Annotated in this window: 52 protein-coding genes (1 of these 52 running past the window's edge); 16 read left to right on the top strand and 36 right to left on the bottom strand. The window is 63.4% G+C overall.

The features are described 5' to 3' along the window. From ACODS1_RS18000 to ACODS1_RS17985, 4 genes are all read right to left on the bottom strand, one after another. Positions 1-500, bottom strand: the 5' portion of a protein-coding gene (locus tag ACODS1_RS18000) for an SDR family oxidoreductase (protein ID WP_489086744.1). Its footprint begins 262 nt before the window's first position; the window shows 500 of its 762 coding nt (coding positions 1-500); its start codon is at positions 498-500; the stop codon falls past the left edge of the window. Positions 501-617: 117 nt separating this feature from the next. Next, positions 618-1,319, bottom strand: a complete 702-nt coding sequence (pyrF, locus tag ACODS1_RS17995; RefSeq protein WP_489086743.1) for an orotidine-5'-phosphate decarboxylase — start codon at positions 1,317-1,319, stop codon at positions 618-620. Positions 1,320-1,528: 209 nt separating this feature from the next. Further along, positions 1,529-2,443 carry a response regulator gene (locus ACODS1_RS17990; RefSeq protein WP_489086742.1) on the bottom strand — a complete coding sequence of 305 codons (915 nt, stop codon included), beginning with the start codon at positions 2,441-2,443 and terminating at the stop codon, positions 1,529-1,531. 1 nt (position 2,444) lies between these two features. Continuing rightward, a complete protein-coding gene (locus tag ACODS1_RS17985) occupies positions 2,445-3,749 on the bottom strand; it encodes an ATP-binding protein (protein WP_489086741.1) in 1,305 nt (434 codons plus the stop codon). 175 nt (positions 3,750-3,924) lie between these two features. Here ACODS1_RS17985 and ACODS1_RS17980 point away from each other — a divergent pair, with 175 nt between their 5' ends. Both ACODS1_RS17980 and ACODS1_RS17975 read left to right on the top strand, forming a co-directional pair. Then, positions 3,925-4,092: a DUF2897 family protein gene (locus ACODS1_RS17980; protein WP_322978081.1), complete on the top strand. Its 168-nt coding sequence runs from the start codon at positions 3,925-3,927 to the stop codon at positions 4,090-4,092. A 35-nt stretch (positions 4,093-4,127) separates the two neighbouring features. Then, complete coding sequence (locus tag ACODS1_RS17975; protein WP_489086770.1) at positions 4,128-4,886, top strand: CPBP family intramembrane glutamic endopeptidase; 759 nt, start codon at positions 4,128-4,130, stop codon at positions 4,884-4,886. On the opposite strand, the gene ACODS1_RS17970 is transcribed toward ACODS1_RS17975, so the two are convergent. From ACODS1_RS17970 to ACODS1_RS17960, 3 genes are all read right to left on the bottom strand, one after another. After that, positions 4,837-5,655: a substrate-binding periplasmic protein gene (locus tag ACODS1_RS17970; RefSeq protein WP_489086740.1), complete on the bottom strand. Its 819-nt coding sequence runs from the start codon at positions 5,653-5,655 to the stop codon at positions 4,837-4,839. The two genes, ACODS1_RS17975 and ACODS1_RS17970, sit on opposite strands and share 50 nt — an antisense overlap. A gap of 71 nt (positions 5,656-5,726) precedes the next feature. Continuing rightward, positions 5,727-6,515 (bottom strand): substrate-binding periplasmic protein, encoded by a 789-nt coding sequence (locus ACODS1_RS17965; protein WP_489086739.1) that lies wholly within the window; start codon positions 6,513-6,515, stop codon positions 5,727-5,729. Between the two features lie 193 nt (positions 6,516-6,708). After that, positions 6,709-7,329 (bottom strand): TetR/AcrR family transcriptional regulator, encoded by a 621-nt coding sequence (locus tag ACODS1_RS17960; RefSeq protein WP_489086738.1) that lies wholly within the window; start codon positions 7,327-7,329, stop codon positions 6,709-6,711. Between the two features lie 220 nt (positions 7,330-7,549). Between ACODS1_RS17960 and ACODS1_RS17955 the strand changes: the two genes are divergently transcribed. From ACODS1_RS17955 to ACODS1_RS17920, 8 genes are all read left to right on the top strand, one after another. Next, positions 7,550-9,355: an acyclic terpene utilization AtuA family protein gene (locus ACODS1_RS17955; RefSeq protein ID WP_489086737.1), complete on the top strand. Its 1,806-nt coding sequence runs from the start codon at positions 7,550-7,552 to the stop codon at positions 9,353-9,355. 40 nt (positions 9,356-9,395) lie between these two features. Further along, positions 9,396-10,265 carry an SDR family oxidoreductase gene (locus ACODS1_RS17950; protein ID WP_489086736.1) on the top strand — a complete coding sequence of 290 codons (870 nt, stop codon included), beginning with the start codon at positions 9,396-9,398 and terminating at the stop codon, positions 10,263-10,265. 4 nt (positions 10,266-10,269) lie between these two features. Continuing rightward, positions 10,270-11,886 (top strand): geranyl-CoA carboxylase subunit beta, encoded by a 1,617-nt coding sequence (gene atuC, locus ACODS1_RS17945; RefSeq protein WP_489086735.1) that lies wholly within the window; start codon positions 10,270-10,272, stop codon positions 11,884-11,886. Between the two features lie 81 nt (positions 11,887-11,967). Then, a complete protein-coding gene (gene atuD / locus ACODS1_RS17940; RefSeq protein WP_489086734.1) occupies positions 11,968-13,128 on the top strand; it encodes a citronellyl-CoA dehydrogenase in 1,161 nt (386 codons plus the stop codon). 73 nt (positions 13,129-13,201) lie between these two features. Continuing rightward, complete coding sequence (gene atuE / locus ACODS1_RS17935) at positions 13,202-13,999, top strand: isohexenylglutaconyl-CoA hydratase (protein WP_489086733.1); 798 nt, start codon at positions 13,202-13,204, stop codon at positions 13,997-13,999. A gap of 106 nt (positions 14,000-14,105) precedes the next feature. After that, positions 14,106-16,094: an acetyl/propionyl/methylcrotonyl-CoA carboxylase subunit alpha gene (locus ACODS1_RS17930; RefSeq protein WP_489086732.1), complete on the top strand. Its 1,989-nt coding sequence runs from the start codon at positions 14,106-14,108 to the stop codon at positions 16,092-16,094. A 34-nt stretch (positions 16,095-16,128) separates the two neighbouring features. Beyond that, positions 16,129-16,956 (top strand): SDR family oxidoreductase, encoded by an 828-nt coding sequence (locus ACODS1_RS17925; protein WP_489086731.1) that lies wholly within the window; start codon positions 16,129-16,131, stop codon positions 16,954-16,956. 245 nt (positions 16,957-17,201) lie between these two features. Continuing rightward, the gene (locus ACODS1_RS17920; protein ID WP_489086730.1) at positions 17,202-19,028 is read left to right on the top strand and encodes a long-chain-acyl-CoA synthetase; all 1,827 of its coding nucleotides are present in this window, start codon (positions 17,202-17,204) and stop codon (positions 19,026-19,028) included. A gap of 1 nt (position 19,029) precedes the next feature. Here ACODS1_RS17920 and ACODS1_RS17915 read toward each other — a convergent pair whose 3' ends face one another. From ACODS1_RS17915 to ACODS1_RS17880, 8 genes are all read right to left on the bottom strand, one after another. Further along, on the bottom strand, positions 19,030-19,530 hold the full coding sequence (locus ACODS1_RS17915; RefSeq protein WP_489086729.1) for a hypothetical protein: 501 nt from the start codon (positions 19,528-19,530) through the stop codon (positions 19,030-19,032). Between the two features lie 90 nt (positions 19,531-19,620). After that, complete coding sequence (locus ACODS1_RS17910) at positions 19,621-20,304, bottom strand: hypothetical protein (RefSeq protein WP_489086728.1); 684 nt, start codon at positions 20,302-20,304, stop codon at positions 19,621-19,623. Further along, a complete protein-coding gene (locus tag ACODS1_RS17905; protein ID WP_322978094.1) occupies positions 20,301-20,873 on the bottom strand; it encodes an RNA polymerase sigma factor in 573 nt (190 codons plus the stop codon). Before ACODS1_RS17905 ends, ACODS1_RS17910 begins: the two co-directional genes overlap by 4 nt. Continuing rightward, positions 20,870-22,543 carry a vWA domain-containing protein gene (locus ACODS1_RS17900; RefSeq protein WP_489086727.1) on the bottom strand — a complete coding sequence of 558 codons (1,674 nt, stop codon included), beginning with the start codon at positions 22,541-22,543 and terminating at the stop codon, positions 20,870-20,872. Before ACODS1_RS17900 ends, ACODS1_RS17905 begins: the two co-directional genes overlap by 4 nt. A gap of 94 nt (positions 22,544-22,637) precedes the next feature. After that, positions 22,638-24,071 carry an aminotransferase-like domain-containing protein gene (locus ACODS1_RS17895; RefSeq protein WP_322978096.1) on the bottom strand — a complete coding sequence of 478 codons (1,434 nt, stop codon included), beginning with the start codon at positions 24,069-24,071 and terminating at the stop codon, positions 22,638-22,640. A 173-nt stretch (positions 24,072-24,244) separates the two neighbouring features. Beyond that, positions 24,245-25,054 (bottom strand): OmpA family protein, encoded by an 810-nt coding sequence (locus tag ACODS1_RS17890; RefSeq protein WP_322978097.1) that lies wholly within the window; start codon positions 25,052-25,054, stop codon positions 24,245-24,247. After that, positions 25,054-25,407 (bottom strand): DUF4398 domain-containing protein, encoded by a 354-nt coding sequence (locus ACODS1_RS17885; protein ID WP_416340060.1) that lies wholly within the window; start codon positions 25,405-25,407, stop codon positions 25,054-25,056. Before ACODS1_RS17885 ends, ACODS1_RS17890 begins: the two co-directional genes overlap by 1 nt. 9 nt (positions 25,408-25,416) lie before the next feature. Beyond that, a complete protein-coding gene (locus ACODS1_RS17880; protein WP_322978098.1) occupies positions 25,417-26,250 on the bottom strand; it encodes a substrate-binding periplasmic protein in 834 nt (277 codons plus the stop codon). 116 nt (positions 26,251-26,366) lie between these two features. Between ACODS1_RS17880 and ACODS1_RS17875 the strand changes: the two genes are divergently transcribed. After that, the gene (locus ACODS1_RS17875; RefSeq protein ID WP_489086726.1) at positions 26,367-27,293 is read left to right on the top strand and encodes an alpha/beta fold hydrolase; all 927 of its coding nucleotides are present in this window, start codon (positions 26,367-26,369) and stop codon (positions 27,291-27,293) included. Between the two features lie 85 nt (positions 27,294-27,378). Here ACODS1_RS17875 and ACODS1_RS17870 read toward each other — a convergent pair whose 3' ends face one another. Further along, positions 27,379-28,308 (bottom strand): electron transfer flavoprotein subunit alpha/FixB family protein, encoded by a 930-nt coding sequence (locus tag ACODS1_RS17870; RefSeq protein ID WP_322978100.1) that lies wholly within the window; start codon positions 28,306-28,308, stop codon positions 27,379-27,381. Beyond that, a complete protein-coding gene (locus ACODS1_RS17865) occupies positions 28,309-29,058 on the bottom strand; it encodes an electron transfer flavoprotein subunit beta/FixA family protein (RefSeq protein ID WP_489086725.1) in 750 nt (249 codons plus the stop codon). It abuts the gene before it with no gap. A gap of 322 nt (positions 29,059-29,380) precedes the next feature. On the opposite strand from ACODS1_RS17865, the gene ACODS1_RS17860 reads away from it, so the two are divergent. Further along, positions 29,381-31,045 carry an electron transfer flavoprotein-ubiquinone oxidoreductase gene (locus tag ACODS1_RS17860; protein WP_322978102.1) on the top strand — a complete coding sequence of 555 codons (1,665 nt, stop codon included), beginning with the start codon at positions 29,381-29,383 and terminating at the stop codon, positions 31,043-31,045. A 132-nt stretch (positions 31,046-31,177) separates the two neighbouring features. Here the strand turns inward: ACODS1_RS17860 and ACODS1_RS17855 are convergent, their stop codons facing one another. The 15 genes from ACODS1_RS17855 to leuC all read right to left on the bottom strand — a co-directional run bounded on the left by ACODS1_RS17855 (position 31,178) and on the right by leuC (position 48,587). Beyond that, positions 31,178-31,954 carry an SDR family oxidoreductase gene (locus tag ACODS1_RS17855; protein ID WP_489086724.1) on the bottom strand — a complete coding sequence of 259 codons (777 nt, stop codon included), beginning with the start codon at positions 31,952-31,954 and terminating at the stop codon, positions 31,178-31,180. Further along, positions 31,954-33,165 (bottom strand): O-succinylhomoserine sulfhydrylase, encoded by a 1,212-nt coding sequence (locus tag ACODS1_RS17850; protein WP_489086723.1) that lies wholly within the window; start codon positions 33,163-33,165, stop codon positions 31,954-31,956. The genes ACODS1_RS17855 and ACODS1_RS17850 overlap by 1 nt, the downstream gene beginning before the upstream one ends. 109 nt (positions 33,166-33,274) lie before the next feature. After that, positions 33,275-34,783 carry an amidophosphoribosyltransferase gene (gene purF / locus ACODS1_RS17845; RefSeq protein WP_322978105.1) on the bottom strand — a complete coding sequence of 503 codons (1,509 nt, stop codon included), beginning with the start codon at positions 34,781-34,783 and terminating at the stop codon, positions 33,275-33,277. Between the two features lie 75 nt (positions 34,784-34,858). Next, positions 34,859-35,380, bottom strand: a complete 522-nt coding sequence (locus ACODS1_RS17840) for a CvpA family protein (RefSeq protein ID WP_322978106.1) — start codon at positions 35,378-35,380, stop codon at positions 34,859-34,861. A 146-nt stretch (positions 35,381-35,526) separates the two neighbouring features. Further along, the gene (locus tag ACODS1_RS17835) at positions 35,527-36,153 is read right to left on the bottom strand and encodes an SPOR domain-containing protein (protein ID WP_489086722.1); all 627 of its coding nucleotides are present in this window, start codon (positions 36,151-36,153) and stop codon (positions 35,527-35,529) included. Positions 36,154-36,236: 83 nt separating this feature from the next. Continuing rightward, entirely contained in the window at positions 36,237-37,514 is a 1,278-nt protein-coding gene (gene folC, locus ACODS1_RS17830; protein ID WP_489086721.1) for a bifunctional tetrahydrofolate synthase/dihydrofolate synthase, read from the bottom strand. After that, on the bottom strand, positions 37,511-38,395 hold the full coding sequence (gene accD, locus ACODS1_RS17825; protein ID WP_322978116.1) for an acetyl-CoA carboxylase, carboxyltransferase subunit beta: 885 nt from the start codon (positions 38,393-38,395) through the stop codon (positions 37,511-37,513). The genes folC and accD overlap by 4 nt, the downstream gene beginning before the upstream one ends. A 128-nt stretch (positions 38,396-38,523) precedes the next feature. Beyond that, positions 38,524-39,144: a phosphoribosylanthranilate isomerase gene (locus ACODS1_RS17820; protein ID WP_489086720.1), complete on the bottom strand. Its 621-nt coding sequence runs from the start codon at positions 39,142-39,144 to the stop codon at positions 38,524-38,526. Positions 39,145-39,185: 41 nt separating this feature from the next. Beyond that, positions 39,186-40,049, bottom strand: coding sequence for a tRNA pseudouridine(38-40) synthase TruA (gene truA, locus ACODS1_RS17815; protein WP_489086719.1), 864 nt, complete (start codon positions 40,047-40,049; stop codon positions 39,186-39,188). A gap of 8 nt (positions 40,050-40,057) precedes the next feature. Further along, positions 40,058-42,856 (bottom strand): motility hub landmark protein FimV, encoded by a 2,799-nt coding sequence (locus tag ACODS1_RS17810; RefSeq protein WP_489086718.1) that lies wholly within the window; start codon positions 42,854-42,856, stop codon positions 40,058-40,060. A gap of 154 nt (positions 42,857-43,010) precedes the next feature. Continuing rightward, positions 43,011-44,021, bottom strand: a complete 1,011-nt coding sequence (locus ACODS1_RS17805) for an aspartate-semialdehyde dehydrogenase (RefSeq protein WP_489086769.1) — start codon at positions 44,019-44,021, stop codon at positions 43,011-43,013. 127 nt (positions 44,022-44,148) lie between these two features. Next, a complete protein-coding gene (asd, locus tag ACODS1_RS17800; RefSeq protein WP_322978120.1) occupies positions 44,149-45,261 on the bottom strand; it encodes an aspartate-semialdehyde dehydrogenase in 1,113 nt (370 codons plus the stop codon). Between the two features lie 56 nt (positions 45,262-45,317). Next, complete coding sequence (gene leuB / locus ACODS1_RS17795) at positions 45,318-46,400, bottom strand: 3-isopropylmalate dehydrogenase (protein WP_489086717.1); 1,083 nt, start codon at positions 46,398-46,400, stop codon at positions 45,318-45,320. A 100-nt stretch (positions 46,401-46,500) separates the two neighbouring features. Then, positions 46,501-47,148 (bottom strand): 3-isopropylmalate dehydratase small subunit, encoded by a 648-nt coding sequence (gene leuD, locus ACODS1_RS17790; RefSeq protein ID WP_143497253.1) that lies wholly within the window; start codon positions 47,146-47,148, stop codon positions 46,501-46,503. An 11-nt stretch (positions 47,149-47,159) separates the two neighbouring features. Next, entirely contained in the window at positions 47,160-48,587 is a 1,428-nt protein-coding gene (leuC, locus tag ACODS1_RS17785) for a 3-isopropylmalate dehydratase large subunit (protein WP_489086716.1), read from the bottom strand. A 223-nt stretch (positions 48,588-48,810) separates the two neighbouring features. Here leuC and ACODS1_RS17780 point away from each other — a divergent pair, with 223 nt between their 5' ends. Then, positions 48,811-49,722 carry a LysR family transcriptional regulator gene (locus ACODS1_RS17780; protein WP_489086715.1) on the top strand — a complete coding sequence of 304 codons (912 nt, stop codon included), beginning with the start codon at positions 48,811-48,813 and terminating at the stop codon, positions 49,720-49,722. A gap of 64 nt (positions 49,723-49,786) precedes the next feature. Next, complete coding sequence (locus tag ACODS1_RS17775; protein WP_489086714.1) at positions 49,787-52,315, top strand: sensor domain-containing protein; 2,529 nt, start codon at positions 49,787-49,789, stop codon at positions 52,313-52,315. A gap of 51 nt (positions 52,316-52,366) precedes the next feature. Here the strand turns inward: ACODS1_RS17775 and ACODS1_RS17770 are convergent, their stop codons facing one another. Next, positions 52,367-52,816: an Hsp20 family protein gene (locus ACODS1_RS17770; RefSeq protein ID WP_322978125.1), complete on the bottom strand. Its 450-nt coding sequence runs from the start codon at positions 52,814-52,816 to the stop codon at positions 52,367-52,369. A 171-nt stretch (positions 52,817-52,987) separates the two neighbouring features. After that, on the bottom strand, positions 52,988-53,938 hold the full coding sequence (locus ACODS1_RS17765; protein WP_489086713.1) for a tRNA dihydrouridine synthase: 951 nt from the start codon (positions 53,936-53,938) through the stop codon (positions 52,988-52,990). A gap of 94 nt (positions 53,939-54,032) precedes the next feature. On the opposite strand from ACODS1_RS17765, the gene ACODS1_RS17760 reads away from it, so the two are divergent. Continuing rightward, on the top strand, positions 54,033-54,410 hold the full coding sequence (locus tag ACODS1_RS17760) for a hypothetical protein (RefSeq protein WP_489086712.1): 378 nt from the start codon (positions 54,033-54,035) through the stop codon (positions 54,408-54,410). A gap of 1 nt (position 54,411) precedes the next feature. Here ACODS1_RS17760 and ACODS1_RS17755 read toward each other — a convergent pair whose 3' ends face one another. Both ACODS1_RS17755 and ACODS1_RS17750 read right to left on the bottom strand, forming a co-directional pair. Next, complete coding sequence (locus ACODS1_RS17755) at positions 54,412-54,843, bottom strand: acyl-CoA thioesterase (RefSeq protein ID WP_322978128.1); 432 nt, start codon at positions 54,841-54,843, stop codon at positions 54,412-54,414. Further along, the gene (locus tag ACODS1_RS17750; RefSeq protein ID WP_489086711.1) at positions 54,840-55,490 is read right to left on the bottom strand and encodes a bifunctional 4-hydroxy-2-oxoglutarate aldolase/2-dehydro-3-deoxy-phosphogluconate aldolase; all 651 of its coding nucleotides are present in this window, start codon (positions 55,488-55,490) and stop codon (positions 54,840-54,842) included. The genes ACODS1_RS17755 and ACODS1_RS17750 overlap by 4 nt, the downstream gene beginning before the upstream one ends. 184 nt (positions 55,491-55,674) lie before the next feature. Between ACODS1_RS17750 and ACODS1_RS17745 the strand changes: the two genes are divergently transcribed. Beyond that, complete coding sequence (locus ACODS1_RS17745; RefSeq protein WP_489086710.1) at positions 55,675-57,528, top strand: sensor domain-containing diguanylate cyclase; 1,854 nt, start codon at positions 55,675-55,677, stop codon at positions 57,526-57,528. Positions 57,529-57,671 lie beyond the last annotated feature (143 nt).

Below are 57,671 nucleotides of genomic sequence, written 5' to 3'. Positions count from 1 at the left end.
AGGCCGATTACCGCATGTTTGGAAGCGGCGTAGATGCTCATCTTCGGCGCGGCGCCAAGGCCGGCTACCGAGGCGGTATTGACGATGGCACCACCACCCTGCGCCAGCAGCAGCGGAATCTGGTGCTTCATGCACAGCCATACGCCCTTGACGTTGACGCCCATGATGGCGTCGAACTCAGCCTCATTGCCGTCGGCCAGCTTGCCCTGCTCGATCTCGATACCGGCATTGTTGAAGGCGTAATCCAGGCGGCCATAAGCCTCGACGGTCGCCACCATCAGCGCCTGCACCTCGGCGTCGCGGGTCACGTCGCAGCGTACGAACAGCGCCTCGCCACCGGCGGCGCGAATCAGCTCGACGGTGCCCTCGCCGCCCGTGACATCGACATCGGAGACCACCACCTTGAGACCTTCAGCCGCGAAGGCCTGGGCGGTGGCGCGGCCGATGCCGGCGGCACCACCCGTGACCAGGGCGACCTGGCCGGAGAACGTCATGCTCATGTCTGCTTCCTCGCAGCGATTGGAGATCGCGACGAGTCTAGCCAGCAAGCCAGACGGCGAGCAGCACTATCAGGCGTTGGAGTGACCGATCATGCAGCCGATTGATGGCGCCGCGCGTCAGCCCTGCAGTTCAGCGACCACCGCCGCCAACGCCTGCGCCGGATCGGCAGCCTGGCTGATCGGGCGGCCAATCACCAGGTAGTCGGAGCCAGCGTCCAGCGCCTGGCGCGGGGTGAGGATGCGCTTCTGGTCGTCGGCACTGCTGCCAGCCGGACGAATCCCCGGCGTGACCAGTTGCAGGCGCGGCTGGGCGACCTTGAGCGCCGGAGCTTCCTGTGCGGAGCAGACCAGGCCATCGAGCCCGGCATCGGCCGCCAGACCGGCCAGGCGCAGCACCTGCTCCTGCGGCGGCACGTCCAGGCCGATACCGGCCAGATCCTGCTGCTCCATGCTGGTCAGCACCGTCACACCGATCAGCAGTGGTTTGGCGCCACTCAGCTTGTCCAGCTCGTTGCGGCAGGCCGCCATCATGCGCAGGCCGCCGGAGCAATGCACGTTGACCATCCACACACCCAGCTCGGCCGCGGCCTTGACGGCCATGGCGGTGGTGTTGGGGATGTCGTGGAATTTCAGATCGAGGAACAGCTCGAAGCCCTTGGCCTGCAGCGCTTCGACCACCTGCGGGCCGCTGCGGGTGAACAGCTCCTTGCCCACCTTGACCCGGCACAGCGCCGGATCGAGCCGGTCGGCCAGGGCCAGGGCAGCGTCGGAGCTGGGAAAGTCGAGGGCAACGATGATCGGGGTCTGGCAGGCAGGCATGGGCAGGTCTCGGACAGGACAAAAACGCCGCGCATTGTAGCGCAAAGCATGCTGGCGCTGGTCGCGACTGAAAGCCCCGCCGCGGGCAAGGCCGTACAGGAAATATGCTGGGGGATGCTGTAGGAGCGAGCTCTGCTCGCGAAAACGCATTCGCGAGCAGAGCTCGCTCCTACCGGGTGGGTCAAAACAGAACCCTAGGTCCAGGCCTATCAGGCAATCAGACGTTCGCGCAAACGCCCGAGCATGCCCATCAGGCTGCCGACCTTCTCCTGCTCGCGCTCATCGCGCGGTACCTCGGCCAGGCGGGTGACCACCTGTTGCGGCTGCGAGCGCCAGATCAGCGTCTGCTCGGCAGCGGCCTTGAGCCCCTTCTCGAACAGGCCTCGGCGCACCGGCTTGGGCAGGTAACGGAAGATCTGCGCCTCGTTGACCAGGCGCAGCAACGCCTGGGTGTCCTGGAACGGCGTGACCACCAGGCTGAGCAGGCGCGGATGGGCCTGGGCCAGGGTCTTGAGCAATGGCGCGGTGTCCTCGCCGGCCAGTTTCAGGTCGCTGACCAGGATGTCCACCGCCTCGCTATTGAGCTGCAGCATGGCCTCGGCCAGGTTGCGTGCGCGCAGCAGACGATGCCCACCGGCCACACAAAACTCATCGAGCACCGCCAGGGTATCGGCCTCGTCATCGAGCGACAGCACGGTCAGCGGAGCGGACAAGGTGCGGCTGTCCGGCATCTGCGCGGGCTGCGCCTGACGCATCGCCAGCTCGGCTGCCTGGCGCAGGGTGAAGGCCATTTCCTGCTGATCCCAGGGTTTGGTCAGGTAACGGAAGATGCCGCCGTCGTTCAGCGCATCGACGGCGGCATCCAGATCGGAGTAGCCCGTCAGCAGGATGCGCAGGGTGTTCGGCGCAATCTCGCGCGCCTCGGCCAGCAGTTGCGCACCGGTCATCTGCGGCATGCGCTGGTCGCTCACCAGCACGTGCACGGGCTCCTCGCGCAGACGCTGCAGGGCGCGGTGCGGATCGTTCTCGGTAAGCACCTCGTAGTGCCGGCGGAACTGCATGGCGAGGCTGCGCAGGATGCGTTCCTCGTCATCGACGAAGAGGATTCGAACGGGTGCGGTCATCTCAGGCGCTCCTTTTCATGGCAACGGCGTTGGGTAGCGGCAGGCTGATGAGAAAGCGCGTGCCACGGCCGGGTTCGGAGGCCACGCGGATCTGCCCGCCGTGGTCGCGCACGATCTTGTAGCTGATCGACAAACCCAGGCCGGTGCCCTGGCCGACCGGCTTGGTGGTGAAGAAGGGATCGAAGATCTTCGCCATGACCTCGGGCGGCATGCCGCGTCCGTTGTCCTGCAACGAGATGTGGATGCCCTGCTCGTCCGCCCAACTGCGAATCTGGATGCGCCCCAGGCCATCGATGGCCTGCGCGGCATTGGTCAGCAGGTTGAGCAGCACCTGGTTGATCTGCGAGGGCGCGCAGGCGATGCGCGGCAAGTCGGCGAGTTGCTGCACCACCTCGGCCTTGTCCTTGATGTGGTTGCGGGCGATCAACAAGGCGCTGCGGATGCAGTCGTTGAGGTCGACCTCTTCGCTCATGGCGCGATCGACGCGGGCAAAGTCCTTGAGCCCGACCACCAACTCGGCGATCTGCTCCAGGCCGTACAGGGTATCGCCGTAAAGCTGCTGCAGATCCTCGGCGAGCAGCTCCGGCGCGGCCTGCTGACGAGCCTGCTCGGCGGCCTGCAGGGCTTCGCCCAGGCGGGTTTCATCGCACGCTGGGTCGTTCAGGCACTGGCCCAGGCGGGCTTGCGCGGCCGCCAGGTCGAACAGCGGCTCGCTCAACTCGCGCAACAGTTGCACGTTGTTCTTCACGTAGCCCAGCGGCGTGTTCAGTTCATGGGCAACGCCGGCGACCATCTGCCCCAGCGAGGCCATCTTCTCCGACTGCAGCAGTTGCGCCTGCGATTCCTTGAGATCCACCAGCGCCTGGCGCAACACCCGATTACGCTGGGCGATGCGCGCTTCCATGGCCTTGAGCAGGTCGAGCACGGTGCCCAGGCCGCAGTAACGGCCCTGCTCGTCAACGAGGATGAAGTCCTCGGTGATCGGGTACTGCAATTGCCCGGTGACCTGCTTGGCTGCTACCTCCAGATCCGCCTCCAGGCTGACGATCAGCGGTGCATCGTTCATCACCTCGCTGACCGGATGACGTCCGCGCAGGTCGCGGCCGAAACGCTGCATGAAGATGTCCTGCAGGCGCGTGCGGCTGACCAGGCCAACCGGCTGGCCGTCGTCCGCCACCACCGGCAGCGACAGGAACGCCTTGTGCTCGGGCGTCAGCAATTGATCGGCGACTTCACTGATGCTCATCTGCGGCGCCAGTGGCGTCACCGGTCGGAGCAGGGACTGCAGAGCGCTGGCACGGCTCATGGGGCGGTCTCTCCCTGTGATCGGAAAGTCGCCATTCAAACAGTGCCAGGTTGCCATCATGTGACAGGCTTACGGCCGCCACGCCACGGGTAAGCCCGCAAAGGCCGCGGCAGGCGCCTGACAAGCCGCAGGCGACGAGGTATGGTGGGGCCTTACAGCAACGGAGGAATCGAACATGCCCTGGTATGCCTGGCTCATTCTGATCCTGGCCTTGGGTTCCATCGTCGGCGGCCTGCTGCTCCTGCGCGACACGGCGAAGGAGCTACCGCTGAGCGAGGAGCAGCTCAAGCGCATCCACGAGCGCAACGCCGAGCAGGACGCCAAGGATGCCCGTGAGCGTTGAACCCGCCTGATCTCTACGGCGCGCCCCGTGCGCGTCTGTCCTCACATTTAGCCCTGCTGATCCCCGCACTCTGGCTCGGCTTCGGCCTGGCCATCGGCGCCATCGCATACCCAGGCCTGGCAATCGGCGCTGCATTTATCGCGCTGGTGCTGCTGGGCGAACGCTGGCTGCCCGATGGCTTGTGGCGAACGCTGGTGCTGCTTGCCAGCATTGCACTGGCCGCCCATCTTCTGCCCGGTTTCACCGCGAGCGAGCAGTGGCCGCCCCGACTGATCAGCCCGGACGCACCGGCCTATGCCCTGCGTCTGTCCTGGGACAAGGCACTGGTCGGGCTGACGTTGCTGGCGTGGTGGGTAAGCCGTCCCTCCCCGGCCCGGGGCGACTGGCGAGGCGCCGTACCGATCGGCCTCACCACCCTGCTGCTGACGCCGCTGCTGGCGTGGCTCATCGGCGTCGTGGCCTGGCAGCCGAAGTGGCCGGATGGCCTGCTGCTGTGGCTGGCGATCAATCTGGGCGTGGCGATACTCGCCGAGGAATTGCTGTTTCGTGGGCTGTTGCAGCCCGCCTTGATCGCGCGTCTGGGCACCTGGCCAGGTCTGCTGCTGACCGCCGCGCTATTCGGCGCCGCGCACCTGCCGTTCAGCCCGGCATTCGCGTTGGTGGCCACGCAGGCCGGGCTCGGTTACGGCCTCGCCTTCCAGCGCAGTGGCCAGCTACGCTGGGCCATCGCGCTGCATGCGGGGGTCAATCTGCTTCACTTTCTGCTGCTGAGCTATCCGCTGCGACTGGCATGACGGCGATCTGGTAAGGGTCGAATATCCGTGCCAACTCGCCCTTCTGGCGCAGGCGTTCGAGCAGTTCGGCAAAGGTCTCGGCACTGATCGGCGCCCCTTTGCGAATGAGTGCGTGGTGACGATAGACCTGATCGACGCGCTCGGAGATCAGCAATTGATCTTCATAAGCGGGGTTGCGCACCATGAAATCGTAGAGGTTGGAGCGCGTCACCAGGGCAATATCGGCCCGGCCACGCAAGACCATCAGCAGGTTGCTGTCGTGGGAATGGCCGAGGTTGGCGTTGAAGGTCTGGCTCAGGTATTCCGGATCGCTGTTGAACCCGGCGAAGCCGTAGTGATAACCGCGGTACAGCGCCAGACGCTTGCCCAGCAACTGATCGAAATAGTGCTGATCACGCTGCGCCTCACGATGGGCGACGAAAAGTTCGGCATCTTCGAGCCCCATGTCGACGACATCCAGCTCGATGCCCTGCCAGCCCCAGGCCGGGTTCTCGAAAATGGCCATGTCGATACGGCCACGCTGCAGATCGCTGAAACGCCGGACGATTGCCGTCGGCAACATGACGAAGCGGTAGGCATCCTGTTCCCGGTTCAGTGCCTCGAGCAATTCCGGCAGCAAGCCGCTGGACTCCCGCAGGTCAGCCTTGATCACGTAAGGCGGGAAATGTGCCCCGCCTACGTGAACGACCTCGGCAGCCAGCACCTCACGAACCAGCAACAGACTCAGTAACGCCAAGCACCAATGAACCCACTGCCACGAATACCGCATGCCCGCTCCTTAAAATCCTTTCCATGCTGGCCAATAGCCTAGCTCGCAAAAAGCTGACCGAGTAGCTGAGATCATGGTGTATGAGTGCTGTTGTTATGTATTGATAAATAGTAGTGCTTCAACAATTTTCTGACGTTTGAATCGTTCAGCAACTGCTTCATCAGAACGGCCGCCTGCGCCACGCCGAGTACGCCATCACGTCGCAACAGCACCTGATGCTGATAAACCTGGTCGGCGCGTTGCGAGATCAACAGGCGCTCGGCATTGAGCGGATTGCGCGCCGCGTACATCTGCAGATAGGAGCGCGTGATGACCGCCACGTCCGCACGCCCCACCAGCACCATGCGCAGGTTGCTGTCGTGCGAATAGGTCATCTGCGCGGCGAAACGCTTGCCGAGAAAATCCGGATCGGCGTTGTAACCGGCAAAGCCGTAGTGATAGCCGCGATAAAGCGCCATGCGCTTGTTCGTCAGATCATCGAAGTAACTTTGCTCGCGTCCGGGCTCGGCCAGGGCCACGTAGAGTTCGGCATCCTCGATGGGCAGGGGAACACTCAGGTGCGGCGTGTCCTGCCAGCCCCACAGGCTGGACTCGAACAGCATGAGGTCGAAACGCCCAGTGCTGAGGTCACGATAGCGCCGGCTCGCCGAGGTCGGCACCAGTACGAAGTGGTAGTCGCTCTGCAGGCGGTTGAGTAATGGCAGCAGATCGACCACCAGCCCACGCGGCTGCACCGATTCCGGGCGAAACAGATAGGGCGGAAAATCATAGCCGCCCACGCGCACTTCCTGCGCAGCCTGCAGCCAGGGAGACAGCGCCAGCCCTACACAGGCCATGATGGATAAGAAGAACGCGCGCACACTCGACCTCGTCATCACCTAATGAACAGGAGCGTCGACTCGGAGCACATGCCGTGCCCACGACCATCCCTGTCCACAAAACCTGACCGTTCGGGCCAGGCCAAGGCTTTATCGGCCGAGATGGCAGATCTTGAATTTTCTTGCGCGCTGAGTGCTGGATCGCTGCTGGATCAGTAATTCCAGAGGTCGTATTTCATGCCTTGCAGACCAGCGAGAGCGCTTCTTCGGCCAGTTGATCGAGAGTCATCGGCCCTTGTGGGCGGAACCAGGTATTGGTCCAGCTCAGCGCGCCGGTAAGGAAGCGCCGCTGGATGAACGGGTCGCCCTTGAAATAGCCCGCCTCGCGCGCTTCCCCCAGCACCTGCAACCAGAGTTGTTCATAGGTATCGCGCAAGGCCAGGATCTGCGCCTGCCCTTGCTCCGACAGTGAGCGCCATTCGTACACCAGCACCGCCATGGCCTCGCCGGTACCGCCCATGATCGATTGCAGTTCGCAACGAATCAGCGCCAGCAAGCGTTCACGGGTGTCCCTGGCTTGCGCCAGGGCAGAGCGCATCAGTGCCGTGTTGTAGACGATGGTCTCCTCCATCACTGCACGGAGGATTTCTTCCTTGCTCTTGAAGTGATGAAAGATGCTGCCGGACTGAATGCCAATGGCACTGGCCAGGTCACGCACCGTGGTGCGCTCGTAGCCCTTGCTGCGAAACAGATGGGCCGCCATCTGCAACAGCTTGCCTCGGGCGCTCTCCGGATCAGTTACCTGGCCACTCTCCACCAGCGCCTGCATCACCGCCTGGGCATTTTGTTCATCCACGCCGGCTACTCCCCATATTTTTGCCTCACTCGCATTGACCCGAGATTCGAGCATCTGCCAGCAAGTGCTTGTCGTTGTTGGTGAAATTTATGCTTGCCCAGTGAACCAAGCAAGCGCTTGGCCGTACTTTTGGCCAGTTTGTCCTTCTTTCCCACTTTTCAACCAAGCGCTTGCTTGGTAATGTCGACTCACCTTCTCAATGTGTGACGGGCCAATTCCAATGACCAAAACCGTACGCATCGGCTGCGCCTCCGCGTTCTGGGGCGACACCTCCACCGCTGCCGCTCAACTGGTTCGCGGCGCCGACCTGGATTACCTGGTATTCGACTACCTGGCCGAGATCACCATGTCGATCATGGCCGGCGCCCGCATGAAGAAGCCGGATGACGGCTACGCCCGTGACTTCGTCGAAGTGCTCGCGCCGCTGCTCGGAGAACTGGCCGCGAAGAAAACCCGCGTCATCAGTAACGCCGGTGGGGTCAACCCGATGGCCTGCGCTGCGGCCCTGAGCGCTGCCTGCGAGCAGGCCGGGGTGAACCTGAAGATCGCCGTGCTGCACGGCGACAACCTGCAACCCAAGCTCGGTGAGCTGGTCAAGGCCGGTACCCGCGAGATGTTCACCGGCGCCCCACTGCCGCCGTTCTGCGTCTCGGTCAACGCCTACCTGGGCGCACCAGGCATCGTAGCTGCGCTGGAACAGGGCGCCGACATCGTCATCACCGGCCGCGTAGTCGACAGCGCCGTAGTCAGCGCCGCTCTGGTGCACGAGTTCGGCTGGGCCTGGAACGACTACGACAAGCTGGCCCAGGCCGCGCTGGCCGGGCACATCATCGAATGCGGCGCGCAGTGCACCGGTGGCAACTTCACCGACTGGCGCGACGTGCCGGATTACGAGCACATCGGTTTCCCCATCGTCGAAGTCGAGGACGATGGCCGTTTCGTCGTGACCAAGCCGGATGGTTCCGGCGGCTTGGTCACGCCTTTTACCGTTGGCGAGCAGATGCTCTACGAGATCGGCGATCCGCGCGCTTATCTGCTGCCAGACGTGATCTGCGACTTCACCCAGGTCGAGCTGAGCCAGGTCGGCGACAACCGCGTGCAGCTTCAAGGCGCACGCGGCCTGCCGCCCACCGACCAGTACAAGGTCAGCGCCACCCACCCGGACGGTTTCCGCTGCACCGCCAGCTTCCTGCTGGCCGGTATCGATGCCGTGGCCAAGGCCGAGCGCGTCGCCCAGGCGATCATCAACAAGACCGAAGAGCTGTTCGCCGAGCGCGGCTGGGGCCGTTACCAGGAAGTCAGCGTCGAGCTGCTCGGCAGCGAAGCCACCTATGGCGCCCATGCTCACCGCAAATACAGCCGTGAAGTGGTGGTGAAGATTGCCGCACGGCATGCCAAGAAGGAGGCGCTGATCCTCTTCTCCCGCGAGATCGCCCAGGCTGCCACCGGTATGGCGCCGGGCCTGACCGGCATCGTCGGCGGCCGCCCCACCGTCTACCCGGTGATCCGCCTGTTCAGCTTCCTGGTGGACAAGAGTGCCTGCGCCCTCAGCGTCGAGATCGACGGCGAGCGCCAGCCGGTCGCCCTGCCTCAGATCGATGCCTTCGACCCAGCCCAACTCCGTGCGCCAGCTGCTCTGCCCGTAGCAATGGGTGAAGCCGACGCTACCGTGCCGCTGATCCGCCTGGCCGTGGCCCGCTCCGGCGACAAGGGCAACCACAGCAACATCGGCGTGATGGCCAGAAAGCCCGAATACCTGGCATGGATAGCCGCTGCGCTGACGCCCGAAGCCGTGGCCAACTGGATGGCGCATACCCTGGACGCCGAACAGGGCCGCGTCAGCCGCTGGTACCTGCCGGGCAGCCACAGCCTCAACTTCCTGCTGGAGAACGCGCTGGGCGGTGGCGGCGTCGCCAGCCTGCGCATCGACCCGCAGGGCAAGGCCTTCGCCCAGCAGTTGCTGGAGTTCCCGGTGCCGGTGCCCAAGGCACTGGCCGACAGCCTGAACACTGCAACCGTCTCGTAGCGCGCCACGCGCACCGCAATCACTCAGGACAACAAGAACAATGAGCTACGACTCCGTATTCAAACCGGGCCTGTTCAATGAACAGACCATCCTGGTCACCGGTGGTGGCAGCGGCATCGGTCGCTGCGTGGCCCACGAACTGGCCCACCTGGGCGCCCATGTGGTGCTGGTCGGGCGCAAACTGGAGAAGCTGGAAAAGACCTGTGCCGAGATCATCGAGGATGGCGGCAGCGCCAGCTTCCAGGTCTGTGACATCCGCGACGAAGAAGCCGTGAAGGCCATGGTCGGCGCGGTGATCAGGGAACGCGGGCGCATCCACCAGCTGGTCAACAACGCCGGCGGCCAGTTCCCCGCGCCGCTGATCGGCATCAACCAGAAAGGCTTCGAGACGGTTGTACGCACCAACCTGGTGGGCGGCTTTCTGGTGGCCAAGGAAGTCTTCCTGCAGAGCATGAGCAAGCACGGCGGCAGCATCGTCAACATGCTCGCCGATATGTGGGGTGGCATGCCCGGCATGGGCCACTCCGGCGCCGCACGCGCCGGCATGGAGAACTTCACCAAGACTGCCGCCTACGAATGGGGCCACGCCGGTGTGCGGGTCAACGCCGTAGCGCCAGGCTGGATCGCCTCCAGCGGCATGGACACCTACCCCGAGTCGATGAAGAACATGATCCGCAACCTCAAGGATCACGTGCCGCTGCAACGCATCGGCACCGAGTCCGAAGTCGCCGCGGCCATCGTCTTCCTGCTCAGCCCTGGCGCCAACTTCATCAGCGGCAACACCGTCCGCATCGATGGCGCCGCCAGCCAGGGCACCCGCGCCTGGACGCTGGGCAAGGCAAAAAACAGCGAATCCTACAACGGTTTCCACCGGGCCTACGTGCCCGACGTACTGAAAGATCAGGAGTAAGGCGATGCCCGTGATCCAATCGGAAATCGATGTCCATGGCGAAGCCTTCGCGCAGAACCGCGAAGCCATGCTGGCAGCCATCGCGACCTTCCGCGACGTCGAACAAAAGGTGCTCGACAAGGCCCAGGAAGCCAAGGCCAAGTTCGAGAAGCGCGGCCAGTTGCTGCCGCGTGAACGCATCAACCTGTTGCTCGACGCCGGCGCGCCGTTCCTCGAGCTGTCCTCGCTGGCCGGTTACAAGCTGCATGACGACAAGGACGGCAGCCAGGCCGGTGGCGGCCTGATCGCCGGTATCGGCTACATAGCCGGCGTGCGCTGCCTGGTGATCGCCAACAACAGCGCGATCAAGGGCGGCACCATCTCCCCCACGGGCCTGAAGAAATCGCTGCGCCTGCAGCAGATCGCCTTCGAGAACAAGCTGCCGGTCGTGACCCTGGCCGAGAGCGGCGGCGCCAACCTCAACTACGCCGCCGACATCTTCGTCGAAGGCGCTCGCGGCTTCGCCAACCAGGCGCGCATGTCGGCCATGGGCCTACCGCAGGTTACCGTGGTGCACGGCTCCAGCACCGCCGGCGGGGCCTACCAGCCCGGCCTGTCGGACTACGTGGTGGTGGTACGCGGCAAGGCCAAGATGTTCCTCGCCGGCCCACCTCTGCTGAAAGCCGCCACTGGCGAGATCGCCACCGACGAGCAACTCGGCGGCGCCGAGATGCACGCCCAGGTTGCCGGCACCGCCGAGTACCTGGCCGAGAACGACGCCGACGGCGTGCGCCTGGCGCGCGAGATCCTTGGCATGCTGCCGTGGAACCAGCAGTTGCCGGCACGTCCGGCGAAAACCTGGCGCGAACCGCTGTACCCGGCCGAGGAACTGCTCGGCCTGGTGCCGGCCGACGCCAAGAAGCCCTACGACGTGCGCGAGATCATCGCGCGCATCGCCGATGGCTCGGAGTTCCTCGACTTCAAGAACGAGTTCGACAGCCAGACCGTCTGCGGCCACCTGCAGATCGAAGGCCAGGCCTGCGGCTTCATTGGCAACAACGGCCCGATCACCCCGCAAGGCGCAGCCAAGGCAGCGCAGTTCATCCAGCTGTGCGAGCAGAGCAACACGCCGATCCTGTTCTTCCACAACACCACCGGTTTTATGGTCGGGACGGAATCGGAACAGAACGGCGTGATCAAGCACGGCTCGAAGATGATCCAGGCCGTGGCCAACGCCACTGTGCCCAAGCTCACCATCGTCGTCGGCGGCTCCTACGGCGCTGGCAACTACGCCATGTGCGGCCGTGGCCTCGACCCACGCTTCATCTTCGCCTGGCCCAACAGCCGCACCGCCGTGATGGGCGGCGCCCAGGCCGGCAAGGTGCTGCGCATCGTCACCGAGGACAAGCACGCCAAGGAAGGCAAGGAAGCCGATCCGAAAATGCTCGACATGCTCGAGCAAGTCACTGCGCAGAAACTCGACAGCCAATCCACCGCCCTCTATGGCACCGCCAGCCTGTGGGACGACGGCCTGATCGACCCACGCGACACCCGCAAGCTGCTGGGCTTTTTGCTGGACATCTGCGCCGAAGCCAACCTGCGGTCTCTGAAATCCAACCGTTTCGGCGTCGCGAGATTTTAAACGTAGGGCGGGTGAAACCCGCCAAGCATGCGGCGGGTTTCACCCGCCCTACAGCCCCATTCGATACGGAGCACAACAACAATGATCTTCACTCAAGAGCACGAAGAACTCCGCCGTACCGTCCGTAACTTCATCGACAAGGAAATCAACCCGCACGTCGATGAATGGGAAAAGGAAGGCCGCTTCCCCATCCACGACATTTTCAAGAAGGCCGGCGAACTGGGCCTGCTGGGCATCTCCAAGCCGGAGAAATTCGGCGGCATGGGCCTGGACTACAGCTACTCCATCGTCGCCGCCGAAGAGTTCGGCACCATCCATTGCGGCGGCATCCCGATGTCCATCGGCGTGCAAACCGACATGTGCACCCCTGCCCTGGCGCGCTTCGGCTCCGACGAGCTGCGCGAAGAGTTCCTGCGTCCGGCCATCACCGGCGAGATGGTCGGCTGCATCGGCGTCTCCGAGGTCGGCGCCGGCTCTGACGTAGCGGGTCTGAAGACCACTGCGCGCAAGGACGGCGACGACTACGTAATCAACGGCAGCAAAATGTGGATCACCAACTCGCCGTCAGCCGACTTCATCTGCCTGCTGGCCAACACCAGCGACGACAAGCCGCACGTCAACAAGTCGCTGATCGTGGTGCCGATGAAGACCCCCGGCATCACCGTCAGCCCGCACCTGGACAAACTCGGCATGCGCAGCTCCGAGACCGCCCAGGTGTTCTTCGACAACGTGCGCGTGCCGCAGCGCTATCGCATCGGCCACGAAGGCGCCGGGTTCATGATGCAGATGCTGCAGTTCCAGGAAGAGCGCCTGTTCGGCGCCGCCAACATCATCAAGGGGCTGGAATACTGCATCGACACCACCATCGACTACTGCAAGCAGCGCCAGACCTTTGGCCAGCCACTGATCGACAACCAGGTCATCCACTTCCGCCTGGCCGAACTGCAGACCGACATCGAATGCCTGCGCGCGCTGGTCTACCAGGCCACCGAGCAGTACGTGAAAGGCCGCGACGTGACCAAGCTGGCGTCGATGGCCAAGCTCAAGGCCGGCCGCCTGGGCCGCGAAGTGTCCGACAGCTGCCTGCAGTACTGGGGCGGCATGGGCTTCATGTGGGACAACCCGGTGTCGCGTGCCTACCGCGATGTGCGCCTGGTCAGCATCGGCGGCGGCGCCGACGAAATCATGCTCGGCATCATCTGCAAGCTGATGGGCATCCTTCCCGGCAAGAAGAAGGGCTAATCCGTAGTGCGGGTGAAACCCGCCACTCAAACCGTTGCGGCGGGTTTCACCCGCCCTACACCGAGGCTATGCGATGAACGATCTGCCCCACTGCGAAACCCTGCTGCTGAACTCCGTCGGTGGCGTGCTGCACGTCACCCTCAACCGGCCGGACAGTCGCAACGCCATGAGCCTGGCCATGGTCGGCGAACTGCGCGCCACGCTGGAGGCCGTGCGTCATGACCCGAACGTGCGCGCTCTTGTTCTGCGCGGCGCTGGCGGCCATTTCTGCGCCGGCGGCGATATCAAGGACATGGCCGGCGCCCGCGCCAAAGGTGGCGATGCTTACCGCGAATTGAACCGCGCCTTCGGTGCGCTACTGGAAGAGGCACAGACCGCACCGCAGGTACTGGTGGCCGTGCTGGAAGGCGCCGTACTCGGCGGCGGCTTCGGCCTGGCCTGCGTGTCTGACGTGGCCATCGCCGCCAGCGGCGCCAAGTTCGGCTTGCCGGAAACCACGCTGGGCATCCTCCCGGCGCAGATCGCCCCCTTCGTCGTACACCGCATCGGCCTGACCCAGGCCCGCCGCCTGGCCCTGACCGCCGCCCGCTTCGACGGTGCCGAGGCCCTGCGCCTGGGCCTGGTGCACTACTGCGAGCAGGATGAAGCTGCCCTGCAACAGCGCCTGGACGAGACCCTGGAGCAAATTCGTCAGTGTGCGCCACAGGCCAACGCCCAGACCAAGGCGCTACTGCTGGCCAGCGAACACGAAGCACTTGGCCCGCTGCTCGACCGCGCAGCCGAACAGTTCGCCGCCGCCGTGACCGGCGCAGAGGGTGTCGAAGGCACCATGGCCTTCGTGCAGAAGCGCAAGCCGAAGTGGGCACAGTAAAACGCCCCTCTCCCTAACCCTCTCCACAAGGGGAGAGGGAATGAATTGACGTAACCCGGATGCCATCCGGAACAGACCATCCAGGTAGCACAGCAGGAGCACAAAGATGCCCGCATTCAACAAGATCCTGATCGCCAACCGTGGCGAGATCGCCTGCCGAGTGATGCGCACCGCCATCGAACTCGGCTACCGCACCGTGGCCGTGTACTCCGAGGCCGATACCGACGCCCGCCACGTGCAGATCGCCGACGAAGCCGTGTGCATCGGCCCGGCCCAGGTCAACCAGTCCTACCTGCGCATCGACGCCATCATCGAGGCCGCGCGCAAGACCGGTGCAGACGCCATCCACCCCGGCTATGGCTTCCTCTCCGAGAACGCCGATTTCGCCCGCGCCTGTGAAGCAGCCAACATCGTCTTTATCGGCCCGACCGTAGACGCCATCCACCTGATGGGTAGCAAGCGCCTGTCCAAGATCGCCATGCTCGAAGCCGGCGTGCCCTGCATCCCCGGCTACGAGGGCGCCGCCCAGGATGATGACACCCTGGCCAGCGAAGCCGAACGCATCGGCTACCCACTTATGATCAAGGCCAGCGCCGGTGGCGGCGGCCGCGGCATGCGTCTGGTGCACGAATCCGCCGAACTGCTGGGGCAGATCCGCACCGCCCGCTCGGAGGCGCAGAACGCCTTCGGCTCCGGTGAGCTGATCCTCGAACGCGCAGTGATCCGCCCACGCCATGTGGAGATTCAGGTGTTCGGCGACCAGCACGGCAATATCGTCTACCTGGGCGAACGCGACTGCTCGGTGCAACGCCGCCACCAGAAGGTGGTCGAGGAGGCGCCCTGTCCGGTCATGACGCCCGATCTGCGCAAGGCCATGGGTGAAGCGGCGGTCAAGGCTGCTGCCTCGGTCAACTACGTCGGCGCAGGCACCGTGGAATTCCTCCTCGATACCTCCGGCGAGTTCTTCTTCCTGGAGATGAACACTCGCCTGCAGGTCGAGCACCCGGTCACCGAGCTGATCACCGGGCAGGATCTGGTTGCCTGGCAGATTCGCGTAGCCGAAGGCCAGCCCCTGCCGCTGCAGCAGGACGACATTCGCCTCACCGGCCATGCCATGGAAGTGCGCCTGTACGCCGAAGACTCGGCCGCCGGCTTCCTGCCGCAAACCGGTCAGGTGCTGCGCTGGGAGCCGGAACTGCTGGCCGGCGTGCGCATCGACCACGGTCTGGTCGAAGGCCAGGCCGTCACCCCTTTCTACGACCCGATGCTGGCCAAGGTCATCGCCTACGGCGAAACCCGCGACGAGGCCCGGCGCAAGCTGGTGCGTGCGGTCGAGCAGTGCGTGCTGCTCGGTGTGAATGGCAACCAGCGCTTCCTCGCCAACCTGCTCAAGAACCCGGAATTCGCCGCCGGCAATGCCACTACGGCGTTCATCGCCGAGCATTTCGCGGATGACCCCAGCCTGCACCCGCACACCGCCAGCCTGGCCGAGCTGGCCATGGCCGCCGCCCTGCTCTACCAGGTTTCGGCCGACGCCCGTGCACACCAGCCCGGCCTGTCCGGCTGGCGCAGCGCCGGCAGCGCGCCCTGGCGTTTCGCCCTCAAGCAGGGCGAACACAAGCACGCCGTGGAGTTGGACGTACTTGCAAGCGGCGCCCAAGCGCACCTTTGCGTGCGTCGGGGCGAAGAACAGCTATCCCTGCGCCTGCTGGCCAGCGACGGTCGCTGGCTGACCCTGGAACTCGACGGCGTGCGCCGCCGCCAGGCCTACCACATCGAAGGCGAGCACCTGTGGCTGTATGGTGAGCACGGCAACCTGGAACTGGTCGATGTCACCCACGAACCGGCCGGTGGGCAGAATGCCGCCAGCAGCGGCGCGGTGAAGGCACCGATGGATGGCGCCATCGTAGACGTGCTGATCGCCGAGGGCGCCAGCGTGAGCAAGGGGCAACTGCTGGTGGTACTGGAAGCGATGAAGATGGAGCACCCGCTCAAGGCTGGCGTCGACGGCATCGTTCGCCGCGTCGGCGTAAGCCAGGGCGACCAGGTGAAGAATCGCCAGTTGCTGGTGGAAATCGAAGCTGCCGAAGTTTGACCACAGCCCCATAACAACAAGAAGGAGCACGCCCATGTCACTTTCCAGCAAGACCCTGTTCATCACTGGCGCCAGCCGTGGCATCGGCCGCGAGATCGCCCTCAAGGCCGCCGCCGATGGCGCCAACATCGTCATCGCAGCCAAGAGCGCCGAGCCGCACCCAAAACTGGAAGGCACCATCTTCAGCGTCGCCGCCGAGGTCGAGGCCGCAGGCGGCAAGGCGCTGGCCCTGCAGCTGGACGTGCGCGACGAACAGGCCGTGGCAGCCGCCATGGCCCAGGCCGCCGAGCATTTCGGCGGCATCGACGCGCTGGTCAACAACGCAGGCGCGATCAAGCTGGTAGGTGTGGAGAAGCTCGAACCCAAGCGCTTCGACCTGATGTACCAGATCAACAGCCGCGCGGTGATGGTCTGCAGCCAGGCGGCCCTGCCCTATCTGAAAAAGAGCGCCGGCGGACATATCCTCAACCTCTCCCCACCGCTCAACCTCGACGCCAAGTGGTTCGCCCAGCACGGCCCCTACACCGTCACCAAATACGGCATGAGCATGCTCACCCTGGGCATGAGCGAGGAGTTCAAGAAGTACGGCATCAGCGTCAACTCGCTGTGGCCAAAGACCATGATCGCCACCGCCGCCATCGAGTTCGAGTTGGGCAGCCGCGACGCCTTCAAGCGCGCGCGCACGCCGGCGATCATGGCCGACGCGGCCCAAGCGATCCTGGCCAGCCAGGGCCGCAGCATCACCGGTCGCCTGCTGATCGACGAGGATATCCTGCGCGAACAGGGCCTCAGCGACTTCGAGCAGTACCGCTTCGACCCCGCCGGTGGCAGCCTGGTACCGGATCTGTTCGTCGACCCGTAGGGCGGGTGCAACCCGCCATTTTTCAATCGGGCAGCCTTCTTTCGCTTGGGCAGACCCGCGCATTTGCCGATCTGCCCGCCACTCAGTTTCGTAGCCCGGATGCAATCCGGGCTACAGCGCCCTCCCGTAGGGTGCCTATTTGCCGATCTGCCCGCCGCTCGGCGCACCAGAGCCATGGCTGCTACGCGCCTGGCTGACTAGAGTCAGAGCTCGCCTCCAATTCATAACAGCCAAGTGCGAGCCCCATGAGCCAAGCCGATCTGATTTCGCCCTTCCGCTTCCTGGCCCACCTGCCGCAACACCTGCCGCGCGTACCGCGCATGCTGCGCGGCCTGTACTACGCCGGCATCCGCAACCGCGAGAAAAACCTGTCGCTGGCCTGGGCGCTGCAGCGCGCAGCCGAACGCCACCCCGAGCGTCCGGCGCTGATGGATGAAAACCGCCAGCTCAGCTATCGCGCCTTCAACGCCTGGGCCAACCGCCTGGCCTGGACGTTCAAGGCCGAAGGTGTCGGCCATGGCGACGTGGTCGCGGTGATGCTGGAGAACCGCCTGGAGCTGCTGGTAATTCTCGCCGCCCTGAGCAAACTCGGTGCGGTCGGCGCCCTGATCAACACTACCCAGCGCGGCAAGGTACTGGCGCATAGCTTCAACCTGGTAAAGCCCGGCTACCTGGTCATCGGTGACGAACTGCGCGGCGCCTTCGAGGAAATCGCCGCGCAGTTGCACAACCAGCAGGCGCGCCGCTACTGGATCGCCGACCAGGATTGCCTGCGTGATCCTGGCCAGGCGCCGGACGTCTGGCTCAACCTCCTGCAGATCGCCAGCGGCCAGGCCGAGGACAACCCGCCGGATAGCCAGCATGTGCGTATGAAGGACGCCTGCTTTCTGATCTACACCTCCGGCACCACCGGCCTGCCCAAGGCCTCGATCATGAGCCACGGCAAGTGGATCAAGGCCTACGGCGGCTTCGGCCATTCCGGCCTGACCCTGAACGAACGCGACGTGCTCTACCTCACCCTGCCCTGCTACCACAACAACGCCGTCACCGTATGCTGGAGCGCAGCCCTGGCCGGCGGCGCGGCCATCGCCCTGCGCCGCAAGTTCTCCGCCAGTGCCTTCTGGAGCGACGTGGCGCACTACCAGGCCACCTGCTTCGGCTATATCGGCGAACTGTGCCGCTATCTGCTCAACCAGCCCGAGCATCCGGCAGAACGAGGCAACAGCCTGCGCTGCATGATAGGCAATGGCCTGCGCCCCTCGATCTGGGCCGAGTTCAAGCAGCGTTTCGGCGTCGAGCAGATCACCGAGTTCTATGCTTCCAGCGAAGGCAACATCGGCTTCACCAACGTCTTCAACTTCGACAATACCGTCGGCTACACCCCGGCCACCTACGCCATTGTCCGCTACGACCTGGAGCACGACTGCCCCGTGCGCGGCAACAATGGTTTCCTGCAGAAGGCCAACAAGGGCGAAGCCGGCCTGCTGATCAGCGAGATCAGCGCCAAGTGGCCGTTCGATGGCTACACCGACCCTGCCAAGAGCGAGGCGGCGATCCTGCGTGACGTGTTCAAGAAGGGCGACGCCTGGTTCAACACCGGCGACCTGATGCGCGACATCGGCTGCAAGCATGCGCAGTTCGTCGACCGCCTCGGCGACACCTTCCGCTGGAAAGGCGAGAACGTTTCAACCACCGAGGTGGAAAACGTGCTGGGCGCCTTCCCCGGCGTGGAAGATGCGGTGGTCTATGGCGTGGAAATTCCCGGCACCAATGGCCGTTGCGGCATGGCCGCGCTGCGCCTGGCGCCGGGTTGCGTGCTGGATGGCGCGGCGCTGGCCGTTCACCTGGATGCAGAGCTGCCGGCCTACGCCGCGCCGCTGTTCGTGCGCCTACTCGGCGAAGTCGAGACCACGGGCACCTTCAAGTACAAGAAGACCGATCTGAAACAGGCCGGCTATGACCCCAACCAGGTAGATGATCCGATCTACGTACGCCTGCCCGGCGCAGACAGCTTCCAGCCGCTGAGTCGTGAAACCCATGCGGCCATCGAGCAGCAGCGTTATCGCTTTTGAGCTACTGCTTGAACTCGAACTGCACCTCGGCGCCTTCGATGGAATCCCAGTAGTCGTCCACTCGCTCGTTGCTGATCAGCCGACCGCTGATCTGGAACGGGCTCTGGACTTCGGGTTTCTCGCCAAACAGCGGTGGCAACACCGGCGAGAGCTCCTCGTGGGTTTCGCTTTCCAATGCCTGCTCGAACAGCTCCTGCGGCACGCTGAGATCCAGCGCCAGCTTCGATTCGGGCTCGGCAGGCTTGGGCTGTGGTGCCGCAGCAGGCTTGGGCTTGGCGGCGACGGGCGGTTTGGCGGGAGGCAGGGGTTTGTTTTCGACCACCTTGGCAGGCGGCGCAGGTTCGACCGGTTTGGGCTTGGCAACCTCGGCAACGGGCGCTGGCTCAGGCGCGGCGACCACTGCGGGCTCAGGTGCAGGCTGTTGCGCAACAGACTCGGGGGCACGCTCGCAGGCGCTCAGCCAACCCAAACACAGCAACAGAAAAATGGACTTACGCATCATGGGACAAGGGTAACTCGATCAGTAACGCGCCCATGCTCCTCCGCCTGGGCGCGCCTGACAAGTCGACTTACACGACTTTTACCCGGAAGCTCATTCGGCTGACGGCTCCTTAGCCAGATGCTCGAGCTCGGCCTCGATATCCAGTTGCGGATAATCGGCCTTGAGCTGCTCCAGCAGCCGCTGCGCCTCCTCCTGCTTATTGGCCTTGCGCAGCTCCAGCAGACGCAGCAACGCCTCGCGTGGTTCGCTCTGGATCACCAGCTCGGCCATCGGCGCGATGGCAGTGGCACTGCTCATTGCTTCATCCGCCGTCGCGGCCGGCGGCGCAGGGCGAGCAATCGCCTCGGCCTTCATCCGCTCCTGCGGTGCAGCCATACGCGCCATCGACTCGCTCTCGGCAGCACGCTTGGCCGCCATCGGCGCCGGTGCTGGCGCGGCGGGGCTCATCGCCACGCTGGGCGGCACGGCATCGAAGGCCTCCGGCGTCTGCTCCAGCGTACGCCAGGTCAGGCTGACGCCAATCCCGATACAAGCCAGGCCCGCCACGGCCACCGACCAGCGCTGGCGACCAGTGCCGAACAGCCAGTGGTGCAGGCGTTGCGTCCATCCGGCGTTGTCGCTGTCGATCCGGGCCGGCTTCGTTTCACGGGCAGCCGCACTGGCCGCCGCCAGGATACGTGCATCCAGCTCGGCCGAGGGTTCACCACTGCCATGGGCACGGAAATGCGCCAACAGCGCCTGTTCGTGATCCAGCGGCTCTCGTTCATGGGTCATGCGGACAACTCCTCGGTGGCCAGCAGCCGGCGCAGTTTCTGCAGGGCATAGCGCAGACGGCTCTTGACCGTCTCGGCCGGCGTGCGGGTCAACTCGGCAATCTCGTTCAGTTCCAGGTCGCCATGAGCACGCAACAGGAACACCTCGCGTTGGTCTTCCGGCAGGTCGGCCAGTGCCGCCTGCAGCCGTTCGCTATCGCGGCTCAGCCCCCACTGCTGCTCGGGGCCGGGGCGCGGGTCGGCCTGGGCGTGCTGGCCTTCGTCGTATTCGTCATGCCCGGCCTGATGACGGCCCGTCTTGCGCCAGTGATCGATCAGGCGGTTGCGGGCAATCTGGTACAACCAGGTCTTGAACAGCACCGCCTCGCGCTGCTCGCTCTGGCTGCGGATCAGGCTCATCCAGGTTTCCTGAAACACTTCCTCGGCCAGGGCATGATCGCCACACAGGCCGAGCAGAAAGCGGAACAGACCCAGCCGATGGCGCTGGTACAGCGCGTTGAAGGCTGCGGCATCGCCGCGGCGGTAACGCCGCAATAACGCGGCGTCGTCATCCGTGAGAGGTGCGTTCACTGCTGAACTCTTGCTGGTGTGGAGCCGGAAGTGTGCAGGCTCTGGGCGATTTCGGCCAGCTGGATGAACTCGCCGCGCAGGCCGAAGCGATCCTCACCCTTGGCCGAGCGCGCCAGTTCGATGCTCTGCGCCAGACCGAAGTCGCCCGTGTAGCGACCGTCCTTGAGCTGCTGGGCGAAGGCCGCGACCGCAGCGGCGAAGCGCAGATCTTCGCTGGCGGCGTTCATCGGCTTGGCCTCGGCACGCGCGATGGGGCGTTCCAGCAGTCGACTGCTCACCTCCCCCGGCGCCTTGTAGCGAATCCGCAGCCAGGCCAGTTCGCCCGCCTTGCCCGCTGGCGAAGTCGCGGCCTGATAGCGCAGCGGCTCCAGCCAGCCCTTGCCCCCGGTCGGGACGATCTCGTAAAGAGCGGTGACCGTGTGACCAGCGCCAATGTCACCGGCATCGACCTTGTCATTGCTGAAGTCCTCGCGCTTGAGCGCGCGGTTTTCGTAGCCCAGCAAACGGTACTCGCTGACCTCGCTCGGGTTGAACTCCAGTTGCAGCTTCACATCGCTGGCCACAGTGGCCAGGGTCGAGCCGAGCTGATCCACCAGCACCTTGCGCGCCTCGCGCAGGTTGTCGATGTAGGCGTAATTGCCGTTACCGGCGTCGGCCAGTTGCTCCATCAGGCGCTCGTTGTAGTTGTCCACGCCGAAACCCAGGGTGGTCAGCGAGACGCCGCTCTTGCGCTTGTCAGCCCCCAGTTGTTTGAGGCTGTCGAAGTCACTGATGCCGACGTTGAAGTCACCATCGGTGGCCAGCAGGATGCGATTGATGCCGCCGTCGATCAGGTGCTTGCTCGCCTGCTGATAGGCCAGCTGGATGCCCGACTCCCCTGCCGTTGAGCCACTGGCAGTCAGTTGATCGATGGCCGCACGGATCTTCGCCTTGTCACTTCCGCGTGTGGAGTCCAGCACCACCTGGCTGTCACCGGCATAGGTGACCAGCGAGACGCGATCCTGCGGGCGCAACTGATCGACCAGCAACTTCAGAGTACCCTGCACCATCGGCAGCCCCTCTCGGCGCTGCATCGACCCGGACACATCGACCAGGAACACCAGGTTGGCCGGCGGCAGCTCCTCCACGCTGCGATCCGACGCCTTGATGGCGATGCGCAGCAGGCGCGTCTGCGGGTTCCATGGCGTCACCGCCAGCTCGGTGCTGACGCCGAAAGGCACATCGCCTTGCGGCAGTGGGTAGGCATAGGGAAAGTAGTTGACCAGCTCCTCCAGGCGCACGGCCTCCTTCGGCGGCAGTTGCCCGTCGTTGAGGAAACGCCGCACGTTGGCGTAGCTGCCGGTATCGACATCGATGCTGAAAGTAGACGCCGGCGTCTCGGCGACGACGAACACCGGGTTGTCGGCATAGGCCTGGTACTGCTCACGCGGCTCGTCGCGATAACCTGGCGGCAGAACATCGGCGATGGGAGCCGGCGCGTAGGCCATCTGCGCCATGCGCTTGTGACTGGCCTCGGCAGCCGCAGGCACCGCCAGGCGTTCAAGCAAGGGCGGTGCACTTGGGGTTTCAGGCCCTGGGCCAGAGGCACTGCAGGCAGCGAGCAGCAGCACGCTACTCGCCGAAAAACCGACAACCAGTGGACGAACGAGCAACAAGGAACAAGCGGACATGGTGCATCTCCTGAACAATGGCACGAGACCTTCGCTCAGGTAGACGCAGCACCTCCGTTATCCGGGTTAATGCCTGACGCTTTTTCGCTCGGCCTCAGGTGGCCATTTCCTGGCACAGCTGCGTGGCCAGCATACCGAGGGTCATCAGCGCCCTCTCTGCCTCGCGATTCCAGGGGATGCCGCAGTTGAGACGCACACAATGATTGAACTGCTCGGTGTTACTGAAAATCAGCCCTGGCGCGATGGAAATGCCCTGCTGCAGCGCGCGCACGTGCAGATCCTTGGTGTTGACCCGTGCCGGCAGGCTGACCCAGAGGATGAAGCCGCCCTTGGGCCGGGTCATCTGCGTACCCACGGGGAAATACTGCTGCACCGCCAGTTGAAAGGCACTGAGGTTCTTGCGGTACTCCTGACGGATATAGCGCAGATGACGGTCATAGCCACCGTTCTCCAGGTAGGCCGCCACCGCCATCTGCGTGACGCTGCAGGCTGAGTGCGTGGTGAACGTCTGCAGGCGCTGGATTTCGTCCTGGTATTTGCCCGCGACTATCCAGCCGATACGCACCCCCGGCGACAGAGTCTTGGAGAAGCTCGAGCAATAGATCACCCGGCTGTCACGGTCATGCGACTTGAGCGCCTTGGTCGGCCCCTGCTCGAACATCAGTTCGCCATAGATATCGTCTTCGACGATCTGGATGTCGTAATCGTCAGCCAGGCGCAGCAGTTGCCGCTGACGCTCCTCGGGGATGGTGCCGCCTAGCGGATTGGACAGCCGGGCGGTCAACACCAGGGCCTTGATCGGCCATTGGTTGGCCGCCAGTTGCAACGCCTCCAGGCTGATACCGGTGGTTGGGTCGCAGGGGATCTCGATGACCTTGAGTCCAAGCAGGTCGGCCAGTTGCAGCAGGCCATAATAGCTCGGCGACTCCACCGCGATCAGGTCGCCGGGTTGGGTCAACACGCGCAGGCTCATCTGCAGCGCATCGACGCAGCCATGGGTGATCACCACTTCGGATGGATCGACCACCACGCCGGCATCGCGCATACGAATCGCCACCTGGCGCCGTAGCGGCTCGAACCCCGGGCTGAACATGTAGCTGAAGGCGCGCGGACTGTGAAAACGGGTGACCTTGGCCAGTTGCTGATGCAGTGCGCGCACCGGCAGATAGTCGACATGCGGCACCGCCGCGCCCAACGGGAATACGCCTTCGCGACGCGACTCGGTCAGCACCTGGTTGATGATGCTGGCGCGGGTAACCAGGCCAGGCCGCTCGACGCGCGCGATATCCGGGGTCGAGGCGGTCAGTGCGGGGGTCTGGTGCACGTAGAAGCCGGACTGCGGGCGCGCCCGGATCAGCCCCTGATCCTCAAGGTTGGCGTAGGCCTGCAATACCGTGGCATGGCTGACGTTGAGCTGGGCACTCATCTTGCGCACCGACGGCACACGCTCACCCGGCTGGTAGACACCGCGGCGAATATCCTCGGCCAACTGCTGGGCGATGCGTTGATAGAGCAACAGATTGGTCATGGCGGAATCCTCCGTGGCACTGAACCATAACAGTAGCCGATCACTGCGCAATTGTACTGGCACAGTTATGCACTGTCTTGTCCGTACACCCAAGGCAGCGCACGCTTTTTCCCGCACCAACGAAAAACGCCGCGCCCCTTGCAGGGCGCGGCGCTCGTGTCACTTCTGGCGCGTCAGCGTTCGTTGCCGAGTTGCCCACGCTCGTCGGAAAAGACGATCTCCACCCGGCGATTTTGTGCACGCCCGCGCGCCGATGCATTCTCGGCGACCGGGAAATCAGCGCCATAGCCCATCACCTGAATACGCTTGGCATCGATGCCCAGATCGATCAGCAGGTCGGCTACGGTTTGCGCACGCGCCCGAGAAAGCTCCCGATTCTCGTCGGCGCTGCCGGTATTGTCGGTATAGCCCTCGATCCGCACGCGCCGCTGCGGATTAATCTGCAGGAACTGCACGAGTTTGAGCAAGGTGCGATTGGCCGCGGGTTGCAACTCGGCGCGTCCGGCGTCGAACAACATGTCACCCAGCGTCATCACCAGCCCACGATCCGTTTCACTGGCAGCCAAGCTGACCATCTGCTCTTCAAGCCAGCCGTTGTGCTGCTGCACGCTGAGCAGCTTGGCCTCACGCAGGCTCAACTGCAGACGTTGCAGCTCCAGTTCGAGACGGGCTGCGCGCTCCTGGTTGAGGCTGGTTTCGCTGTGTTGCCGTGCGATGGCCGCATAACGCTCGCTGAGATAGGCGAAGTGACGCACATCCTCGGCGCTCCCCCAGTAACTGGACAGCCGTTCGGCACGCGCCAGCGACTCACCGGAACGAATCACATCCTTGGGCGCGGCACGCAGTACGTTTGGATCTTCCTTGACCGACTGGAAACTGGCGCGCGCTGCATCCAGCGCGTCCTCACTGGCAGGCGATAGCGCACAACCGGCCAGCAGGCCCGAGGCCAGCAGCGCAACGATCAGCTTCGGGGCATTGCTCATCACATTGCCCCCAGTTGTTGGCGCAGACGCGCGATGCGTCGGTTCAGTTCGGTGAGCTGATCGCGGCTTTTCACGTTCAGGTGCTGAGCCTCGGCCAGACGGGCATCCAACTCGGCTTGCTCGGCCAGCAGCCGCGCCTCCTTGTTGTCTTCGTCGGCAGCCGCGGCCTGTGCCCGGCTGTACTTGTCTTCGGCCTGGCTCAGCAATTGCGCCTGGTCTTCGCCTACGCCGAGCGCGCGCACCTGGGTCATGGCCTGCTCGGTGAGGCGCAGTTGTTCGGTGGGAGCGGGATCGCTGGCACAAGCACTCAGCGCCAGCATCATGATGAGAGTGGATAAAAATCGAATGATCACGAAAGCGTCCTACTGGTTGGCATCGCCAACGGGGTCGGGTTGCATCTGTTGCGCCTTCCACAGCGCCAGATTGTGCTGCAGCATCTGTTCGGGGACACCGGCAGCGACCAATTCTGTCATTTTCCGCGCCAGCTGTCCGCGCAGCCAGGGTTCGTTGCAGGCCGAGTTGTGCGACAGCGTCAGGTAAAGGCCCTCGCTGGAAATCGGCGGATCCAGCACTTCGAGGTCATCATCCACGCCAAGCGTCTCGGCCACGGCCAGGCCCGGATAGCGCTCATAAAGTACGTAGTCGGTGCGCCCCAGCAGCAACTTCTGGAACGCCTGGGTCAGGCTGGACACCCCCTCGAGGGTAAGATTCTGCTTGGCGAAGGCATCGAACTGCTGACCGAAGCTGTTGCCCACCAGCGTATCGCCGGTGCGCCCCTGCAGATCGGCCCAACTGCCGTAAGCAAAGGCCTCGCCCTTGCGCACCCAAGCCACGCTGGGCGTGATGAAGAAGGCCGGATGCACGTAATCCATGCTTTCCAGGCGAGGCAAGGTCAGAAATGCACCTGCCAGAAGATCGACCCGCCCGGTACGCACCTCATCCTGCGCGCGTGACCAGGGGCCGCTGTAAATGACATCGATGGCCACGCCGAGATCCTTGCCGACCTGCTTGAGCAGATCGGCATTGGCGCCAATCAGCTGTTGCGGATTCTGCGGGTCTCGCCACAGGTAAGGGGGATACTCGGGGTTGCCCGTGGCGACCAGGCGCTCACATTTACCAACGGCGAAGGCACTGGCCGGCATCAGGGACAGGCCGAGCCAGACCAGCAGGGACTTCAACGGAAAGCGCTTGGGCATTGGCTACTCTCGGTTAGTGCAGAAATCGAAACAGGCCAACGAGCCTGCAAACGACAACATTCAACTTCATGCTAGCTTAACGAAGCCGCAATAATAATTAGCGATAAGGACGCACCATGAAAAAACTGCTGCTCGGTCTGATTCTGCTGCTCATCGCTGCCGCAGCCATTCTCTGGTTCGTCCCCGCCACACAATTGGCCAGCCTGCGGCTGGTCGAACAGCATCGTGCCGGGCTCACTCACGAGCAGGTGCGAGTCCACGATCTTAACATTCATTATTACCAAGGCGGGCCGGTAAACGGCGAAGCGATCGTCCTGATCCACGGCTTCGCCGCCGACAAGGACAACTGGCTACGTTTCGCCCGCCATCTCACCGACCGCTATCACGTCATCGCCCTCGACCTTCCCGGCTTTGGCCAAAGCGACCGCCCGACCGGCAGCCATGACGTCGGCACCCAGGCGGAGCGACTGGCCGATTTTCTCGATGCGCTGAAGCTCGGCACAACCCACCTGCTGGGCAACTCCATGGGCGGCCATATCGCGGCGCTGTATGCCGCACGCTACCCGCAGCGAGTGAAAACCCTGACGCTGTTCGATAACGCCGGCATCAAGGCAGCGCATGAAAGCGAACTCTATCGGCGCCTGCGCGAAGGCAAGGCCAACCCACTGGTGGTGCGGCAACCCGAGGATTTTCAGCAGTTGCTCGACTTCGTCTTCGTCGAACCGCCCTACCTGCCACAGCCGCTCAAGCAGTACCTGGCCAAGCGCGCGATAGACAATGCGGCGTATTACGACGAAGTCTTTCGCCAACTGGTCGAGCGTTACATCCCGCTGGAGCCGGAGCTGCCGAAGATCACGGCGCCCACACTGCTGCTATGGGGCAAGCAAGATCGTGTGCTGGACGTTTCCAGCATCGAGGTGATGAAACCGCTGCTGCAGAAACCGAGCGTGGCCATCATGGATGAAGTGGGTCACGCGCCCATGCTGGAGCGCCCGGAGCAAAGCGCCCTGCTCTACCGGCAATTTCTCCAAACCGCAAAGTGACGCCGCTCGGCTGCACTCCAAGGCATGCCGCACATAAAAAGAAACCCGCTCATGAGAGCGGGTTTCTTGTGGCAGCAAAAGCGGGTTAAACCAGCTTTTCCAGCTCCGGAACGGCTTCGAACAGATCGGCCACCAGGCCGTAATCGGCCACCTGGAAGATCGGTGCTTCTTCGTCCTTGTTGATCGCGACGATCACCTTGGAGTCTTTCATACCGGCCAGGTGCTGGATGGCACCCGAGATACCGACGGCGATGTACAGCTGCGGCGCGACGATCTTGCCGGTCTGGCCGACCTGCATGTCGTTCGGTACGAAACCGGCGTCGACGGCGGCACGGGAGGCACCAACGGCAGCGCCAAGCTTGTCGGCCAGGGCGTACAGGTGCTTGAAGTTGTCGCCATTGCCCATGCCACGGCCGCCAGAAACGACGATCTTGGCAGCGGTCAGTTCCGGACGGTCGGACTTGGCCAGTTCTTCACCCACGAAGGCGGACTTGCCAGCATCGGCCGGCCCGGAGACTGCTTCAACGGCAGCGGAGCCACCTTCGGCAGCAGCGGCGTCGAAACCGGTGGTACGCACGGTGATCACCTTCACCGCAGCCGAAGACTGTACGGTGGCGATGGCGTTACCGGCATAGATCGGACGCTTGAAGGTGTCGGCGCTCTCGACGGCGATGATCTCGGAGATCTGATCGACATCCAGCAGTGCGGCGACGCGCGGCAGGAAGTTCTTGCCGTTGGTGGTGGCCGGAGCCAACACGTGGCTGTAGTTCTTGCCCAGTTCGGCGATAAGCGGTGCAACGTTTTCCGGCAACTGATGCGCGTAGGCAGCGTTGTCGGCCAGCAGCACCTTGGATACGCCAGCGACCTTGGCAGCGGCGTCGGCTGCAGCGGCAGCATTGCTACCGGCAACCAGCACGTGGATATCACCACCGATCTTCTGCGCGGCGGTCACAACGTTGAGAGTGGCGGGCGCCAGAGCGGCGTTGCTGTGTTCAGCGATAACCAGGATAGCCATTTAGATTACCTTCGCCTCGTTCTTCAGTTTCTCGACCAGTTCAGCCACGGACTTGACCTTGATCCCAGCGCTGCGGGCAGCCGGCGCCTCGACCTTGATAGTCTTCACGGTAGACGCGGTGGAAACGCCCAGAGCGTCAGGGGTGACGGTCTCCAGCGGCTTTTTCTTGGCCTTCATGATGTTCGGCAGCGACGCGTAGCGCGGCTCGTTCAAGCGCAGGTCGGTGGTGACGATGGCCGGCAGGCTCAGAGCGACGGTTTGCAAGCCACCATCGATCTCGCGGGTCACGTTGAGCTTGTCGCCAGCGACTTCCACCTTGGAGGCGAAAGTACCCTGGGCGTAGCCGGTCAGCGCGGCCAGCATCTGGCCGGTCTGATTGTTGTCGCTGTCGATGGCCTGCTTGCCGAGGATAACCAGTTGCGGTTGCTCCTTGTCGACCACGGCCTTGAGCAGCTTGGCCACGGCCAGGGAGTTCAGCTCTTCAGCAGACTCGACCAGCACGGCACGGTCAGCGCCGAGAGCCAGCGCGGTGCGCAGTTGCTCCTGAGCGGTCGCCGGGCCGACGGTGACGACAACGATCTCGCTCGCCACGCCCTTCTCCTTCAGGCGTACGGCTTCTTCCACGGCGATTTCGCAGAAGGGGTTCATGGACATCTTGACGTTGGCGAGGTCGACGCCGCTGTTGTCCGCCTTGACGCGAACCTTGACGTTGTAGTCAACCACTCGTTTGACAGCTACAAGAACCTTCATGGATTCCTCGTTACTCTCCGGTGAATAAGAATGTCGCCAAGGTGAACCTGGCCAGTGATGCAGATCGGCCGGAACCGATCGCCAGCTCAGACGGCGAGCGCAAAACCGCCCGTATCTTGACCCCGCGACCTGACTCGGTCAATACAGCGAACTGGCCGGTCATCCGCGATGTAGTAGGATTCTAGCAGGCCTACAGAAAATTCAAACAAACGTTTGTATTGGCCCGTCGGGAGGGTGTAGATATAATGCGCCGCAGCGCTCAGGGAGCCGAGCCGCGCCCTCCAACATAAAACATCGAAGAGCCTTGAGTAGGAGATAGCCTGTGGAACGCGAATTTATGGAGTTCGACGTCGTCATCGTCGGCGCCGGCCCGTCTGGACTGTCCGCCGCCTGCCGACTGAAACAGAAAGCCGCTGAGGCGGGCCAGGAGATCAGCGTCTGCGTGGTCGAAAAAGGCTCCGAAGTCGGTGCTCACATCCTCTCTGGCGCTGTCTTCGAGCCTCGCGCACTGAACGAACTGTTCCCCGACTGGAAAGAACTGGGCGCCCCGCTCAATACGCCGGTCAAGGGCGACGACATTTACCTGCTCAAGGACGCCGAGAACGCCATCAAGGTTCCGGGCTTCTTCGTGCCCAAGACCATGCACAACGAGGGCAACTATATCATTTCCCTCGGTAATCTGTGCCGCTGGCTGGCGCAGCAGGCCGAAAACCTTGGCGTGGAAATCTACCCTGGCTTCGCCGCGCAGGAAGCCCTGATCGACGACAACGGTGTGGTACGCGGCATCGTTACCGGCGACCTGGGTGTCGATCGCGAAGGCAACCCGAAGGAAGGCTATTACACCCCGGGCATGGAACTGCGGGCCAAGTACACCCTGTTCGCCGAAGGCTGCCGTGGCCATATCGGCAAGCAACTGATCAAGAAATACGACCTCGACAGCGAAGCCGATGCCCAGCACTACGGCATCGGCATCAAGGAAATCTGGGACATCGACCCGGCCAAGCATCAGCAGGGCCTGGTGGTACACACCGCTGGCTGGCCGATGGACATCATGGGCACCGAGAACACCGGTGGCTCCTTCCTTTATCACCTGGAGAACAACCAGGTGGTGGTCGGCCTGATCATCGATCTGTCCTACGCCAACCCGCACCTCTCGCCGTTCGACGAATTCCAGCGCTATAAGCACCACCCGGTGGTCAAGCAGTACCTCGAAGGCGGCAAGCGTGTCGCCTACGGTGCCCGCGCCATCTGCAAAGGCGGCCTGAACTCGCTGCCGAAGATGGTATTCCCGGGTGGCGCGCTGATCGGCTGCGACCTCGGTACCCTGAACTTCGCCAAGATCAAGGGCAGCCACACCGCGATGAAGTCCGGCATGCTGGCGGCTGACGCCATCGCCGAAGCCCTGGCCGCTGGCCGTGAAGGCGGTGACGAGCTGACCAACTACGTCGATGGCTTCAAGGCCAGTTGGCTGTATGACGAACTGTTCCGCAGCCGCAACTTCGGCGCGGCCATCCACAAGTACGGCGCCCTTATCGGCGGCGGCATCAACTGGCTGGATCAGAACATCTTCGGCGGCAAGGCTCCCTTCACCCTGCACGACAACAAGCCGGACTACGCCTGCCTCAAGCCGGCGGCCGAGTGCGCCAAGATCGACTACCCCAAACCGGACGGCAAACTGAGCTTCGACAAACTGAGTTCGGTGTTCCTCTCCAACACCAACCATGAAGAAGAACAGCCCTGCCACCTCAAGCTCACCGACCCGAGCATTCCGCTGGCGAAGAACCTGCCGCTGTACGACGAACCGGCGCAGCGCTACTGCCCGGCCGGCGTGTACGAGGTGGTGACCCAGGAAGACGGCGAGAAGAAGTTCCAGATCAACGCGCAGAACTGCGTGCACTGCAAGACCTGCGACATCAAGGATCCGGCGCAGAACATCACCTGGGTCGCCCCAGAGGGCACTGGCGGGCCGAATTACCCCAACATGTAATTCGTCCAGATATGAAAAAGGCTCCTTCGGGAGCCTTTGTTCGTTATGCGTAGGAGCGAGCTCTGCTCGCGAAGCTTTTGTGTTTTGCCGGATTCGCGAGCAGAGCTCGCTCCTACAGCCCGGCGTGCCGCATCAATCCTGATAGATCATCTTGCGACTCATGCCGCCGTCGATGACGAACTCCTGCCCTGTCACGAAGCCAGCTGCATCGGACAACAGCCAGGCGACCTGCGCTGCGACATCTTCCACCGTGCCGACGCGGCCGACCGGGTGCTGCGCATGATCGAATACCGAAAGCGGCTCTTGCCGTTGCTGTGAGGGGTCACGCGCATCGATCCAGCCGGGGCTGACACAGTTGACCCGCACTTCCGGCCCCAGGCTGATCGCCAGGGCATGAGTCAGCGCCACCAGACCACCCTTGCTCGCGGCGTATGCCTCGGAATTGATTTCAGACTGACTGGCGCGCGTCGACGCGATATTGACGATGGCGCCACGATGCCCACGCAGGTAGGGCGCGCAATGCTTGGCCAACAACATGGCGCCGGTCAGATTGACCGCCAGCATGCGGTTCCAGCGCTTCAGATCGAGCGATTCCAACGGCGGCGTATGCGGATCGGCAACAGCGGCGTTGCACACCAGCGCATCGAGACGACCGAACTGGCCCAGCACCTCGGCAACACCAACGCTGACCTGCTCCTCGCTGGACACATCCATGACGACGAACCAGGCGTTATCGCCCAGTGCCCGCGCCACTCTGGAACCACGCTCGCGGTCGATATCAGCCAACACCACCTGCCAGCCTTCAGTGATCAGCCAGGCCGCGATGCCCAGGCCGATACCGCGAGCGGCGCCGGTCACCAGGGCGACACGCCCATTATTGGACGCCCCGCCATCGCCCCACTCCAGCATCAGAGTGCAGCCAGACCGCGTGCCAGATCCGCCTTGAGGTCAGCCAGGTCTTCCAGGCCGACCGCGACGCGAATCAGGCTGTCACGGATACCGGCATTGGCGCGCTCCTGCGGAGTCAGACGGCCATGGGAAGTGGTCGCCGGATGGGCAATGGTCGTCTTGGTATCGCCCAGGTTGGTGGTGATGGAAATGACGCGAGTGGCGTCGATCACCTTCCAGGCAGCCTCACGGCCCCCTTTGACCTCGAAGCTGACCACCGCACCAAAGGCGCTCTGCTGCCGCTTCGCCAACTCGTGCTGCGGATGGCTCGGCAGGCCGGCGTAGTACACCCGCTCGACCTGCGACTGCTGCTCCAGCCACAGCGCCAACTGCAGGGCACTCTCGCTCTGCGCCTGCATGCGGATGCGCAGAGTTTCCAGGCCCTTGAGGAACAGCCAGGCATTGAACGGGCTGAGCGTCGGACCAGCCGTGCGCAGGAAGCCGACCACTTCCTTCATCTGCTCGCTGCGACCGGCAACCACACCACCCAGGCCACGGCCCTGGCCATCGATGTACTTGGTCGCCGAGTGCATGACGATATCGGCGCCCAGCTTCAACGGTTGCTGCAGCGCCGGCGTGCAGAAGCAGTTGTCGACCGCCAGCAGCGCACCACGAGCATGGGCGATATCGGCCAGTGCGGCGATATCCACCAACTCGGCCAGTGGGTTGGACGGCGACTCGACGAACAGCAGTCTGGTATTGGTCTTGAACGCGCCCTTCCAGGCGTCCAGGTCAGCCAGCGGTACGTAGTCCACCTCGATACCGAAACGCTTGAGGTACTTCTCGAACAGGCTGATGGTCGAACCAAACACGCTACGCGAGACCAGCACATGGTCGCCGCCGCTGCACAGACTCATGACGATGGCGAGGATGGCCGACATGCCGGAAGCGGTGGCGACCGCCTGCTCGGCACCTTCCAGCGCAGCGATACGCTCCTCGAAGGTACGCACCGTCGGGTTGGTGTAACGCGAGTAGACATTGCCCGGCACCTCACCACCGAAACGCGCGGCAGCATCGGCAGCAGTGCGGAATACGTAGCTGGAGGTGAGGAACAGCGCCTCGCCGTGCTCGCCTTCCGGCGAGCGGCGCTGGCCGGCGCGCACCGCCAGGGTGTCGAAACCTACGCCATCGAGGTCGCTATCGAGTCGACCCGCATCCCATTCCAGTGTCATTTCACCACCTCACGAACAATAGCCCGGTGCAATCCGGGAAATTCAGTATGACCTTCCCCCGGATTGCCTCCGGGCTACGCGCGACAGGCAGTGATCCTGCCCACCTGCGTCAGTTGTTGTACAGATCGATGATCGCGCTGACGACCTGCGACTTGGCCTTGGTGAGATCGTTGCGCGCCTGTTCGATACGATCCAGATACGCCGCGTCGACGTCGCCAGTGACGTACTTGCCGTCGAATACCGCGCAGTCGAAGTTGTCGATCTTGATCTTCTTGCTGCCGCTGACCGCCTCGATCAGATCCGACAGATCCTGATACACCAGCCAATCGGCACCGATCAGCTCGCAGACTTCCTCGGTGGTACGGCCATGGGCGATCAGCTCATGAGCGCTGGGCATGTCGATGCCATACACGTTCGGGTAACGCACCGCCGGCGCCGCCGAGCAGAAGTAGACGTTCTTCGCCCCGGCCTCACGGGCCATCTGGATGATCTGCTTGCAGGTGGTGCCACGCACGATGGAGTCATCCACCAGCATCACGTTCTTGCCGCGAAACTCCAGCTCGATGGCGTTGAGCTTCTGCCGCACGGATTTCTTGCGCGCAGCCTGGCCCGGCATGATGAAGGTACGGCCGATGTAGCGATTCTTGACGAAGCCTTCGCGGAATTTCACACCCAGGTGATTGGCCAGCTCCAGCGCGGCGGTGCGGCTGGTATCGGGAATCGGGATGACCACGTCGATGTCGTGATCCGGGCGCTCGCGGAGAATCTTGTCGGCCAGACGCTCGCCCATGCGTAGACGCGCCTTGTACACCGAGATGCCATCCATGATCGAATCCGGGCGCGCCAGGTAGACATGCTCGAAGATGCACGGCGCGTATTGCGGATTCGGCGCGCACTGACGGGTGAACAGCTGACCGTCTTCGGTGATGTACACCGCCTCGCCCGGCGCCAGATCGCGAATCAGGGTGAAGCCGAGCACGTCCAGCGCCACGCTTTCCGAGGCGATCATGTACTCGACGCCCTCGTCGGTGTGACGCTGGCCGAAGACGATCGGACGAATGCCGTTAGGATCGCGGAAACCGACGATGCCGTAACCGGTGATCATCGCCACCACCGCATAGCCACCCACACAGCGGCTGTGCACGTGGGACACGGCGGCGAATACGTCTTCCTCGGTCGGCTGCAACTTGCCGCGCACCGCCAGCTCGTGGGCGAAGACGTTGAGCAGGACTTCGGAGTCGGAGCTGGTGTTGACGTGGCGCAGATCGGACTCGTAGATCTCCTTGGCCAACTGTTCGACGTTGGTCAGGTTGCCGTTGTGCGCCAGGGTGATGCCGTAGGGCGAGTTGACGTAGAACGGCTGCGCCTCGGCCGAGCTGGAGCTACCAGCCGTCGGGTAACGCACGTGACCGATACCCATGTGGCCAACCAGGCGCTGCATGTGGCGCTGCTGGAACACGTCACGCACCAAGCCATTGTCCTTGCGCAGGAACAACCGGCCCTCATGGCTGGTGACGATGCCGGCAGCGTCCTGGCCGCGATGCTGAAGGACGGTTAGCGCGTCATACAGCGCCTGATTGACGTTCGACTTGCCGACGATACCGACGATGCCACACATGTGCCACGACCCCTGCTATGTAGTTCAGGCTAATTCAGCGACCGGCGCAGCGGTTGTCCGCACCGGCCACTCTATTCAAAGCAAAGCGGCTGGGTGAGCCACTTCGCTGTTCAACCATTGGCTCGACCAGCCCAGAATCAGATTCTTCGACCAGTCGGCAACCATCAGAAAATGCGGCACCAGCTTCGACTGCTGCCACCAGCTATCCTGCTGCACCGGCGCCAGGCTGATCAGCCCCACCAGCAACACCACCAACAAGCCGCCACGCGCCGCGCCGAAAACCATGCCGAGGAAGCGATCCGTCCCGGAAAGGCCGGTTACCCGGATCAGCTCGCCAATCAGAAAATTCACCAACGCGCCGACCAGCAGCGTAGCGATGAACAGGATCGCGCACGCCGCTATCACACGGGCAGATGGGGTTTCGATGAATTCGACGAGGTGCTGCGACAGGGCGCCACCGAACATCCAGGCAACCACGCCTGCGATGATCCAGGTCAGCAGCGACAGAGCCTCCTTGACGAAGCCACGCTTTAGACTGATCAAGCTCGAGATGGCGATGACGGCGATGATCGCCCAATCGACCCAGGTAAATGCCACGGTGCGCTCTGCCAGCGGGAAAGGCCGCGTATTCTAGCAGAGCGCAGCACGCTGAGTAACCGGGCCAAGCCCTTCCAGCAGGCCAATCGCATGAAGGCGGCATCTGTCGCTGCCATCATGAATACGCTGCGACCGATGCTAGCCGCTTAGCCCGCCTCAGGCTGAAAACGTACGACGAAGCCGTTGAGCTTGTGCTGACGATTGAGCTGATCACGCAGGCGTTCGGCCTCGGCCCGCTCGATCAGCGGCCCGACGAACACCCGATTCATGCCATCGAAGGAGCGGATGTAGGCGTTGTAGCCTTGGCTGCGCAGGGTTTTCTGCAGATTTTCCGCACCTGGACGACTAGACAGACTGGCCAGTTGCACCGACCAACTGATCGGCAAGGTATTGGCATCCAGACGGCTCTCGGGCTTGCTGGCAGCAGCCACCGAAGCGCTCGCGGGCGCCGGCACCACAGCGGGCTTGGCAGGCTCTACAGGCGCAGCCGGCTTCTGCGTGGTCGTCGGCTGAACCGGAACCTCCACCATTTGCGGCGCTTCGGATTCGGGGGCGACGGGCTCTTCAGGCAAAGCTTGCGGCTCTGCGACATCGGCGGGCTCGACGATCATTTCCGGAACGGCGGGTGCCTGCGGCATCTCCGGCGCGTCGACCACGACCCGACGCATCTCGTCCTGGCGTGACAGCAGCATCGGCAGGAAGATCACTGCCAGCGCCACCAGCACCAGAGCGCCAACCATGCGTTGCTTGAGCCCCTTTTCCAACAAAGCCATCCCCTACTCCACCGCTGAAAAACTCTGAGGCTGCGATACTGCCATCCGAACGGCCCGTGGCGCCAGACCAGGAGCAGCGATGATCAATGCTGCTCAGCCAACCACTCGAGCGCTTCGGCCACACAGAAGAATGATCCGAACACCAGTATCTCGTCACCGTCCAACGCCTGCTGGCATTGCGCGATCAATGCCTCACGCACGCTGCCGTACTGACTGACCCGAGCGCCAAGCGCACGCAATTTCGTTGCCAGCTCGGCTGCCGGACGCGTACGCGGGCTGCCCAGAGGCGTCACCGCCCAAGCGGCCACGATGCCCTGCAGCGGCGCCAGCACACCAGCCAGATCCTTGTCGGCCAACAAACCGAAAACAGCCAGACGTTTACCCGTGACGGCCCGCGCCTCGAGGCGCTGAGCCAGATAATCCGCCGCATGCGGGTTGTGCCCGACATCCAGCAGCAGCGTCAGCGCCTTGCCCTGCCAGGTCACCGTACGCCGATCCAGACGCCCGGTCACTCGGGTAGACAACAGCGCGCGGGAAATACATGCCGCGTCCCAGGGAAGATCGAGCAGCGCGTACGCCTGTAGCGCGAGCGCTGCATTTTCCATCGGCAGGTCGAGCAGCGGCAGATCGTGCAGACGCAGCACACGCCCTTGCGCATCGAGCCCGAACCATTGCCAGGTGCTTTCAGCAACGAGCAAACCGTAGTCACGTCCGCGCAGGAAGAACGGCGTGTCCAGACGCACCACCGCATCGATCAGCGGTTGCGGCGGATCGACATCACCACACAGGGCCGGCTTGCCGGCGCGCATGATCCCGGCCTTCTCGAACGCCACCGATTCACGGGTGTCGCCCAACCAGTCGGCGTGATCCAGACCGATACTGGTGATCAGCGCCAGATCGGCGTCCACCAGATTCACCGCATCCAGACGCCCGCCCAGACCAACCTCCAGCACCACGGCATCCAGTGCCGCACGCCCGAACAGCCAGAAAGCCGCCAGAGTGCCCATCTCGAAATAGGTGAGGGAGATTTCCCCACGCGCCGCCTCGATGGCCGCGAAGGCCTGGCATAACTCGTCATCGCTGGCCTCGAGGCCATTCACGACGACGCGCTCGTTGTAGCGCAGCAAATGCGGCGAGCTGTAGACGCCGACGCTCAGCCCCTGCTCACGCAGCAGGCTGGCGATGAAGGCACAGGTGGAACCCTTGCCATTGGTGCCGGTAACCGTGATCACCTGCGATGCCGGCTTGCCCAGGCCGAGCCGGCGCGCCACCTCGCGCGAACGATCCAGGCCCATGTCGATGGCCGAGGGATGCAACTGCTCGAGGTAGGCGAGCCACTCGCCCAAGCTGCGCGTGGTCATGCAGTGGCCGGCAGCGCAACCGGGGACGGACGGTTCATCAGTTGTGCCAGCAGGCGCGCCAGACGCGGGCGCAGCTCGTCACGCGAGATGATCATGTCGATAGCGCCGTGCTCCAGCAGGAACTCGCTGCGCTGGAAGCCTTCCGGCAACTTCTCGCGCACGGTCTGCTCGATCACACGCGGGCCAGCGAAGCCGATCAGCGCCTTGGGCTCGGCCACGATCACGTCACCCAGCATCGCCAGACTGGCGGATACACCACCGTAGACCGGGTCGGTCAGCACGGAAATGAACGGCAGGCCCTCTTCACGCAGACGCGCCAGAGCGGCCGAAGTCTTGGCCATCTGCATCAGGGAGATCAGCGCTTCCTGCATACGCGCGCCACCCGAGGCGGAGAAACACACCAGCGGGCAACGCTGCTCCAGCGCGGCATTGGCGGCACGCACGAAGCGCTCACCCACGATGGCGCCCATGGAGCCGCCCATGAAGGAGAACTCGAATGCGCAGACCGCAATCGGCATGCCTTCGAGGGTACCGCTCATGGCGATCAGCGCATCTTTCTCACCGGTCTGCTTCTGCGCAGCGACAATGCGATCCTTGTACTTCTTGGTGTCACGGAACTTGAGGCGATCCACCGGCTCCAGATCGGCGCCCAGCTCCTCGCGCCCCTCGACATCGAGGAACAGATCGAGACGACGACGCGCGTCGATGCGCATGTGGTGGTTGCACTTGGGGCAGACGTCGAGGGTCTTTTCCAGCTCGGGACGATAGAGCACGGCATCGCAGGACGGACACTTGTGCCAGAGCCCCTCGGGCACCGAGCTCTTCTTCGCCTCGGAACGCATGATCGAGGGAATGAGTTTGTCTACCAACCAGTTGCTCATGCTGTTATCTCTCCATAACCGATGGTCGGAGCGGGCAACCACAGGGCTACCCGCCTCCAGCAATTCGTTTCCACCGCATTCAGCGGCATGACAGCCTAGTGGACGGCAGCAGGCGCGCCGCCGTCACATCAAGCGCACTGCACGGCCTGCAAGAAGGCCTTGACCTTGCCGGCATCCTTTATGCCTTTTGCCGCCTCGACCCCACCACTGACATCGACGGCATAGGGGCGAACCTGAGCAATGGCCTGGGCGACGTTGTCAGGCGTCAGCCCTCCCGCAAGAATGATCGGCTTGCCGGCTTCGCGCGGCACCAGCGACCAGTCGAAGGCAGCGCCCGTGCCACCCGGCACGCCTTCGACGAAGGTATCGAGCAATATTCCGCACGCACCGCTATAGGGCGCCATCATCCGCGCAACGTCCTGATCGGCGCGCACGCGCAGCGCCTTGATGTAGGGTCGGGCGAAACCTTCGCAGTCAGCCGGCGACTCGTCGCCATGAAACTGCAGCAGATCCAGCGGCACCTCGCGCAGCACCGCCTGCAGGGTCTCGCGTGGCATGTCGACGAAAAGCCCAACGCTGGTCACGAAAGGCGGCAACGCCGCGACGATGACCTTGGCCTGCTCGATATCCACGGCTCTGGGGCTCTTGGCATAGAACACCAGGCCAATGGCGTCGGCACCGGCCTCCACCGCCGCCAGCGCATCCTCGACACGCGTAATGCCGCAAATCTTGCTACGCACCCTGATCACGTTCACTGCCCTCGTATTGAGCGCCGGATGGTAGCAAAGGCTCACACCTGGCGCACATCCGCGAGGCCGGAAAGAAAGTGCGGCCCCAGGTAGCGCTGTGGCAACTCGAACTCAGCCGGATACTCGACCTCGATCAGATACAGGCCATAAGGATGGGCAGTGACGCCACCGCTGCGCCGCTCACCGCGCTCCAGCACCTCGCGCACCCACTCGACGGGCCGCTCGCCCGCCGCAACGCTCATCAGCACACCGGCGATGTTGCGCACCATGTGATGAAGGAAGGCATTGGCGCGGATATCCAGGACGATGAAGCGGCCGTGCTCGATGATCTCCAGATGATGCACCGTCTTGACCGGAGACTTGGCCTGGCACTGACTGGCGCGGAAGGCGCTGAAGTCATGCGTGCCGACCAGAACCCTGGCAGCCTCGCGCATGCGCGCGATCTCCAGCGGACGATGATTCCAGGTGACCTCTTCAGCCATGTGCGCCGGGCGAATCGGATCGTTGTAGATCACGTAGCGGTAGCGCCGCGCCATCGCACTAAAACGCGCATGAAAATGCGCCGGCATGACCTTGGCCCAGGTGACGCTGATGTCCTTGGGCAGGTTCATGTTCGCGCCCATGATCCAGGCATGCAGAGGGCGCTCGACTGCGGTATCGAAGTGCACCACCTGGCCACTGGCATGCACTGAGGCATCAGTACGCCCGGCACAGTGGATGCTGACCGGCGCCCCGCCCGCGACTTTCGACAACGCATCCTCCAGGCAACCCTGGATCGATGCGACCTTGCCGCTCTGGCGTTGAAAACCACGATAACGGGCGCCCTTGTATTCAAGACCCAGGGCTATTCGGGAAAAGCCAACGGCCGCCATTTCGGCGGCCGCTAAAGGTACTGCGTCAGACATGAATTCGATCAAACCAACTTGGCAATCATCTCACGGGCTTCTTGCTGCTGAGCATCGCTGCCCTCGGCAACCACTTCGTCGAGGATGTCACGTGCACCTTCGGTGTCGCCCATGTCGATGTAGGCCCGCGCCAGATCCAGCTTGGTCGCGGTCTCATCGGTGCCGGAAAGGAAGTCGAAGTCATCGTCGCCATCGAGATCGTCGCCAAAACCATCGGCCGACGATAGCAGCGGAGCTGCTTCATCCTCAGGTTGACCGGCATCGGCAGACAGTTGCTCGAGTTCCGCATTCACCTCGTCGAGCTGCGCGGCGAAACTGCCGACATCAGCAACAGGCTTTGCCGGCTCCTCGTCCCCCAGCGACAGATCGAAGTCTGCTGGCAGATCCAGATCAGCATCGGCAGCAGTCTCTGCCGGCAGATCCAGACCGAGATCAGCCAACTCGGCATCAGCGGCAGGCTCCGCCACTTCATCGTCCAGGCTCAGAAGGAAATCGTCAGCCTCATCACCGGCGGCAGCGGCCGTGGACGGCTGATCGAGCTCAAGACTGAAATCAGCCAGCTCATCGGCGAGCGGCTTGCCCTGCATCGGCTCATCATCCAGAGAAAGATCAAAATCGAGCTCATCGGCGGATGCGGCTGGCTCATCATCGACCAGGCCGAAGTCCAGATCCTCGTCCAGCGCCAGGCTCTGCTCCGAAGTGGGCGCAGCTACCAGATCATCCCCGCCCAGATCGCTATCCAGGTCATCGAGACTCAGATCGAAGGCATCGTCGAGGCTATCGGCAGGAGCCGCAGCCGCCTCGTTCGAGTCACCAAGCGCCAGGTCATCCAGACTGAAATCGCCGAGGTCGTCGGAAGACGCAACCGCTGCAGCGACGCCGGCACCCGCGACTGCCGCCATGGCCGGGTACTTGCCCTTGAGCTGCTCGACCTCGGCATTGGCGCCGCCGATCTCACGCAGCTCGTTGTCCTGCCGCGCAAAACCTTCACGATCGCCCAGCTCGGCATAGACCTCCATCAGCTTGAGACGCAGATCCGCGCGGTGCGGCTCGTCATTGATGGCATTCTGCAGAAGCTCGGCAGCCTGGTTGAAACGGCCGTAGGCAATGTAGATGTCAGCCTCACCCAGAGCATCTCCCGTCTGCGCCGTGACACGCTCGTCGCCGCCAGCAGAGAGAGGTTTGGCAGGTTCTTCGTCATCGAGACCGGCGAAGCTGTCTTCCGGCATATCCAGGTCGCCCGCGAAGGCGTTGTCCTGCTCCAGGTCGTCATGCAGCTCTTCGTGCAGCTCGGCTTCCTTCATCGCATTGCGACGCGACAGCGCCATCAGACCGACGAGCAAAAGCAACAGCGCACCACCACCCGCCAGCCCCAGCATCATGGGGTTGGCCAGCAGATCATCGAGGAAGCTGGGCTGAACGACCGGTTCGGGCGCAGGCGCTGCTGGCTTGGCCGGCGCAGCGGGTTTGGCAGACTCGGCAGCCGGCTGCTTGGCTTGCGCATCTGCGTCCTGTTCGGGAGCAGCTGGCTCTTCGCTGTAGTTGTAGTCGGGCGCTTCTTCTTTCGGCGGCACAGCTGCGGCCGCAGGAGTTTCGGCAGCGGACACCTGAGCTGGGGCAGCGGCCTCGACTGCAGGAGTGCTGGCCGGCTCGGCAGGTGCCGGCGTAGCGGGCGCCTGCCCGGCTTGACCAGCATCGGCCTGCAGCTTGGCAAGCTGGTTGTCCTTGAGTTCGATCAGGCGCTGCAGTTTGTCCAACTGGCTCTGCAGATCACCCATGCGACTCTGCAGTTCCGCATTCTCGCGGCGAGTGGAGTCCAGGCTTTCCTGAGTCACGGCCAGCTTGTCCGCCAGTGCCTTGCTGTCAGCGGAGCCGGTATCGCTACCGCGCGTGGTCTTGCCGCTCTCCGCGGAGACCAGTTTCAGGCTGTCGCCGCTCTCGGCGGTAGCCGGCGCAGCACCAGCACTGGCGCGACGGGTGGCATCGAGCTGACGCGAGGCGACACCACGACCTTCACGCCAAGCCGTGTTCTGCGCGGCGACTTGCGCCAGCGCCTCGGCATTGCTGCGGCTGCGAATCTGTTGCTCGTCAGGCAGGCGCAGCACCTGACCACTCTTCATCCGGTTGATGTTGCCGCCGATGAAGGCGTCCGGATTCAGATCCTGGATGGCCAGCATGGTTTGATGAACGGAGCCGCCCCCTACTCGCTGGGCGATTTCCCACAGGGTATCGTTCTTGGTGGTGCGGTACTCACCACCGGCGGCGACGCTACTCGGTGCCGGCACGGCGGTGGGTGCCACTGGGCGCGGAGCCGGGGCAGCCGAAGTCGGCATGGCAGGACGCGGAGCGGGAGTCGGAGCAGCCACGGGCGCCTGCGGAGCGGCAGCAGCGGCGGTCTGCGGGGAATAAAGGGGCGGATCGAGCAACAGGGTGTATTCACGCAGCGAGCGGCCATTGGGCCACAGCACTTCAACCAGGAAATTCAGGTAAGGCTCGCGGACGGCCTTGCTGGAAGTGACCCGAATGACACTCTTGCCATTGGGCTTCAATACCGGCGTGAACTTCAGATCGTTAAGAAAGAACTGGCGATCGACGCCGGCCTTGGCAAATTCTTCAGCGGATGCCAGCTTGGGAACGACTTCGTTGGAAGCGAGATCGCGCACCTCCAGCAATTCGATTTCAGCGACCAAGGGCTGATTCAGCGAGGACTTCAGGGTAACTTCGCCCAACCCCAACGCATGTGCCATACCGGAAGACAGGGCGGACGCCGCTGCGATTGCCAGCACCAGTTTGCGAACCCGAACCATAGCGTTATCCCTTGTTTTAGCTTTTTTCTCGGCATGCGAGAGGGTCTGGTTGACCGCTGCCTGATCCGCCTCTTTAGCGGCTCCCCATTCAACGATCAACTTAGCCAGTATTGCCAAGCTAGAAAGATTCTTCAAATTTCTAGGTAAGTATCTTTTACAGATAGTGTTTTATCAATAACTCCGCTATTTGCACAGCATTCAGGGCGGCACCTTTTCTTACATTATCAGACGCAATCCACAAATTGAGCTGGGTCGGATCTGCCACCCCGCTGCGCAGACGCCCAACGTAAATGCAGTCCTGGCCCACGGCATCACCTACTGCGGTCGGGTAGTCGCCGGCCTCTACCAACTCGATGCCATCGGCCTGATCGAGATAACGCGCCACCGCCGCCATATCCACCGGCGCTTGAGCATGAAGACTGACGGCCAGGCTGTCACCAAAGAATACCGGCACGACTGCACAGGTTGCTGCCACTTCGAGCTGCGGATCGTTGGCGAGCATCTTTAACTCCTGCGCCAAACGCTGTTCGAGATGGCTATGCCCTTCCTCGTTCACAGCACCTGCTTGCGCCAGCACATTGAAGGCGACCTGACGATCCATTGCCTGCGGCTCCAACGGCCGTCCATTGAGCAGTTCAGCCGTCTGCCGCGCCAACTCCTGCACACCACTGCGCCCCAGCGCGGAGACTGCCAGCATCGCGGTTACACCGACCTGCCGGGGCACCAGCAACGGGCGCAACGTATGCAATACAAGCGCCACCGCTACCGCCGAAGGCGTAGGACTGCTCAGCAGGAAAGGCGCCTTTTGCCCAGCCAGCACCTGCTCGCCATCCTCGGGCAGCAGGCAGGGCGCCTGCTCCAGCGCCAGCCCGGACGACAGATCGATGACCGAACAGCCGGCGGCCGTGACCGTCGCCACATGCGCACGCGTCACATCCGCACTGGCAGCGAAGAACGCCAGTTGCACACGGCCAAAATCGAAATCATCGAGTGAGCGCACACGCACCTGACGACCGCGGAACGACAGACTCTGCCCGGCCGATTCGACACTGGCCAACAGATGCAAGTCGCCGACCGGAAAATCACGCTCCTCGAGCAAACCGACCAAGGCCTCACCGATGCTTCCGGTGGCGCCGACAATGGCAATGGAAAGCGACTGACTCATGACGACAACCTGTGACGCGAAGGGAGCGGCACTGTAACCGCAGCCCCACACGCAGGCAATCGTCCCCCAGAAAAGACGAAGCCCCTCGGCCAAGGCGGAGGGGCTTCGTTCAACTCGGAGGCAGCGCTTAGCGCTCCAGCAGAATGCGCAGCATGCGACGCAGCGGCTCGGCGGCGCCCCACAGCAGCTGATCACCCACGGTGAAGGCACCCAGGTACTGCGAGCCCATGTTGAGCTTGCGCAGACGGCCGACCGGAACACTCAGAGTACCGGTAACAGCGGTCGGGCCGAGCTCGCGAATGGCGTCTTCGCGATGGTTCGGCACCAGCTTGACCCACGGGTTGTGCTGGCTGATCAGGCCTTCGATGTCGGCCATCGGCACATCCTTGTTCAGCTTGATGGTCAGTGCCTGGCTGTGGCAACGCATGGCACCGATACGCACGCAGATGCCATCGACCGGGATCGGGTTCTTGAAGCGACCGAGAATCTTGTTGGTCTCGGCCTGGGCCTTCCACTCTTCACGGCTCTGCCCGTTCGGCAGCTCCTTGTCGATGTAGGGGATCAGACTGCCGGCTAGCGGCACGCCGAAGTTGTCGACCGGGAAGCCTTCGCCCCGCATGGCCTCGGCGACCTTGCGGTCGATATCGAGGATGGCACTGGCCGGATCGGCCAGGTCATCGGCGACACTGGCATTGATCGCGCCCATCTGCTTGATCAGCTCGCGCATGTTCTGCGCGCCAGCACCGGAAGCAGCCTGGTAGGTCATGGCGCTCATCCACTCCACCAGACCGGCTTCGTACAGACCACCCAGCGCCATCAGCATCAGGCTGACGGTGCAGTTACCGCCGATGTAGTTCTTGCCGCCAGCGTCCAGCGCCTGGTCGATGACCTTGCGGTTGACCGGGTCGAGCACGATCACCGAGTCGTCAGCCATGCGCAGGCTGGAAGCTGCGTCGATCCAGTAGCCTTGCCAGCCGGCTTCACGCAGTTTAGGGAAGACTTCATTGGTGTAGTCGCCACCCTGGCAGGTCAGGATCACGTCCAGGCCTTTCAGGTCGTCGATGCTGTAGGCGTCCTTCAGCGGAGCAATGTCCTTGCCAATGGCAGGGCCCTGGCCGCCGACATTGGAGGTGGTGAAGAACACCGGCTCGATCAGGTCGAAGTCCCGCTCTTCCAGCATGCGCTGCATGAGCACGGAACCGACCATGCCACGCCAACCGATCAGACCTACACGTTTCATAACGACTACACCTATATAAACAGCCCGCCGGAACCACCCCGGCGGGGCTGGGAAGATTACAGACTACGCAGCGCTTCGACTACTGCATCACCCATCGCAGCGGTACCGACCTTGGTCTTGCCTTCGGACCAGATGTCGCCGGTACGCAGGCCCTGATCCAGCACCAGGCTCACCGCTTCCTCGATGGCATCGGCGGGAGCGACCTGGCCGAAGCTGTAACGCAGCATCATGGACACCGAGAGAATGGTGGCCAGCGGGTTGGCGATGCCCTTGCCGGCGATGTCCGGCGCGGAGCCGTGGCACGGCTCGTACATGCCCTTGTTATTGGCGTCCAAGGATGCCGACGGCAGCATGCCGATGGAACCGGTCAGCATCGAAGCCTCGTCGGACAAAATGTCACCAAACATGTTGTCGGTGACCATCACGTCGAATTGCTTGGGAGCGCGCACCAGTTGCATGGCGGCGTTGTCGACGTACATGTGGCTCAGTTCGACGTCCGGGTAGTCCTTGGCCACTTCCTCGACCACGGCACGCCACAGCTGGCTGGAGGCCAGGACGTTGGCCTTGTCCACCGAGCACAGTTTCTTGCCGCGCACACGCGCCATGTCGAAACCGACCTTGGCGATGCGGCGGATTTCGCTCTCGCTGTACGGAAGGGTGTCGTAGGCCATGCGCTCGCCGTTTTCCAGCACCTTGCTCTCGCGCGGCTGACCAAAGTAGATGCCACCGGTCAGCTCGCGGACGATGAGAATATCCAGGCCAGCAACCACTTCCGGCTTGAGGCTGGAAGCCTCGGCCAGTTGCGGATAGAGGATCGCCGGACGCAGGTTGCCGAACAGGCCCAGTTGCGAACGGATCTTCAGCAGACCGCGTTCGGGACGGATGGCCGGGTCGATGGTGTCCCACTTCGGCCCGCCAACGGCGCCGAGCAGCACGGCATCGGCAGCGCGCGCACGCTCCAGGGTTTCGTCGGCCAGCGGCACGCCGTAACGGTCGATGGCCGCGCCACCCAGATCATCGAAGCTCAGCTCGAAACCCAGGGCGTACTTGTCGTTGGCCAGGTTCAGCACCTTGACCGCCTCGGCCATGATTTCCGGGCCGATACCATCGCCAGGGAGAACCAGAATCTGCTTGCTCATTGCATTCCTCAATCTATCCGTAGGGTGGATGACGCTGTTTTCATCCACCGAAACCCAGCACGGTGGATGGATAAAGCGCTATCCACCCTACCTTCATGTATTACTTGATCGCGCCGAACAGCCAGGGGCTGCTCTGCTGGTACTTGGCTTCGAACGCCTTGATCGCATCCTGATCCTGCAGGGTCAGGCCGATGTCGTCCAGGCCATTGAGCAGGCAGTGCTTGCGGAAGGCATCGACCTCGAAGCTGTACTGCACGCCATCGGGGCGGGTCACGGTCTGCGCTTCGAGGTCGACGGTCAGTTGATAACCCTCGGTAGCCTCGGCCTGCTCGAACAGCGCATCGACCTCTTCATCCTTGAGGATGATCGGCAGCAAGCCGTTCTTGAAGCTGTTGTTGAAGAAAATGTCAGCGAAGCTCGGTGCGATCACAGTGCGGAAACCGTACTCGTCCAGCGCCCAGGGCGCGTGCTCACGCGAGGAGCCGCAGCCGAAGTTCTCGCGCGCCAGCAGCACGCTGGCCCCCTGGTAACGCGGGAAGTTCAGCACGAAATCCTGGTTGATCGGACGCTTGGAGTTGTCCTGGTTCGGCTGGCCGATATCCAGGTAGCGCCACTCGTCGAACAGGTTCGGGCCAAAGCCGGTGCGCTTGATCGACTTCAGAAACTGCTTGGGAATGATCTGGTCGGTGTCGACGTTGGCACGATCGAGCGGGCAGACCAGGCCAGTGTGTTGGGTGAAGGCTTTCATGTGCGGTCTCCTCAGGCCTGGATCAATTCACGAACATCGATGAAGCGGCCGGTTACCGCAGCGGCGGCAGCCATGGCCGGACTGACCAGGTGAGTACGACCACCGGCACCCTGACGGCCTTCGAAGTTGCGGTTGGAGGTGGAGGCGCAATGCTCACCGCTGCCCAGTTTGTCCGGGTTCATCGCCAGGCACATGGAGCACCCCGGCTCACGCCATTCGAAACCGGCTTCGATGAAAATCTTGTCCAGCCCTTCGGCCTCGGCTTGCGCCTTGACCAGACCGGAGCCCGGCACCACCAGCGCCTGCTTGACGGTCGCGGCGACCTTGCGGCCCTTGGCCACCTCGGCGGCGGCACGCAGATCCTCGATACGCGAGTTGGTGCAGGAACCGATGAATACGCGATCCAGCTGAATATCGGTGATCGGCTGGTTGGCGGTCAGGCCCATGTACTTGAGCGCACGGTTGATCGAGTCCTTCTTCACCGGGTCGGCTTCGACGGCCGGATCCGGCACGTTCTGGTCGACGGCCAGAACCATTTCCGGCGAAGTGCCCCAGCTGACCTGCGGTTTGATGTCTTCGGCGCGCAATTCGATCACGGTGTCGAACACCGCGTCGGCATCGGACACCAGGTTCTGCCACTGCGCCACGGCCTTGTCCCAGTCGCTGCCCTTGGGCGCGAACGGACGATCCTTGACGTAGGCGATGGTTTTCTCGTCCACCGCCACCAGGCCAACACGGGCACCAGCCTCGATCGACATGTTGCAGATGGTCATGCGCCCTTCCAGCGACAGGTCGCGAATCGCGCTGCCGGCAAATTCCAGCGCATGGCCGTTACCACCAGCAGTGCCGATCTTGCCAATCACGGCCAGGACGATGTCCTTGGCGGTGACGCCGAACGGCAATTTGCCTTCGACGCGCACCTGCATGTTCTTCATCTTCTTGGCCACCAGGCACTGGGTGGCGAGCACATGCTCGACTTCCGAGGTGCCGATGCCGTGGGCCAGCGCACCGAAGGCGCCATGGGTGGAGGTGTGCGAGTCGCCGCAGACCACGGTCATGCCGGGCAAGGTAGCGCCCTGCTCCGGGCCGACGACGTGGACGATGCCCTGGCGCTGATCGTTCATCTTGAACTCGAGGATGCCGAAGTCATCGCAGTTCTCGTCCAGAGTCTGTACCTGGATGCGCGAGACTTCGTCGGCGATGGCTTCAAGGCCACCCTGACGCTCGGCTTTGGTGGTCGGCACGTTGTGATCCGGGGTAGCGATGTTGGCATCGATGCGCCACGGCTTGCGCCCGGCCAGACGCAGCCCTTCGAATGCCTGTGGCGAGGTCACTTCGTGGAGGATGTGACGATCGATGTAGATCAACGAGGAACCGTCGTCGCGACGTTTCACTTCGTGCATTTCCCAGAGCTTGTCGTAGAGCGTCTTGCCAGTCATCAGCCTTACCTCATCAGCGCCTTGTGAGCACATCCATAAACTGCCTGCGTTATCACCGCCCGGCGTCAGAAGTGCACCTTTCTATGCCTGGGCGAAAATGGCCCTTTGGCTTATGGGGAGAATGCTATTGCCGGGCACGAAATAACTCAAATTCATATTTTTTATTCAAAGGATTCCGCATTGGAATGTATGCTCGGTTCATCTTCCACACCCGGAGCGCTCCATGGATCTGGCCAACCTCAATGCCTTCATCGCCATCGCCGAAACCGGCAGCTTTTCCGAAGCCGGTGAACGCCTGCACCTGACCCAACCCGCCGTGAGCAAGCGCATCGCCGGCCTGGAGCAGCAGCTCGGCGTGCGCCTGTTCGATCGCCTCGGCCGCGAAATCGGTCTGACACAGGCTGGTCGCGCCTTGCTGCCACGCGCCTACCAGATTCTCAACGTGCTGGACGACACGCGCCGCGCACTGACCAACCTGTCCGGTGAGGTCAGCGGCCGCCTGACCCTGGCGACCAGCCACCATATCGGCCTGCATCGCCTGCCCGCCCTGCTGCGCGCCTTCACCCGTGCCCACCCGCAGGTAGCGCTGGACATTCAGTTCCTCGATTCCGAGGTGGCCTATGAAGAAGTGCTGCATGGCCGGGCGGAATTGGCGGTGATCACCCTGGCACCGGAAACCCGTGAACCGGTACGCGCCGTTGCGGTGTGGGACGACCCGCTGGATTTCGTCGCTGCGCCGGAACACCCACTGGCTCGGGGTGATGCCGTCAGCCTCGCCGACGTGGCACGGCATCCGGCGGTCTTCCCTGGCGGCAATACCTTTACCCATCACATCGTGCAGCGCCTGTTCGAGGCTCAGGGCCTGACACCGAACATCGCCATGAGCACCAACTACCTGGAAACCATCAAGATGATGGTGTCCATCGGCCTGGCCTGGAGCGTGTTGCCACGTACCATGCTCGACGACCAGGTCACTCGCCTGCCATTACCCGGCATACAGCTGTCGCGCCAGCTCGGCTACATCATCCACACCGAGCGCACGTTATCCAACGCAGCCCGCGCGTTCATGGCCCTGCTCGATGCACAGCAGGACACCGACGACCTTGCGCGCCAGGCAAGCCAGCGACTAACGTGAGGACATAACGAAAAAGAAGCAGGCACCTTGCGCCACATTATCCAAGCCAGAGGTAGGCCCGGCCATGGCCAGATCGACTGACCAGACTCCTCCCCTGCCCCATATCCCGGCACTCGATCCCGCCGAATTCGAACAGACCTGGCAAGATGCGCCACGCCTGCTGGCTGCGCTCAATGGCGCGCAGTTGGGGGCCTGGTATTGGGACATCAAGAGCGGCCAGGTCAGTTGGTCGCGCGGCGCGCAGAAACTCTTCGGCCTCGACCCCAGCCGCCCGCTGACCCGAGGCCTGGACTACATCGAACTGATTCCGCAGGAGGAACGCGCGGAAGTGCTGGCGATGTTCCACTCGATTCTGCAGGGCCAACCGATCAACAGCCCGCTACGCCACCGTATCCGCTGGCCCGATGGCAGCCTGCACTGGCTGGAAATCACCGGCAGCCTGCAACGTGAAGCCGACGGCAGCCCACGTATGTTCGGCGTGATTCGCGACATCAGCGCCCAGCAGGAGCGCGCCGACGCCCTGCGCGCATCGGAAGAACGCTTCGCCAGCCTGTTCCGCCTCAGCCCGGACATCATGATGCTGGTGCGCTATGGCGGTGGCGAAATTCTCGAGGTCAACCAGCACTTCAGCCAGGCATTTGGCTGGTCGGCGGCAGAAATCCTCGGTCGCTCCCCGCGCGAGCTGAATATCTGGGTACACACGCATCAGCGTGACGATCTGCTCAGGCTGGCGCCACAAAGCCGCGAACCGCTGGTTCAGGAAATCCAGCTGCGCACGCGCAGCGGAAAAATCCTCGACGGCGTGCTCTCCAGCCAGTACATCGAACTGCAGGGTGAAAAAATGCTCCTCTGCACCTTCCTCGACACCAGCGAGCGCAGACGCGCCGAGGCAGCCCTGCGCAGCAGCGAAGAAAAATTCGCCAAGGCCTTCCACTCCAGCCCAGACGCCATCACCATCACCGAGCGTGACAGCGGCCGTTACATCGAAGTCAACGAAGGTTTCACCCGCATCACCGGCTACCAGAGCGCCGAAGTCATCGGCCGCACCGTGTACGAGCTGAACATCTGGGCCTACCCCGAGGAACGCACCCAGATGATCGAGCACCTGATACAGCACGGCAAGGTGCTGCACAGGGAGATGCACGGCCGCCATCGAGACGGCGAGGTGCGCCTGATGGACGTCTCGGTACAGCCGATCGAACTCAACGACACCCCTTGCCTGCTGCTCACCGCGCGTGACGTCAGCGAGCTGAAACAGGCCCAGGCGCAGGTGCAGCACCTGGCCTATCACGACACCCTGACCAACCTGCCCAATCGTGCCCTGCTGATGGATCGCCTGACTCAGCAGATCGCCCTGCTCAAGCGCCATGACCTGCGCGGCGCGCTGCTGTTCCTCGATCTCGACCACTTCAAGCACATCAACGACTCACTGGGCCATCCGGTGGGCGATGCCGTGCTGCGCCTGGTCACGGCACGCCTGGAGGCCAGCGTGCGCCTCGAGGACACCGTCGCGCGCCTGGGTGGCGACGAATTCGTCGTGCTGCTGTCCGGTCTCGAAGGCAAGCGCTCGGAGGTCACCCGCCAGGTGCGCCAGGTCGCCGACAAGCTGCGCCACCTGCTGGCCGAACCGATGCTGCTCGACGGCCACCACCTGCAGGTCACCCCCAGCATTGGCGTGGCACTGATCCCCGATCACGGCGAAACCCCCGCCGATCTGCTCAAACGTGCCGACATCGCCCTCTATCGCGCCAAGGATTCGGGGCGCAATGCCATCCAGCTGTTTCGCAGCACCATGCAGGATGCGGCCAGCGCCCGCCTGCGCCTGGAGAACGAGCTGCGCAGGGCATTGGTGCATGGCGAATTCGAGCTGTACTTCCAGCCCCAGGTCGATGCCCGCGACAACCGCATCGTCGGCGCCGAGGCACTGCTGCGCTGGCAACATCCGCAACAGGGCATCCAGTCGCCCGCGCAGTTCATTCAGGTGCTGGAGGAAAGCGGCCTGATCGTCGAGGTCGGTGGCTGGGTACTGGCCGAGGCCTGCCACGTGTGCGCGCGACTGCTGGCCGACGGCCTGGTCGATCCACTGCGTTTCAGCCTGTGCGTCAACATCAGCCCGCGCCAGTTCCGCCAGCACGATTTCGTCGAACGGGTCGCCGGCAACCTGCGTGACAGCCAGTTGCCCCGCTCCACCCTCAAGCTGGAGATCACCGAAGGCATCGTCATCCAGAACGTCGACGACACCATCGGCAAGATGCTGCGCCTGAAAAAGAGCGGCGTCAGCTTCGCCATGGACGACTTCGGCACCGGCTACAGCTCGCTCACCTACCTCAAGCGCCTGCCGGTGGATGTGCTGAAGATCGACCAGTCCTTCGTGCGCGACGCCACCAGCGACCCCAACGACGCCGAGATCATCCGCGCCATTGTCGCCATGGCGCGCAGCCTCAACCTGGAGATGATCGCCGAAGGTGTCGAGCAACAGGAGCAACTGGACTTTCTCCTGCAGCAAGGCTGCCACAGCTATCAGGGCTATCTGTTCAGTCGGCCGCTGCCGGAAGATGAATTTCGTGCGCTGCTGGTTCGATCACGCCACTGAAACGAAAGAAGGCGCCCGCAGGCGCCTTCTTCTTGTGGCGATGACTCCGCCTCAGCTTTCCAGCGCCGGGCGCTGAGTGCCGATGGGGATGCGCTTGGCCTTGGCCTCTTCCGGCACGATGCGCTCCAGCTCGATGCTGAGCAGACCATTGGCCAGGTTGGCACCCTTGACCTCGATATGGTCGGCCAGACGGAAGGACAGCTTGAACGCGCGCTGGGCGATGCCCTGGTGCAGATAGCTGACGGCTTCGGCACTGCGATCACGCTTGCTGCCGACCACAGTCAGCACACCGCGCTCGACCTGCAGCTCCAGATCGTCTTCCTGGAAGCCGGCCGCAGCGACCACGATGCGGTAGCTGTCTTCGCCATGCTTCTCGACGTTGTAGGGCGGGTAGGAACTGCCAGCGTCATTGCTGCGCAGGGCAGATTCGAAAAGATCGTTGAAACGGTCGAAACCGACGGACTGGCGGAACAGAGGGGCCAGGGACAGTACGTTGCTCATGAGTATTCTCCTGAAATTTTCAGCAAGGTTCATATCGCGGAACCCGACTTCGGCATCCCGCAGTCCCTTATCTGAGGTCAGGTGGAGAATTTTCAAGCATCTGCAAACCGCGTTTACACAACACGGCATTGCACATCCATTGTGCAACGCTATCGGCGTAAACGGCACCGCTCATGTAGGAGATGGCGCGAGCAGGCGATCGATACGCTCGCAATCCTGCTCGCGACGAATCTCGGCGAACAGCGCCACCGCTTCCGGATAGGTGCGCGTCAGCATCGCCAACCACTGTTTCAGGCGCCCGGGCGCATAGCGCGGCGCCAGCTTGCGCCGCGCCTGCTGCCAGAAGTCGAGCAGCAGCGGCTGCAGTTCGGCCCAACTCATATCCTCGGGCGCCTCGCCGGCCCTGACCGCCGCGATCTGCCGCGCCAGGCCAGGACGAGAGACCAGGCCGCGGCCCAGCATGATGTCGTCCACGCCACTGATCTCGCGGCAGCGCCGCCAATCGTCCAATGTCCATACCTCACCATTGGCGAACACCGGCACACCGACCGCCTCCTGCACCCGCGCCACCCATTCCCAATGTGCCGGCGGTTTGTAGCCCTCGACCTTGGTACGCGCATGCACCACGATCTGGCTCGCGCCCCCCTCGGCCAGCGCCCGCGCGCAGTCCAGCGCGCCCTCCTTGCCCTCGAAACCCAGGCGCATCTTCGCCGTTACCGGGATGTTGGCCGGCACGCTGCGCCTGACCTCGCGGACGATGGCATGCAGCAATTCCGGCTCCTTGAGCAGCACGGCGCCACCGCGTGACTTGTTCACCGTCTTGGCCGGGCAACCGAAGTTGAGGTCGATCACCGGCGCCCCCAGGGTGCAGGCAAACGCCGCGTTGTCGCCCAGGCACTGCGGATCGGAGCCAAGCAACTGCACGCGCATCGGCGTACCGGCGCGCGTGCGCGCGCCCTTGAACAATTCGGGAGCGAGCTTGTGATAGGTGGCAGCAGGCAGCAGGCGGTCGCTGACGCGGATGAATTCGGTCACGCACCAGTCGATACCACCGACGCGCGTCAGCACGTCGCGCAGGATGTCGTCGACCAGTCCCTCCATGGGTGCCAGAGCGATTTGCATGGAGTTGTCCAGAAAAATGGGGCGCACAGTTTAAGAGCTGGCGCCAGCCGTGCAAGATGATTGATCCCGAACGGCTAAACGGAGCGTCATCCGCATGCGTCTTCCTTCGATCACCGTACTCGCCCTGCTCGCCAGCCAGGCCATGGCCATCGATCTGCAGCCATCGGATCCAGTCGCAGACGCCCCAGCACGGCTGATCATCAGCCGCGACAGCAAAGCACCGAACGCCTGCGACGCGGAGCTGTATCTCAATGAGCAGGTGGTGGCGACCCTGGGGCCGGATCAGCACACCAGCCTGGACGTCCCCAGCGGCCAACTGAGCCTGGCCGTCGCCCTATCACCTTCGGGCTACTGTGGCGGCACGGGCCCGACTGCAGCTCAGTCGATCCTCGTGACGCCAGGGGAAACGCGCCATTTCGATATCGTGGTCGAGCCGGATCAGGTCTTTCTCTCGCCACGCCTGGACGATTGACTCACGCCAGCAGGGCGCGCCCGTAGCCCTCGACGAATTCGGCCGGCATGCGCTTGGGCCGCCCGCTGGAAAGCTCGATACAGACGAAAGTGGTGCGGGCCCGTAGCAGCGTGACACCGTCTTCCGGACGCAGCAGCTGGAAGCAGCGATCCATCTTCAGGCGCTGATCGGACTCGACGATCCAGGTGGCCATTTGCAACTCCTGCCCCTCGTAGGCACTGGCCAGGTAGTCGATCTCGTGCCGCACCACGGCCATGGCCCGATCCAGGCGGCGATACTCGGCCAGATCCAGCCCGAGAAATTGCGAATGCCGCCAGGCGCAGCGCTCCAGCCAACTGACGTAGACCGCGTTGTTGGCATGGCCCAGGCCGTCGATGTCCTCGGCACCAACCTGCAGATCAATGACGAAAGGGTCTGGACGATCCCAGATCATGGCTGCGCCTCCAGGCTGGCGGCCAGGGCACGCGCTTCGGCGGCGAGCTGGGTGATCTGATCCCAGGCGCGGGCGCGCACCAGATTACTCGGCGCCACCCAGGTGCCGCCCACACAGGCCACGTTGGGCAGACGCAGGAAGCTCAACAGGTTGTCTGGCGTCACACCGCCGGTAGGGCAGAAACGGATGCCGGTGAACGGCCCCTTGAAGCTCTTGAGCATCTTCACGCTGGAGGCACCATCGGCCGGGAACAGCTTGAGCGAACGATAGCCGTACTCCAGCGCAAGCAGCACTTCGGACGGCGTCATCACCCCCGGCAGATAAGGCAAGCGGGCATCTTCCGCAGCCGCCGCCAAGCGTTCGGTAAAACCGGGGCTCACGGCGAACTGCGCGCCCGCGTCACGCGCTTCCTGGAATTGCTCGGTATGGATCAACGTGCCGGCACCGACCAGCAAATCAGGCAGTTCACGACGGATGGCGGCAACAGCATCGAGTGCGCGCGGCGTACGCAAGGTCACTTCCAGCACGCGGATACCGCCCTCCTGCAGGGCGCAGGCGAGATCCAGCGCCAACGCCACGTCTTCGATCACCAACACCGGCAACACTGGGCGCGCCTGGCGCAGCACTTCATCCATCGTCAGCTTCATCTTGCCCTCCCCGTTCACGGCTGGTTGTGATCGCTGCCAAGCGAACGCGAAGCGAAGGCTCCGCATCCGCGCACCGATGCGGCGCATGATACGCCGCCCGCACGCCAGCTGCAGCGCCGCTCTTTCGATCCGTCACGGGCTCGCGCGATAATGCCGCCCGACGAATTGCCCGAGAGATGCGCCCTTGATCACCGTTATGCGCCTGTTGTTGCTGCTTCTGATGCCTGTCGCCGCCTGGGCAAAGGTATTGGCACTGCCTACGGGCCACGACGTGGTACTGCCCAGCCCCGCCATGCAGTACTGGGAAGATGTCCAAGGCGATGCCGATTTTGCACAGATCGCCACGCTACCCGACTCGGCCTGGACGCCAGTAGCCAGACGAGACGCCAGCTTCGGCTACAGCAAGAGTGCCTTCTGGCTGCGCCTCGACCTGAGCAACCCGCAGCCTTCTGCTGGCAGCTGGATCCTATTGATTGGCAACCCGCTCCTCGATCAACTGGATGCCTACGGGCTGGATGGCCAGCGCGTGTACCGCGCCGGGGATCAGCGCCCCTTCAGCCAGCGCTGGATCGACCACCGGCAACTGGCCCTGCCAATCGACATGCAGGCGGGAGAACAGCGCCGCATCTGGCTGCGCATGCAGACCGACGGCTCGGCCAACCTCAGCGCCAGCCTGATGACACGCGAGACATTCGCCGACCAGGAGCAACAGAGCCTGTTGCTGCAAGGCCTGTTCTTCGGCGCATTGCTGGCCATGTTGCTCTACAACCTGTCGATCTATGCCATCACCCGTGATCGCAACTACCTCTGGTACAGCCTGTTCCTGGCCAGCTTCACCCTGTACGAATGCATCCAGCTGGGCTTCGCCCTGCAATGGCTGTGGCCCAATGCGCTGGACTGGCATCAGTTGAGCTTCCCGCTCAGCTCGGCAGTGGCCACGCTGTTCGGCATCCTCTTCACCTACGGCGTACTCGACCTCAAGCATTGCGCGCCGCTGTACACGCACCTGACGCGGGTGCTGCTCGCCGGCTGCGCGCTGATCATCGGCGTGGCGCTGTTCGGCCCCTACCGGCACGCCCTGATCGGCAGCTTCGTGCTGCTGATGGCCTGCGCGGTTGTCGCCCTGGTGTTCACCGTATTGCGCTGGCGAGCCGGCGACCGCGCGGCGCGCCTGTTCGCCCTCGGCTGGTTCGTCCTGATCAGCGCCAGCCTCGCCAGCGTTCTCACCGGCACCGGCCTGCTGCCCTATTCGCTGCTGACCCTGCATGCCCAGCAGATCGGTGGCCTGATCGAGATGACGGTCTTTTCCACCGCCCTGGCCGCACGCATTCGCCATATTCAGCAGGATCAGCGCACGCTTCAGGAACGCCTGATCAGCCGCGAGCGGCAATTGCGTCACGAGCAGAGCCGCCATCTGCAACTGCAGACGCAGATCAGCGAAGAGCTCGAACAACGTGTCGGCGAGCGAACCGCCGAGCTGCAGCAAACCCTCCAGCAACTGTCGACTGCCAACCTGCAACTCGCCGAACTCAATCGACGCGACAGGCTGACCAATCTGTTCAATCGCCAGGCACTCAACGAAGAACTCGAACGGGCCTACAGCAGAGCCGAGCGCAATCGTCATTCGCTGGCGATCCTGATGCTCGACCTGGATCACTTCAAGCGCGTGAATGACCGCTACGGCCACCTGGCTGGCGACGCCTGCCTGCGCCATGTCGCCCAGCGCGCCCAGCAACGCCTGCGCAACAGCGACATGCTGGCGCGCTTCGGTGGCGAGGAATTCGTCGCCCTGCTCGACCACACCGACCTTTACGGCGCTCTGGATCTGGCTGAGCAATTGCGCGATGACCTAGCCCGCCATCCCTGCGCTTATCACGAGCACAGGATCGAACTCAGCCTGAGCATTGGCGTACAGGCCGGCATCCCGACCAACGCCACCAGCGCCGAGCAATGGCTCGACATGGCCGACCGGGCGCTTTATCGCGCCAAAGCGGCTGGCCGCAACCGGGTCGCCAGCTACGAAACCGCGCACGACTGATACGCAACCCTTCCAGCTTTCCTCAGCACGAACAAAAAGGGCCACTTCCGAAGAAGCAGCCCTGGTTCCGCAAACGCGGCAAGAAAAATGGCGTCCCCTAGGGGACTCGAACCCCTGTTACCGCCGTGAAAGGGCGGTGTCCT

It is taken from the genome of Pseudomonas sp. FG29 (genome assembly GCF_057809355.1).
This window is presented reverse-complemented; position numbering and strand designations above follow the sequence as displayed.

Coding starts and splice junctions, on each gene's coding strand:
- pyrF (WP_489086743.1), bottom strand. CDS start 1,319: ATGCCTGCCTGCCAGACCCCGATCATCGTTGCCCTCGACTTTCCCAGC.
- ACODS1_RS17990 (WP_489086742.1), bottom strand. CDS start 2,443: ATGACCGCACCCGTTCGAATCCTCTTCGTCGATGACGAGGAACGCATC.
- ACODS1_RS17985 (WP_489086741.1), bottom strand. CDS start 3,749: ATGAGCCGTGCCAGCGCTCTGCAGTCCCTGCTCCGACCGGTGACGCCA.
- ACODS1_RS17980 (WP_322978081.1), top strand. CDS start 3,925: ATGCCCTGGTATGCCTGGCTCATTCTGATCCTGGCCTTGGGTTCCATC.
- ACODS1_RS17970 (WP_489086740.1), bottom strand. CDS start 5,655: ATGCGGTATTCGTGGCAGTGGGTTCATTGGTGCTTGGCGTTACTGAGT.
- ACODS1_RS17955 (WP_489086737.1), top strand. CDS start 7,550: ATGACCAAAACCGTACGCATCGGCTGCGCCTCCGCGTTCTGGGGCGAC.
- ACODS1_RS17950 (WP_489086736.1), top strand. CDS start 9,396: ATGAGCTACGACTCCGTATTCAAACCGGGCCTGTTCAATGAACAGACC.
- atuC (WP_489086735.1), top strand. CDS start 10,270: ATGCCCGTGATCCAATCGGAAATCGATGTCCATGGCGAAGCCTTCGCG.
- atuD (WP_489086734.1), top strand. CDS start 11,968: ATGATCTTCACTCAAGAGCACGAAGAACTCCGCCGTACCGTCCGTAAC.
- atuE (WP_489086733.1), top strand. CDS start 13,202: ATGAACGATCTGCCCCACTGCGAAACCCTGCTGCTGAACTCCGTCGGT.
- ACODS1_RS17930 (WP_489086732.1), top strand. CDS start 14,106: ATGCCCGCATTCAACAAGATCCTGATCGCCAACCGTGGCGAGATCGCC.
- ACODS1_RS17925 (WP_489086731.1), top strand. CDS start 16,129: ATGTCACTTTCCAGCAAGACCCTGTTCATCACTGGCGCCAGCCGTGGC.
- ACODS1_RS17920 (WP_489086730.1), top strand. CDS start 17,202: ATGAGCCAAGCCGATCTGATTTCGCCCTTCCGCTTCCTGGCCCACCTG.
- ACODS1_RS17915 (WP_489086729.1), bottom strand. CDS start 19,530: ATGATGCGTAAGTCCATTTTTCTGTTGCTGTGTTTGGGTTGGCTGAGC.
- ACODS1_RS17910 (WP_489086728.1), bottom strand. CDS start 20,304: ATGACCCATGAACGAGAGCCGCTGGATCACGAACAGGCGCTGTTGGCG.
- ACODS1_RS17900 (WP_489086727.1), bottom strand. CDS start 22,543: ATGTCCGCTTGTTCCTTGTTGCTCGTTCGTCCACTGGTTGTCGGTTTT.
- ACODS1_RS17895 (WP_322978096.1), bottom strand. CDS start 24,071: ATGACCAATCTGTTGCTCTATCAACGCATCGCCCAGCAGTTGGCCGAG.
- ACODS1_RS17890 (WP_322978097.1), bottom strand. CDS start 25,054: ATGAGCAATGCCCCGAAGCTGATCGTTGCGCTGCTGGCCTCGGGCCTG.
- ACODS1_RS17880 (WP_322978098.1), bottom strand. CDS start 26,250: ATGCCCAAGCGCTTTCCGTTGAAGTCCCTGCTGGTCTGGCTCGGCCTG.
- ACODS1_RS17875 (WP_489086726.1), top strand. CDS start 26,367: ATGAAAAAACTGCTGCTCGGTCTGATTCTGCTGCTCATCGCTGCCGCA.
- ACODS1_RS17870 (WP_322978100.1), bottom strand. CDS start 28,308: ATGGCTATCCTGGTTATCGCTGAACACAGCAACGCCGCTCTGGCGCCC.
- ACODS1_RS17865 (WP_489086725.1), bottom strand. CDS start 29,058: ATGAAGGTTCTTGTAGCTGTCAAACGAGTGGTTGACTACAACGTCAAG.
- ACODS1_RS17855 (WP_489086724.1), bottom strand. CDS start 31,954: ATGCTGGAGTGGGGCGATGGCGGGGCGTCCAATAATGGGCGTGTCGCC.
- ACODS1_RS17850 (WP_489086723.1), bottom strand. CDS start 33,165: ATGACACTGGAATGGGATGCGGGTCGACTCGATAGCGACCTCGATGGC.
- purF (WP_322978105.1), bottom strand. CDS start 34,783: ATGTGTGGCATCGTCGGTATCGTCGGCAAGTCGAACGTCAATCAGGCG.
- ACODS1_RS17835 (WP_489086722.1), bottom strand. CDS start 36,153: ATGGCTTTGTTGGAAAAGGGGCTCAAGCAACGCATGGTTGGCGCTCTG.
- folC (WP_489086721.1), bottom strand. CDS start 37,514: ATGACCACGCGCAGCTTGGGCGAGTGGCTCGCCTACCTCGAGCAGTTG.
- accD (WP_322978116.1), bottom strand. CDS start 38,395: ATGAGCAACTGGTTGGTAGACAAACTCATTCCCTCGATCATGCGTTCC.
- truA (WP_489086719.1), bottom strand. CDS start 40,049: ATGTCTGACGCAGTACCTTTAGCGGCCGCCGAAATGGCGGCCGTTGGC.
- ACODS1_RS17810 (WP_489086718.1), bottom strand. CDS start 42,856: ATGGTTCGGGTTCGCAAACTGGTGCTGGCAATCGCAGCGGCGTCCGCC.
- ACODS1_RS17805 (WP_489086769.1), bottom strand. CDS start 44,021: ATGAGTCAGTCGCTTTCCATTGCCATTGTCGGCGCCACCGGAAGCATC.
- asd (WP_322978120.1), bottom strand. CDS start 45,261: ATGAAACGTGTAGGTCTGATCGGTTGGCGTGGCATGGTCGGTTCCGTG.
- leuB (WP_489086717.1), bottom strand. CDS start 46,400: ATGAGCAAGCAGATTCTGGTTCTCCCTGGCGATGGTATCGGCCCGGAA.
- leuD (WP_143497253.1), bottom strand. CDS start 47,148: ATGAAAGCCTTCACCCAACACACTGGCCTGGTCTGCCCGCTCGATCGT.
- leuC (WP_489086716.1), bottom strand. CDS start 48,587: ATGACTGGCAAGACGCTCTACGACAAGCTCTGGGAAATGCACGAAGTG.
- ACODS1_RS17780 (WP_489086715.1), top strand. CDS start 48,811: ATGGATCTGGCCAACCTCAATGCCTTCATCGCCATCGCCGAAACCGGC.
- ACODS1_RS17775 (WP_489086714.1), top strand. CDS start 49,787: ATGGCCAGATCGACTGACCAGACTCCTCCCCTGCCCCATATCCCGGCA.
- ACODS1_RS17770 (WP_322978125.1), bottom strand. CDS start 52,816: ATGAGCAACGTACTGTCCCTGGCCCCTCTGTTCCGCCAGTCCGTCGGT.
- ACODS1_RS17765 (WP_489086713.1), bottom strand. CDS start 53,938: ATGCAAATCGCTCTGGCACCCATGGAGGGACTGGTCGACGACATCCTG.
- ACODS1_RS17760 (WP_489086712.1), top strand. CDS start 54,033: ATGCGTCTTCCTTCGATCACCGTACTCGCCCTGCTCGCCAGCCAGGCC.
- ACODS1_RS17755 (WP_322978128.1), bottom strand. CDS start 54,843: ATGATCTGGGATCGTCCAGACCCTTTCGTCATTGATCTGCAGGTTGGT.
- ACODS1_RS17750 (WP_489086711.1), bottom strand. CDS start 55,490: ATGAAGCTGACGATGGATGAAGTGCTGCGCCAGGCGCGCCCAGTGTTG.